The organism is Candidatus Egerieousia sp. (assembly GCF_056211015.1).
In genome coordinates this window covers 1-42,052 of record NZ_JBAELF010000005.1, presented here as the reverse complement: position 1 = coordinate 42,052, position 42,052 = coordinate 1, and the positions used below count along the sequence as shown (strand labels likewise).

Below are 42,052 nucleotides of genomic sequence, written 5' to 3'. Positions count from 1 at the left end.
GCCATCGTAGAGGGCATCCGCTTCGACTATCTCCTTGTCGACAGTTGGTTCCCTTGTGCTGAACTGCTTCAGTTCATCCATAGCCGTCACTTCAGGTGCAATCTCATCGGTATGATCAAGATGGGAAAGACCAAATACAATACTGCACTCGGCAATCTTTCCGCCCCGGACATCATCAATAAACTTGTGAAATCCAAGACTGTCAAGTATGCCCGTTCCATCGGATACCACTACGCATCCATCAAGGCCAGTTATGCCGGAATGGATGTTATGCTGTTCTTCTACAGGAAGGGCAACGGCTCCTGGAACGCCCTCATATCCACAGACACGGGCATCGATGCGAAGGGGGCTTTCAGGCTTTACTCCAGAAGGTGGGTTATAGAAGTGGCTCATAAGGAGATGAAGGGTTTGCTCAACCTCGGGAAATGCCAGTGCATCGACTTTGCCGGGCAGATTGCCGGACTGTCACTGTGTATGATACAATACAATATCCTTGGCTGTGTGAAGCGGTTCGAGGCATATGAGACCATCGGGGGCCTCTTTTCAGAAGTCACCGGTGAGACTGTTGAACTTTCGGTCGCCCAGAGAATCTGGGGACTGATCGTAGAAGTAATCAACGTCATTGCAGGGTTCATAGCCTGTGATCCGTTCGAACTTATTGAAAACGTAATAAACAACAACGATCAAATCAAAGCAGTGAAGCTAGCCTTCGACCGGCTCGATCTGGCCGGAGCAGCGGCCTGAATCACTTGCGAAACTTGAGCAGATAATTTATAGTACTCAAGTTTTGCAAGCCTCCCGCAAGTTCTTGAAAAGCAATAAGCTAAATGCTTGCGAAACTTGTGTTATAGTATAATCACCAGAGTATGGTAATAGTAAACATTGATGTGATGCTTGCCCGCAGGAAAATGTCCTGCGGAGAGCTTGCACAAAAGATAGGCATAACTCCCGCAAACCTTTCCATCTTGAAGACAGGAAAGGCCAAGGCCATACGCTTCTCCACAATGGATGCTATATGCAAGGCCCTGGACTGCCAGCCATCCGATATATTCGAGTGGCGGCCTGAGGAAACTTGATTGAAAAAATATAGTTCTATGTATTGCAAGGTAGTACAAATTATATATCTTTGTGCGTGAAAAACAGATTTATCAATTAACAACCAATAATTAATTTCAGACTTTTGATTATGAAAAAGTTATTTTGTGTTCTTGCTTTTGTGCTCGGCATGGTTGCCAGCGCATCTGCACAGTTCCTCAATCCACAGCAGCCGGTTCCAAACGACACCACTGTTGTAACAGGCAAACTGGACAACGGACTTACCTATTACATAAAACACAATGAGAAGCCGGCTCAGAGAGCTGATTTCTATATTGTGTCAAATGTGGGGTCAATCCAGCAGGACAGCACACAGGGCGGTCTTGCCCACTTCCTTGAGCACATGTGCTTCAACGGTCTCAAGGATTTCCCTGACAAGGAGCTGTTCACATACCTTGAGGGGATCGGCGCCAAGTTCGGTGCCAATATCAATGCAGGAACAGGCATTGAGACAACATCCTACATGCTCAACAACATTCCTGTGACAAGAACAGGCATAGTTGATTCCTGCCTGCTCATTCTTCAGAACTACGGCGCATACGTAACCTGTGATCCTAAGGCCATTGACGATGAGCGCGGAGTTATTATTGAGGAGAAGAGAACGAGGAATACCGCTGGCTGGAGATACTCAACATTCATGTATGACCATCTTTTCAAAGGAAGCAAATATGCAGTTGCTCTTCCTGAACTCATTGGAAGCGAGGAGCAGTTGAAGACCTTCAAGCCTGAGACACTCGTTGATTACTACCATACCTGGTACCGTCCTGACCTTCAGGCAATCATTGTGGTTGGTGATGTTGACGTGAACTATGTTGAGAACCAGATTAAGAAGACTTTCAACGTGCTTCCTAAGAGGGAGAATCCGAAACCTAAGGAGATGTACAGGATTCCTGACAACGAGCAGCCTATAGTTGGCGTGTTCACAGACAAGGAATTCCCTCAGACCTCCTTGACCATGTTCTTCAAGAAGGATCCTATCCCTGTAGAGTACAGGAACCTGGGAATGGTTGTTCTTGTTGATCTTTACAAGGATGTTGCCAGCACAATCCTCAACGAAAGGTACAATGACATAGCTTCAAGACCGGATGCTCCATTCCTCAATGCCAGCGCTGGCTTCGAGTCTGTTGTAATGACCCTGGATGCACTTGCACTCAGCGTTCAGACCAAGGAGGATGCAATGGTTTCAGGCTTCCAGGCCGCTTTGAACGAACTTGAAAGGGCAAAACGTTATGGATTCACAAACGCTGAGTTCGAGAGAGCAAAGAGCAATGTCCTCAAACGTTACGAGCGTGCTGCGGAGAATGAGGCAGGCCGCGAGAACGGTACAATAGTTTACGATTATATCAACGCCTTTACAAAAGGTTATGCATACCCATCTCCAAGCAAGGAGTATGAGATTGTGAAGGGCTATTTCGAACTTGGTGCAGTAACACTTCCTGCAATAAACCAGCTTATGGCTCAGGCAATCGACTACAAGGATGTGGTTATCCTTGCTGCAGCTCCTGAGAAAGAGGGCATCAAGCTTCCGGGCGAGGATGAACTCGTTGCTACTGTTGCCACAGCACAGGCCACAGAACTTACAGCACCTGTTGAGGAGAACGCAAACGAGCCTCTCGTTGATGCAGCTGCTCTCAAGGGCTCCAAGGTAAAGAAAGTGTCCGAGGACAAGTTCGGCACACAGAAGGTCGTACTTGCCAACGGTATTGAAATATACCTCAAGAAGACAGATTTCAAGAAGGACGAGGTGATGTTCAAGATTTATGTTGAGGGTGGAAAATCTGTTCTTTCAGATGAAATGCTTCCAGTTTGGTCCGATGACCTCGGCAATGGCAGCATCTTCATTTCATACGCCGGTCTTTCAAAATTCTCACAGCCGGCTCTTGAGAAGGCGCTTGCCGGAAAGGCCGCTCACGTATCACCATTCGTAAGCAATCTCTCAAATGGCGTTTCGGGTTCAGGTTCTCCAAAGGATTTCGAGACAATGATGCAGCTTGCATACCTGTATTTCGTTGATCCAAGATTCAATGCCGATGAAATCAACGTTGGCGTGAATATGGTCAAGCAGATGCTTCCTAACATTCTCAAGGACCCTAACACAATCTTTGGAATAGAATTCCAGAAGACATTGTTCGGCAACAGTCCAAGAAGACCTCAGCTGGACGAGAACTTCATGGACAAGGCAAGCGTTGAGAAATTTGAGCAGTCTTACAGACAGCTGTTCAGCAATGCAAAGGATGCAAAAATGTTCATTGTAGGTAATGTGGAGCTCTCAGAGATTCAGCCAATGCTTGAGAAATACATCGGCTCCCTCCCAATGGGCAAGAAGGCTGTCAAGAAGACAGACAATGTTGCAATGCCTGTGAAGGGCAAGGTTGAGAATGTGTTCAAAGCACAGATGACAGCTCCTAAGACAACAGTAGGCCTGGTTTACAATGGAAACATTGAGTGGACTCTCAAGAATGCAGTTGCAATATCAGCTTTGAAGAACATTCTTGACCTCACTTACACAAAGACCATACGTGAGGAAGAGGGCGGTACATACGGTGTAGGCGTAGGTTCACAGCTTTCAGTATATCCTGAGTCACGCGCTATTGTTATCATGCAGTTCGATACGGATCCTGCAAAGGCCGACAAGCTCTGCGCAAAGACAATCGAGGGCATTGAGGACATTGCTGCAAACGGTGTTTGCCAGGATTACATTGACAAGACACGTGAGACAATGCTCAAGAGCGTTCCTGAGCAGCAGATTACCAACGGCTACTGGCTCGGCGTGATAGACAGCTACGTTACCGAGGGTCACGATGTTGATACAGAGAAACTTGATACCATCAAGGAAGTTGTTACTTCAGACAATATCAAGGCTCTTGCAAACGCTATCCTTTCACAGGGTAACTTCGCAAAGATTATCATGAATCCTGAAGCAGCTCCTGAGGCTGCTCCTGCAGAGGCAAAATAATCTTCTACTGCGATAGTACATTCTTCCGCTTTGTTGCGGCAGATGTACCTTCTCCCGCTTGATTGCGGCAGTCGTACCTCTTTCCGCTTGCTTGCGGCAGTCACTTCATCTGAAAATAAGCGCCTTTCCGGGGCACTTATTTTCATATTCCAGTGACCTGCCGCTATTTTTGTTTATTCCCGCTCCTTGCCCTATACCGGATTTGTGCCTTTACGCAGTTTATTCGCTTTCGCACAAATCCGCGGGCACCGCTATACCACTGATGTGGTATCAGTTTATTCCCGCTTCCGGGCTATACCGAACTTGCTGCTTTTCGCAACTCTCCTCATTCTTTCCGCAAGTATTCGCTTTCCAGCAAGTTCGCGCCCTCCGCTAGGCCTCTGATGCGGCCTTTTCTCAGAGCCTGCTACTGAATTTGGTCATGTTTATTGTCCGCACCGTGCTCAATACCCAATAATGGCGGGTATTGAGCATGGTTGCCATTAAATGGCTATTGAAAATCAGTTAGTTATATTTGGTGGTATGCTCAATACCCTGTAGAGCGGTGGTATTGAGCATGGTCGTTGTTTTTGAATGCACTGAATGTTCCGTGACAGAGGGCTGGGAATGAAAAGAAGAACACTTATGAATCAGCGGGCAAGTATTCCCTTGATGCAGGTCTGGGCGCAAACGCAGCCGAACACCGCCGGAAGATACGATATTGTGCCCACCTGTGACTTCTTGTTGCGTTCCTCTGCCTGAATAATTGCGTTGCGGTCCGGCAGTTCTTCAGAGAACACCGCCTTGAAGCCCTTGGATACACCAACTTTGCGCAACTTCTTCCTGAGAATATATGCCAGAGGGCAATTGTACGATTTGGAGATGTCGGTCACACGCACCGCCGTTGCGTCCATCTTTGCTCCGCTGCCCATTGAACTCACCAGCGGAAGTGCGTTGTCCATACAGTATTTGATGAGAGCAATCTTTGGAGAAAGAGTGTCAATGGCATCAACCACGTAATCAAGGGAATCTTTATAAGGGTCCAGAATCTGTGCAACTGTTTTGCCTTCCTGAGCAGACTGATTTACATCTGAAGGTATTTCCCCTTTGATGTCTGGCTCAGGTATATGTTCAATGGCATAATCCCCCACCGTATTTTCAAGCTCGTGATGTAAAGATTGTTCACAATCCTGTGGACTTTCAGACACTGATGAATCACAGATCTCCCCCAGAATGTAATCATCAACAAGAATGAGTTCAACTGAAGGGTTGATATCACGTGCACGTGTGGCCATGACATCACATTTCCTCAAACCAACGGTTGAATCCAGCGCCAGCAGCTGCCTGTTCTTGTTAGAAACGCTCACCCTGTCCGAATCAAGCAGGAGCAGACGCCCCACACCAGCACGTACGAGCATTTCAGCAGCGTATGCGCCAACACCGCCAAGACCTATCACACCCACGAACGAACTGCGCAGTATATCCAGACCAGCCTGGCCAAGCAATATACCGCTACGTTCCTGCCAGCCGGCAAATCCGCCTTCTTCCTTCATGCTCATTTTCTAAAGTCAAGACTCGAGTTCACATCAGATTCGGTTTGTCCCACACCACTTCTTCTGATAATGAAACGCTCATACCGAATCAGATGCTGGAATATTATCTTATACACGAGCACTTCATTTGTGCAACAGCATCCCTGAGCTGATCAAGTGCCTGGGTAAGAACACTCCGAGGGCAAGCAATGTTAAGGCGCACAAAACCAGTGCCCTCAGGGCCGAACATTGTTCCATCGTTCATGAAAAGATGAGCTTTCTTCACAAGGAAGTTCACCAGTTTCTCCTGACAGAGTCCAAGGCCGCTGCAATCAAGCCAGATCAGGAACGATGCCTGCGGCAGCATTGCCTTCACGCACGGAATATTGCGTCTGAGATATTTGTCAACGTATGAAATGTTGGATTCAACGTATCTGAGCATCTGCCTTCTCCAGTCAGCACCATGCTTGTAAGCCGCCATGGTAACCACAGCAGAGAAAATAGAAGGATTATCCAGCTCGTTGGCCTCCATGAAGGTGAAGAAACGTTTTCTCAGCTCAGGATTTGGAACGATTGCGTATGAAGAAACAACACCTGCTATGTTGAAAGTCTTTGACGGCGACATGAATGTGATGCTGTTCTGTGCGGCTTCCTCGCTCACACTTGCAAAAGGAATGTGCTTGAAGCCCTTGTGAGCCATTTCTGCATGGATTTCATCGGAGATTACGAGCACGCCGTGCTTTGCGCTCAGTGATGCAACTCTCTCAAGAGTCTCCCTGCTCCAGCATATACCGGCAGGATTGTGAGGATTTGAAAGTATGAGCAGCTTGCCGCCGTTCACCATGCACTTCTCCAAAGACTCGAAGTCCATCTCGTAGCCAACCAGACGCTTCCCGCCACCTTTCTCACAACCGGATGCACACTCCTCCTCATATACAGGAATCAGAGGATTGTACATCATCTCCATTTCATTCTTCTGTGAAACCAGACGGAAAGGATGGTACACAGGCGGCTGAATGATAACCTTTGCGCCCCTAGGAATCAAGCTCCATTCAACCAGACCGATACCTTTCACGATACCCGGAACGAAGCACATCCACTCAGGCTTCACGTTCCATCCGTGCAGTTTCTTCACCCACTCGGCGATAGTCTTGAAATAATCCTTAGGCATCTGAGGATAGCCCAGCACAGGGCAGCTCAAGCGCTTTTGAATAGCTTCCATTACAAAATCCGGTGTAGCAAAGTCCATATCAGCAATCCACAAAGGAATCACATCCTTTGGAGTCCTGTCATACTTCAGGCAATCGGTCCCCCTGCGCTCGATAATCTGGTCAAAATTGTATTTCATCTCTATCTTTTATTTAATTTTTTACTGCGATGGTATTAATACAAAGTTACACATTCTCTCACAATTATTTACATAATTCCGTCCGTATTTGCAGCAAGCCTGTCAATAAACTCAGGTTTCGCAAACTTGAGTTAATGAATATTGCCAAGGAGCATTGAAACTTCATCTGATTTCAGTCTGAGTATTCTGGCAATCTGGTTCGAACTTGCGGCTGTTATTTTTCTAATGTGCGGTACAAGCCTGTATTTCTCTTCGCGGGTAAGCCACTGTATTGATTCTTTGTTCAATATTCTTTTTGACAATTCAAAGCATTCGGCCATGACTTCGGTATCTGAATACTTGTTTCTTTTTATGACATATTTTGCCTCTTCCACAGAAGAATTTGTCAAAGCGAGGGAACGATAGAATTCCGTCCTGTTTCTGAACAGACTTTCAACAAGTTTGTAATCAACAAGAGACCATGGTACGATTGTGCCGTCAGGATTTAACATGAGTCTGGAATCGGTCAGATTCGCGCGCGTGTTAAGCAAACGTCGACATTCATTGGTTCCAAGGTCTTTCACATTAATCATATTGTTCTGTTTCGTGTTTAAGCACACTCCTGATTCCGAGCATGTCTGATAGGCGCTGAGGTCTGAAAAATATGCCGGAAAGGAAGACCATTTGTAGAGTTCAGGGCTCTTGACAATACCTGCAGTTACTGGATTGAGCAGAATGTAGCAAATGCAGTTCCTCAGATAAATCATTGTTGTAATCTCTTTCGGAATGCAATCAATGTCCTTAAGAATTTTATGTTCTCCGTGTTCAAGATATGCATATCGGGCATAATTCCGTTTATACTCATCAGCGAACTTCTTTGCCTGTTCAAAACTTGGAGATGCAACCGCCCAGTGGGAATGAGTGGACATATGGCAGTAGCAGATGATGTCCACCTCTGTCTTGTGCGCGCATATGGCGCTTATCTTGATTGCCTGATTATAATCCTTGTCCGAAAAGTGGATGATTCCATTGTTCGTACCGTCTGTACATGTGTGGAAGAATCTGACTTCTGAAGCACTCTCCCCCTCAAAATATCCTTTCATAAACATTGTGCCGCAGATTAGTGGGCGGTCAACTGCAAATTTAATAATTATTCATGATTTGTCAAGTGTGCTCAATACCCTTGGTAATAGGGGTATTGAGCATACCTGCGAATATAACTCATTGATTTTCAGTAGTGGTAAAATGCCAACCATGCTCAATACCCATATCAATGAGGGTATTGAGCACACCTGCGAGCGCAACAGGAAGTTACAGGCGCCCGGACCTGCTAGCTTTGCCAAAGCTACCGGAGCAGCCATCAGTTTATTAGGATTTGTGCGAGGTAAGCCTTAATTTTGCGGAATAATTTGAAAATTATAACCATCGAGGTAAAGGAATATGGAAAAGAATTACAAAAGACATTTGATTACTGCTGCGCTGCCATACGCTAACGGTGGCGTTCATATAGGACATCTTGCAGGAGTTTACGTGCCTGCGGACATTTACGCGCGCTACCTCAGATTGAGGGGTGAGGAAGTGAAGTTCATCTGCGGAAGCGATGAGCACGGCGTTCCTATCACCATAAAGGCAAAGAAGCTGGGATGTACCCCGCAGGACGTTGTGGACAAGTATCACAAGATTATCAAGGAGTCTTTTGAGGGTCTGGGAATAAGTTTCGATATCTACTCAAGGACATCGAGCAACATTCATAGCAAGACCGCCAGTGATTTCTTCCGCAAGCTTTACGATGATGGCAAGTTCATTGAGAAAGAGTCCGAACAATTCTTTGACCTTGAGGCCAATACCTTCCTGGCAGACCGTTATATCACAGGTACCTGCCCAAAGTGCGGTGCTGAAGGCGCATACGGTGACCAGTGCGAGAAATGCGGATCGACTCTCAGCCCTGATGAACTTATCAATCCTAAATCCGCAATCAGCGGCAGCGAGCCAATCAAGAAGAAAACCAAACACTGGTATCTGCCGCTTGACAAGTACGAGCAGTGGTTGCGCGAGTGGATTCTCGATGGTCACAAGGAGTGGAAGACCAACGTTTACGGTCAGTGCAAGAGCTGGCTGGACGGCGGACTTCAGCCAAGAGCCGTAAGCCGTGACCTTGAATGGGGCGTTCCTGTTCCGGTTGATGGGGCTCAGGGCAAGGTTCTTTACGTATGGTTCGATGCCCCTATCGGCTACATTTCCAACACTATAGAACTTCTTGGCAATGACTGGGAGAAATGGTGGAAGAGCGAGGATACAAAGCTTGTTCATTTCATTGGCAAGGACAACATTGTGTTCCACTGCATAGTCTTCCCAAGCATGCTCAAGGCTCACGGCGGATACATCCTTCCTGAAAACGTTCCGGCAAACGAGTTCCTCAACCTTGAGGGCCGCAAGATTTCAACTTCAAGGAACTGGGCAATCTGGCTGGACGATTACCTAAAGGATTTCCCTGGCCAGCAGGACGTTCTGAGATATGTTCTCTGCGCCAACGCACCGGAGACCAAGGACAACGATTTCACCTGGAAGGATTTCCAGACCAGGAACAACAGCGAGCTCGTGGCCATATACGGAAACTTTGTTAACAGGGCCATTGTTCTCACCCACAAGTATTTCGGCGGCAAGGTTCCGGCAATCACAACCCTGCAGGATATTGACAGGGAAGTCCTGGCACAGCTTCCTCAGCTCAGGACAGAACTCGAAAGAAGCATCAGCTCATACAGATTCCGCGAGGCTCTCAAGACAGCAATGGACATTGCCCGCCTTGGCAACAAGTACCTCACTGATACAGAACCTTGGAAACTGGCCAAAACAGATATGGAGCGCGTAGCCACCATCCTGAACGTATCACTTCAGATATGTGCCAACCTGGCGATAGCATTCGAGCCTTTCCTTCCTTTCTCTTCAGCAAAACTCAGAGCCATGCTCAATATTGAGAAACTTGAATGGAACAGTTTCGGTTCATCTGAAATCCTTGTGCCAGGCTCGCAGCTCAACAAGGCGGAACTCATGTTCGCAAAGATTGAGGACGAGGTTATTGATGCGCAGCTGAAGAAACTGGCCGATACCGATGCAGCCAATCAGGCCGCTGCAGAGGCAGAGGCAGCCGCCGCTCCTGTGAAACCTGCCCCTCAGAAAGAGGAATGCACCTTTGATGAGTTCGGCAGGATGGATATCCGTACAGCAACCGTGCTTGAGGCTGTGCGTGTTCCAAAGACAGACAAGCTCCTCAAGCTTACAATAGACACAGGCATTGATACACGTACCATAGTATCAGGCATTGCTGAATACTACTCTCCTGAAGATATGCTCGGCAAGCAGATATGCATCCTGGCCAACCTCCAGCCACGCAAGATCCGCGGCATAGAGAGCAAGGGCATGATACTCATGGCCAAGAACGAAAAGGGTGAAATGAAATTCGTCACCCCGGAGAAACTCATTGAGAACGGTGCCTGTGTAGGATAATCGTTGATCAGATAGAATATCTTCCTGAGGCTTCAAGCAGCTGCTTCTTGACATTGTTGAATCTGGCAAGAGTCTTCATCAGTTTGAGAAGAAGCTTGGAGTCTCCGCTGTTCTGTACCTTCTCGATTTCTTTCTGAACTTCCTGGCATTTTTGTGAAACAAGTTTTGCCTTGTAAATGCAGATGCATTTTGGAATGACTTTGCCAAGCATCACGTTCTCAGGTACGATTGACTTGTTGAACTCCTTGATTGTGATTTCGTAAGGCTGAACGAGCAGATTCGCCGTGAACGCAGCAATTTCTGCCTGAGGGTGGTTCAGGAAATGGTTGATTATCCTGTTCTGGCTCTGGCCGTTCATTGAGAAATACTCCTCGTATACAGTCCTGAGCATAGGACACTGCATCTGAATGTTGTCACATTCAAGATAACTCTTTATATACTGTTCCACTATCTCTGCTTCCGGAACTTCCTGCCCATATACGGCTTCACCGGGGTAGAACTCGGCCTTGCCGAACTTGAGCAGATAGTATATGATTTCATTTTCGCTTTCCCTGCAGAATGCCCAAGCTTCCTTCACGAATCTGCCGGCCTGTGCAGCATTGCCATATCCCGATGCCTGGCCATCGGTGCCGGTATCTGATGGGAAATCATCATTGTTTTGACGTTCATCCATGGCAGCCAGCCTTTCACGGCGCAGGGCCTCGGAATGCTCGCGTGCATCCTCCTTTATCTTGTTCTCAACCACACGCTGGTGTGCCTTGCCTATCTCTGAAGAAAGAAGGCCTGCGTCAAGAGAAAGCTTCTTTGCTGTACTGTCGGTGTACAATGTCCTGAGAATAGGGTCAGGAATCAAAGCTATTGAGTTCACTATCTCGGCTATGACCCGTGAACGGCGTATAGGGTCCCGTTCAAGGTTTTCATCTGAAGCCAGAATTCTGTATTTGAAGTCTATGAAGTCTTCTGCGGCTGATTCAAGGAATTGTTCCAGTTCTGTCTGGCTGTGCTTCCTGGCGTATGAGTCAGGGTCCTCACCGTCCGGGAACAGGGCGGCCTTTACATTCATGCCTTCCTTGAGGAACATGTCTATTCCTCGGATGGAGGCTTTAATTCCGGCCCAGTCACCATCGTAAAGTACGGTAATGTTGTTTGTGAAACGCTTGATCAGTGCAATCTGGCCCGATGTAAGGGATGTGCCGCCGCTGGCAACAACATTCTCCACTCCGCTCTGGTGGAACTGGATTACATCGGTGTAACCTTCAACCAGATAGCAATTGTCCTTTTTTGCAATTGCAGCCTTGGCCTCGAAAATTCCGTACAGGGACTTGTTCTTGACAAAAATCTCACTCTCGGGAGAATTCACATATTTGGCCTTTGTCTTGTCGGAAGTCAGGATTCGTCCTCCGAAAGCTATCACCTTTCCGCTTATAGAGTGCCACGGGAACATGACACGCCCGCGGAAACGGTCGAACAGGTCACCGCGCTCCTCGCTCTGGCAAACCAGTCCTGTTTTAACAAGATGCTCTGTCTTGTATCCCTTGAGTTGCGCCTGGGTTGTGAATGCGCGTGGAGCGTCAGGCGAATATCCCAGGCCGAACTTGCGGATTGTCTGTTCTGTAAAACCGCGTTCCTGGAAATAGCTCATTCCAATGTACCCGTCCTTTGGGTCGTGCAGTTTAGAGGCAAAGAACTCCTTGGCAAAATTGTTGACAATAAGCAGCGATTCGGTAAGCAGTCTGCGCTGGACATCTTCCGGACTTTCATTGCTCTCGCGTATTTCAATGCCGTATTTGCGTCCCAGATATCTGAGGGCTTCAACGTAGCTGATATGTTCGTGCTCCATTATGAATGACACGGCGCTGCCAGCCTTGCCGCAACCGAAACATTTGAAGATGCCCTTTGTTGGTGACACACTGAAACTCGGGGTCTTCTCGTTATGGAAAGGGCAGCAGGCAATCAGGTTTGCGCCCCTTCTCTTGAGGCTCACAAAATCGCCTACAACCTCTTCAATCCGGGTTGCTTCCAGAATTCGCTCTATGGTTTGCTGGTCTATCATTCTTTTGCAAAGATAATCAATCTTTAATACTGAAATGATTTCCAGCACTTTTTTGGTTGCAAAATATGGCTTTGCTTCATAACTTTGCAAATTAGGGTATTATTGATAATTAAAATGCAGGAGAAGACACCATTGATAGGGATGAATCTGGACAGGCTCCAGGAAATTGTCCTTGAGGAAGGCTTGCCAAAATTCACAGCCAAGCAGATAGCTCAGTGGATTTATGTGAAGCACTGCTGCTCCATTGATGAAATGAGCAACCTTTCAAAGGCAGCCCGCGAGCGCCTGAGCCGGAAGTATGAAGTAGGGATTCCTGCTCCTCTCATGGTGCATACCAGTGCCGATGGTACAAAAAAATATCTTTTTGGGACTCACACGGATATGGCGGTTGAGGCGGTTATGATACCTGATGGTGACCGCGCCACTCTCTGCGTATCTTCGCAGGCAGGATGCAGGATGGGCTGCTGCTTCTGCATGACAGGAAGACAAGGCTTCCATGGAAATCTCAGCACTGCACAGATTATCGGGCAATTCCTTGGAATAGAGGAGCACGACCGGCTTACAAATACCGTGTTCATGGGAATGGGCGAGCCAATGGACAATCTTGAGGCTGTGCTGGGGGCTCTGGAAATACTTACCGCTCCCTGGGGCTTCGCCTGGTCTCCGAAAAGGATAACGGTGAGCAGCATAGGTGTTATTCCAAATCTGAAGGTTCTTCTGGACCGGACAAAGGTTCACATTGCAATATCACTCCACAATCCATTCCCATCGCAGCGTATGGAACTTATGCCAATGGAAAAGGCCTGGCCGGTTGAAGAAGTGCTTGCATTGCTCAGACAGTATGACTTCACAGGACAGCGCAGGGTAAGCTTCGAATACACCATCTTCAGTGGAGTGAATGACTCCAAGGCTCACGCCGATGCCCTGATAAGGTTGCTAAGAGGGCTGGAGTGCAGGGTGAATCTCATTCGATTCCACGCAATCCCTGATTCGCCTCTGAAAACGGCTCCGCTCAGTGTAATGGAAATGTTCCGTGACAGGGTGTCCGCGGGGGGGATAACGGCAACCATACGCGCTTCACGCGGAGAAGACATATTCGCCGCATGCGGCCTTTTGAGCGGAGAACATAGAAATGGCAGTAACGACATGTAAATAACAATCATATATGGTGAAATACAGATATATCAAGATATTCCTTGCCGTACTTGCTTCTTTAAGCGTATCGTACGGCAGCAGGGCTCAGGTTGTACTGGCACCCAATGCTTCAACCCAGGTTGCAGTTCAGGCAGGGTTGGAACCCAATACCCTGGCCGAACTGGCGGACGAGCAGGTGGAAGCCTACCAGATGAAACATAAGGGAGACTCCACATCAAACACCTGGGCCGACAGGGCGAAACTGAACATCAAAATGACCAAGGATACGGTCTTTGTAATGCCTGAGCACCTTCGTGCACAGAAAACCAGACCGAAAGTGGCTGTGGTGCTTTGCGGTGGAGGTGCAAAGGGCGCCGCTCACGTTGGCGTGCTCAAGATCATAGAGGAAATAGGCATTCCTGTTGATATGGTTGTTGGAACCAGTATAGGCGGACTTGTTGGAGGAATGTATGCAATAGGTTACAAAGCCAACGACATTCAGAAAATGTTCCAGACAATGGACTGGAAATTCCTGTTGAGCAATGTGGCGGTGAGAAGGGATGCATCTTTCAGAGCAAAGGAGGATGACCAGATATATGTATTGAAAGTGCCTTTCTATGGTTTCCTTCAGAAAAGGGAGTCAATGCTGAACAGTGGAATGGTCAACGGACAGAATGTGTTCAATGTGCTGAACGGATATGCAGGAGGATACAGGGACTCACTCATGTTCGATCAGCTGCCAAAGGAATTCGCCTGTGTGGCAACCGACCTTTCTACCGGAGCCAGGGTTGTGCTCAGGGAGGGTTCGCTTCCAAAGGCAATGCGCGCCACAATGGCTATCCCCGGATTCTTTGAGGCTGTGGAGCTTGACGGCAGGGTATTGGTTGACGGCGGAGTTGTGGACAATTACCCGGTTGACGTTGCCAAGAGTCTTGGAGCGGATATAGTGATTGGAGTGGATATCTCTGATGAACTGTACACCAATGATGAACTGAAATCCCTTACGAATGTAATCCAGCAATTGATAAGTCTGCTGGGTAACGATACTTATAAACAGAACATAGAACAGACCAACATATACATAAAACCGGATATGAACGGTTTCAGTACTTTCTCCTTCAACAGGCAGTCAATTGATTCGCTCATAGGAAGGGGGCAGGCTGCTGCTATGTACAAATACAAGGAACTTGCATCGCTGGCCAGGCAGTTGAAGGAATATGAGCAGGAGCCACCTATGAGAAACAATGTAAGGACATATAATGCAGTACCGGTTTCAAAGGATATGTTCTATATATCCGATATAGAAGTCAGGGGCGTTAAACCCGATCAGGTAAGCTGGGTTCTGAAAAGAGGCGGTTTGCTCAAGGGAGTGAGAAAAAACAATGCCGGCAGCATTCCATACAAGAGACTGATTACGGGAGAGGTTCTGGACAAGGCTATTTCAAGATTCTATGGTACTGGAGCTTTCAACTCGGTGACATACTCAATGAAGGGCAATGATCCGCAATATCCCGATACGCTTGTGCTCAATCTTACGCCGGGGCCTGCGAATGAAGTGGGGCTTGGAATTCGTTATGATACAGAAGAGGCGGCGGCGGTCCTGCTGTATATGGGAATTCATACCAAGGCTTTGTTCGGCCCGTCGCTGGGACTGACCTGCAGATTGAGTTACAACCCATATATAAAGCTCAATGCAGCATATAATTTCCAGCACTTTGCCAAAGTCAATCTGGAATATCTGTTCAAGTATGAGGACGTGAGCATCTATGACAGCGGAAAGATTGCTTCACATCTGCGTTTCAACTCGCAGCGCGTAATGTTTTATCTGTCCAACCTGTATCTCAGGGATTTCAACATAGCGGCAGGGCTGAAGTATCAGAATTATCATACCGATGATTTTCTTCAACCGGAATACGAATATGAAGGCAGCAATCTGAATTTTGTAAGCGCTTTCGGAAAATTCCAGTTCGATGACCGTGACTCCAAGTACTTCCCGACTTCCGGAGGATTTGTAGATGGAGGTTACGAGCTTGTGTTCGGTAATGTTGGCTCCAATGAGCATTGGTTCTCAGTATTCAGCATCAGAGGCAATACCAGCATAAGTTTAAGTGACAGATTATGCCTTATACCGGAAGTCTTCTACAGAATGGTAGGGAAGCGAGGCAGTGAATGGATTCCTTTCTGTAACTTTGTGGGTGGTACTGTACACGGGAGATACATTGATCACCAGATGGCCTTTGTAGGAATCAATAACATTGAAATGGTGGAAGATCATACCTTGACAGGCACTGCCACTCTCAGATGCAGATTATGGATGAAGCATTACGTTTCGGCAATTGCGGGCTGGATGCGTACTTCCGATATTTTTGAGTCAATGTTCAATCAGGACGGTAGAGGTTATGGCGGTTACGGACTCAGGTATCAGTACAACACACCACTGGGTCCGATAGGCCTTACTGCACAGTATTCCACATTCAACAGAAATACAAGCCTGTATCTTTCTCTGGGTTATTATTTCTAGCTGGATACTGATCTGTGGCAAAGTGTTGATTGGTGCATCTTGGAACGCCGTGTAGCTGCAGCATATTAACATTAACGAGGAAAATGTGCGAATCAATTGAAGATAACTGCAAGTACAACATGAGTCCGGATGACGGCGTTTTGGAAAAATCGCTGGTGAGGGCAATGAGAGTATGTTCGCAGAGAGAGAAATGCCGGTTTCAGATACGTCAGTATCTTCAGGGACTTACGTTTGCGTCCCGGAATGGCAGATGCAGGTATGAACACAATGAGAGTGAAGAATCTGCGCAGGCAACCGGTGCGTGCCGGGGGTCGGGTATAAGGCGCTTGGGTCTGGAGGAAATTGAACTGGTGCTGAAACGCCTTGAAGAAGAAGGCTTTGTGGATGACCGCCGTTTTGCTCTGGCGTATGCAAAGGACAAGATGCATCTTTCAAAATGGGGCGGCATCAAGGTGCGCAACTGTCTTGTACATTTTGGAATAGATGGCAGGTTGATTGATGAGGCTATATCCGCAGCCGATGAATCAGGCAGGAAGGACAATCTGCACCTGCTGATTGAAGGTAAATTGCGTTCATTGCTCAGGAATGCGGACGTATGTTCTCTGGAGTATGAACAGAAGCGGAAAATATACGCCAAGGTCTATCGTTATGCCATGGGCCGCGGTTACGGACACAGTGAAATAATGGCTGAACTTGGCACAATTTTTGTGTAGTGGGATGAAGTTTCGCAAGCCTCCCTCAAGTTCTCGAAAAGTAATAAATTAAATGCTTGCGAAACTTGAGTTATGAAATCATTATCGATACATTTGAAAACTGTTCTTCTTGGGCTGAGTGTCCTAGCACTGATGCTTTGCTCCTGCAGCAACAATGATAAATCTGAAAAAACAGGTCATAGAGCTTATGAAGACGGCAATAGCCCGGCACATCTGATGAATATGAAAACAGATTCCACAAACGTTATCAAGGAAACATATCTGTATTCCTGCATAAACTCCGGCGTGGGCAGCACCTTGGAGATTGACAGCCTGTTTCTTGACCGCTACCATATCCCTGCGGTAACTTCCGAAGACTCCTGCAGCGTGAGCCTGCGGCCTTGTATGATATTCGTATTCGGAGGTGGCTTCAGCCACGGAGCCCGTGACAGGGAGAAGTATCTGGCATATTTCAATTATCTGGCTTCGCAGGGATATGACGTTGTATCAATTGACTACCGGCTTGGTCTGCAGGCACCATTCGAGAAACAGTCCAACAAGATAGCTTTTGCAAAATATGCTGTGAACAGATTCGTTTCAAGCGTTGATATGGCGGTTGAGGACCTGTACAATGCCACCAGATACGTCTTGAACAAAAGTGCCGAGTGGGGGATAGACCCTTCACAGATATTCATCTCCGGTTCCAGCGCCGGAGCCATCACTGTGCTGCAGGCGGAATATGAACTTTGTGCAGGCCGCTGCAAGATCCTTCCGGAAGATTTTGACTATCGCGGTATAATAGCATTTTCGGGAGCGATACTGCTCAGGAAGGGCAAGCTCAGCTGGGGTAGGAGGCCTTGTCCTGTTTTCTTCTTCCACGGCGATGGTGATTCCAACGTGCCTTTCGGCAAGGTCTCAACTCCGTGGTGCTCTCTCAACGGCTCTTCAAGAATTGTGGCCAGCCTCGATGATTTCAATAAATCGGTTGACAAGCGTGCCCGCAAGGTCATGAAAAAACTCAATCTGAATTTATGCGAGAATTCAAAAGGTTCTTCTACTTCTGCTACTGCAAACCCCGGAACCGAATCAACAGTTACACACAATGCAGGCGGCGAAGCAATCGAGCATCTGATTGCTGAATATGAGAAGGCGGGACTGGAATACGCATCATATACATTCTACAGTTATGAGGGAGTGAATCATTCACTTGCCGAAAGACCAATGTGCGAGAACCTGCCGCAGATTATGCTGTTCCTCAACGAGTGCCGCTACGCACCGCTCAAGGCACTGCCTATATGCCAGACAATGAGGATGCAGGACCGCAGACGTCCTGCCCGTAAGTACAGAATAGGCGTATTCGACTACTTCAAGTCAAATTACGGCGACTGATAGCGATGGCCGGTTTCTATTATTTCCTCTGGAACCATTTGGCGAGTTTGTGTCTTCTGGCGTCCTCTGGTGATTTCTGGTGAGCTGGTGCCTGTCGGCGTCCTCTGTTGCCCTTTGGTGAGCGCAAACCCCTGATACTGGTAGGGTTTGCGCTCAGTTGGCATCTGAAATGACAAGCCCAAGGAGAGCGGTTATTTCTTCGTGTTTCATACTTAGGATGCGGGCCAGCTGCTTGGGGGAAGCAAAAGTTTTCTTCCGTAAAGCAGGCAGCAGACTGATTTTCTCATCTTTTGTGAGCAAAGTGATTGACTGCTTCCCAAACCGCTGATTTGCAATGGTGAAGCACTCTGCCATAACTTCCGCATCGGTATATTTATATTGTCTGTTCACATATCGGGCTTCTTCTTTTGCTGAGTTTGTCAAAGCCATGGATTTGTAGAATTGGGACCTGTTTCCATAAATCGCTTCAACCATTCTATAATCAACAAACGAGGAAGGCAGTATCAGACCTTCTTTGTTTATCAGGAAACGGGAAGCGTTCAGATTTATCCTGGTATGCAACAATCTTTTATAGGTGTTGAAACTCAAGTTATTAACCAAAATGCCCGTTTCAGAATTCACGGGTTTTTCAGAGTCATTATTGAAGGGGTCCCGAAAATACAAGTTGAAAGATGACCATTTGTACAGCTCAGGGCTTTTTACAATGCCGGCCACCACAGGATTCAGAAAGGTGTAACTTAAACAGTTCCGCAGATAAAACATGTCACCTATTTCTTTAGGCGTGTTTTCTATCCCTTTGAATATCTGCCGTTTATTATACCTCATCCAAATGTAGCGGGCATACTCGCGTTTGTAGCAGAAAGCAAAATCATCAGCTTGTTCCTTGTCTGCACAAGCCAGAACAAAATGCGAATGTGTGCTCATGTGGGCGTATCCCAAAATTGAGGCTGCACTTTTGTAGGCGCATATTGCGCTTATGTTAGTGGCTTGCTTGAAGTCTTCATCATTGAAATGAATGATGCCTGCATTTGTCCCGTCTGTGCAACTATGGAAGAACCTTAACTCCAAGGCATTTCCCCCTTCATAATAATCAATCATAACACCGTGCCGCAAATCAGTAGCGTTCAGTTCCAAATGTAGAAATTCTTTGGAACAAACTTTTGCCGAAACAACAATTTATTTAAATTTGTTGAGGAAATATATTTTAGAAATGAAACGGATTGCAGTTTTGATATTGTGTTTCCTGGCTTTTGCATTGCAGGGCGTTTCTCAAACACAGGATGCCCTTTGTGCAGTGAGCGCTTCCGAACTTCCTGTCTGCGTGAAGGCCAATGGCGGAAAGTTCCACGTTCAGGGACTGGCGTACGATGAGCAGGCTCAGTGCATGTATTTCTCCTTCACCAGCGCTTTCTTCAAGACAGATATGAAAGGTCAGGTGATTGCCTCAATAGCGGATATCAACGGCCATATAGGGGCTATGACCTTTGACAAGAAGAGTCGCAGGGTGCTTGCTTCTCTTGAAATGAAGGACGATGCAATAGGCAGGAACATTGCACGTAAACTGGGACAGGAGGCCTGGTCGCGCGAGCAGGCCGGTTTCTATCTGGCGGTCATAGACGTTGACAGACTCACCCTCATGAACATGAAGCAGGAGGAAGTGATGACACTTGTCCGCCTTGATGAGGTATGCAATGATTATCAGGCCAATGTGAATGATGGTGACAAGGTTCTTGAGCACAGGTTCGCCTGCTCCGGTATTGACGGCGTGACAATAGCACCGGCGTTCGGTGAGCAGAATCATGGCTCGGAGATAATAATGAAAGACAGGACCTGCAAGAGCGGCAGCAACAACTGCGTGCAGAATAGTTGTGCTGAAGAAATAATGAGTGGTAGAAACAGCAATTGCGGGAATATCAGCTGCACACGGAATAGTGGTGCTGAAGTTGCAACGAATGTCAGAACCTGCTCTTGCGCAAGCAACAGCTGTGCACAGAATTGTGGAGAACAGCAGCGGTATGTATATGTAGCGTATGGAGTTTACGGCGATACCACCCGCACGGACAATGATTACAATGTGCTTCTCGCATACAGACTTGAGGATGTTCTGGCGCAGGCGGGAATGAGCTCTTCACCAAGTGCGAACAACGGGACCTGTCCGATAAATACAGTTGAGAACACAAATGCCTCACTGACTTCTGATAGTTGTGCGCATAAATATGGGGTTCAGCAGCTTTGTCATGTGCACAAATACTTTGTGCATACAGGCAACACTGAGTGGGGCGTCCAGAATCTGGCTTACGACAGCTCAACAAATAAGATGTTCCTTGCAGTCTACAAGGGTAGCAATAGCCGGTGGCCGAACTATGATCTGTTTGCGCTTGATATGAACCAGCAGGCTTTTTCCGCTCCTTTGGAGGGCGTTCCTTATAGCGACTCTCCAGTAGAGCAGCTTGAAGTAAGCGGAGCCTGGTATTTCAGATGGGGCAGTACCGGCCTTTGCCCACTCGGCGATGGTTCATATTACATCAGCCACAACGGGGCCTTGGACGGCAACAATTACTGTGAGGCCTGCCTCTACCGTTGGCAAGGCTCCTCTTCACCTGATACTTCCCCGTTCGTGCCAGCAGCCGATGCACCATAAGGAGGGGAATAAGTTGTTTCCATTCCCGTTTCCGGCACAAACGTAAGTCGAAATGGCAAAGTAGGCACATTTTGAGGCAAAAGTGTGACCAAATGGGTGGTGAAAAGGCAAAACGAGCGCATTTCGGATGAAAATGCGTCTAAAACGGAGCTTGAAGCGTGAAATTGACACGTTTTTTGGGGGAATGCGCTCAAATGAGGACCGAAAAGGGATGATGGCCACAAAATTGGCAAAAATGTGGCCATGTGCTATGGAAAGGAAGACAAAGTGATCGCAAACCCTCATAATACAAGGGGTTTGCGTTCAGGTAGAAGAAAAACATATTTGATTATCAATTAGTTACAAAATACGGTGAACTCAACCCCCCATCATAAAAGTGGTTTGAGTTCAGTTGCGCCGAATGCTAAGGCAAACGGGCACATTTTGAGCGAAAACGTGACAGAGCAGAGCAAGGCCGCATCAGCGGCCTAGCGGAGGGCGCGAACTTGCTGGAATGCGAATACTTGCGGAAAGACTGCGGAGAGTTGCGAAGAGCAGCAAGTTCGGTATAGCCCGGGAGCGGAAATAAACTAATACGGCAGGTCACTGGAATATGAAAAATCTTTGCCCAGGAAAGGCAAAGTTTTTCAGATGAAGTGACTGGCGCAACCAAGCGAAGTTTCGTAGCAAATGAGCAGGGAATTTATGTTCGGGGCGAATTCGAGTGGAAATATTCGAGAATAGATATATATGAAAGAGAATTTGAGCAAGATTGAAAGGGCGTTGGCCAGGACAACGGATACGAAGGCGTGCATCATTGAGGCGGGTGCGGTCAAGCGTACGGCGGAACTTTTCATTAGGATTTTCGGGAACGAAGCCAATGCGGCCGAATGCAGCACTAATGCGAATGAGAATAACAACGGCCCGAAAATCAATGGATTCGGATGCAAGGCAATAATCATTGCAGACAACAATACCTGGCGGGTTGCCGGGGAGCAGGTGTACAATGTCTTGAAAGCAGCCGGCGTTGAGCAGTATGAGCCATTCATTTTCACAGACCCTGATTTATATGCCGAGTGGAGGTTCGTTGAACAGCTCAAGGCTCATCTATTGAGTTTGGGGAATGAATCACACAGTCAGTCCTGCCCAGAAAGTGCTGATGAAACAACCATGAATCATCGAGGCAGAATTGAACATTCTCTGAAACATACCCCCGTATGCATAGCGGTAGGTTCCGGCGTTATCAACGATCTTACAAAATATGTTTCACACATTCTGGGGAGGAAGTATATGTGCGTTGGTACTGCGGCCTCAATGGACGGCTTCACTTCTTACGGAGCATCCATTACAAAGGACGGCAACAAGCAGACCTTTGATTGCCCGGCGCCATACGCTTTCGTGATGGATCCGGAGATTGCTGCCGCCGCTCCAAAGGAACTGGCCGCCAGCGGATATGCGGACCTTATTGCAAAGATACCGGCAGGTGCGGATTGGATGCTTGCCGAATGCGTTGGAGCGGAAGATGTTGATTCATTCTCCTGGGGCCTGGTTCAGGACGGACTCAGGGAATCGTTGTCGGATCCGGAAGCGGTGTTCAATGGAGATGTTGAGAAAACAGAAGCACTTTGCGAAGGCCTCCTGATGAGCGGCTTTGCCATGCAGGCGCTTCAAAGCAGCCGTCCTGCAAGCGGAACCGAACACCAGTTCTCACACTGCTGGGACATGGAAGCACTGTCATATCCGAACGGAAAACACGTTTCGCACGGATTCAAGGTTGGAATAGGCACACTGGTGTCAACGGTATCGTGGGAATTCCTGCTGAACAAGGACCTGGAAAATATCAACCTTGATTCAATAGTGGAAAGATGGCCCGAATGGGACAAGCTGGAACGGCACATAAGCAAAGTCTGCGAAGGAAAACCGGGCCACAAGGCACGCTGCCTCAAGGAGACCAAGGCGAAATACGTAACCAAGGAGGAACTCCATCGCCAGTTAAAGAATGTTAAGGAAAACTGGGGGGAACTCAGGGAGCGCGTGAAGGCTCAGATAATTCCTTTCAAGCAGGTGCATGAGAGTTTGCGCAAGGTTGGGGCGCCATACGAGCCCGAGATGATCTGTGTGAGCCGCGAGCATCTGCGCCTGACATTCTCCTACATTCCGTTCATGCGCAGCCGCTTCACGAACATAGATATAATATACCGCCTTGGCCTGCTCCCTGAATTGGAGGAGCATCTGTTCGGCAAAGGCGGTATTTGGGAAATTGAATGAATAAAAACATCACCCCGTTCACAATGCCTCGTGAGCGGGGTGATGCTATGAGAAAAAGCTGATGGAGCTTATTCTGCGGAAGCCTTGATATCGGCAACCAGAGCGTCAATCTTCTCCTTGGTAACGTGCTGCATTACAACAATGTGAGCCAGGTCGCCACCGAACTGGTCATCGTGGCTGCAAGCAAGGTAGTACTTCTTGATAATCTCCTTTGCAGGAAGTTTCATGAATACGGTATTGCTGTATTCGTTAACCCAGCATGGCCAGCCTATCTTGTCGAGCTCGGCTTTAAGGTATGCTGTGTTCTCAATCATTGCTTCTGCCTGTACGTGCCATACGTCATATCCAACGGTCTTGGTCAGCCACCACAGCTTGAGCGGACTCAAGGCTGAACGTGAGCAGGATATCATGTTCATTTCCTGGTTGAGGTATGGAATGTCAAAATTGCTCTGATGATCGTAAACGTCCTTGGTGGTGAGTATCATTCCTGTAGGTTCATCCATTCCAAAGAACTTGTGACCGCTTATGGCAATTGAATTGTAGCGGAGTTCCTTTGCATCAACCATATATCTGTACTGGGTGAAAGGAAGGTATCCTCCGAACAGCGCAGCGTCAATGTGTCTGTAAACAGGCATCTGAGGATATTTGTCAAGAATCTCGTTCAAGGCTTTCTGATCGTCTATCGCACCCTTGAAAGTTGAGCCCATGGCATAGACCATAAGGCAAGGACGGGTAGGGTCCAGAGCCTTTTCCAATTCTGCAGGAATCATACGGCCCATTGAATCACTCTTGATGAGTCTCAGATCAAGGTTCTGCAGATGCGCAAGTCTCATATTTGAATAATGTGCCTCGTCTGAAACATACAGTATTGGCATCTTGCCTGTGCTGTTCCTCAAATAGTTCACGCCAAAATATATGCCGTGATTGTTTCCGTCGGTTCCGCCGCTGCTCATCATTCCCCAGAAATTGTCCTTGTCAAAACCGAAAAGCGGTCTGAAGAACTCAAGCGCCTCAACCTCGTATTTGTGTGTTGACATCAGTGGGGATTCTGCCCCGAAAGGATTGCCAACATTGTTCATTGCAACCATTTCCAGGTCATTTGCAACGAACCATTTATAGAATTCCTTCAAGGCATTGTCCTGATTTACCGGATAACCAATCTGGTTTGTTCTGTTTGCAACCATCTCCCTGGCCCACTGGTCAAGTTCAGGAAAAGGAGAATTCTTTGCATCCTGTGAGCAGTTGCTGCAAGCGGCGCAGAGAAACAACGCAGCAGATGCAACGAGAGTTAATATTGTTGATTTTTTAGTCATATTAATAATGTTGTTGAAATTCTTTACAAAATTAGTAAATTTTATATCAATTGTTTCGTTCTGATTTCTGTTTGCGAAAAAATCGCAGGTCAAGGGAGAACTCCCATAACAGTATGACCAGCCAGAAGAGCAATACTGTCAGTTCCCATTTTTCGGACACTTTCTGCGAATCATCACCCAGCGAAAGGTAGAGTATGGCAATGCTCATACCTACGTATGTAAGTATGATAAGATTCGCAGTTTCCTCCAGAAGACAAAAGATGCGGAATCTTGTAATTGAATTTCTGTTTTTTCTGTAAATCAGCCATCCGGCGGCCGTGAATACAGCAAGAAGAACGATGCGCTCGAGCTCATAAATCCAGAACATGGATTTGCTTTCAACACCAGCCGGTGCATAATCCCAACCGAAATCGGCTCCTATATACGATGGAATGTAATCGTAGTTGAAATATATCATTGAACTGTCGGCTGCCATTCCAAGACAGGCCAGCACTGAAGCAAGTATGATTCTGATTCTTATTCCCTTGAAGGTCCTTCCGGATAACGCATTGAAAAGTGAGGTTCCTAAGTTCCTAAGAACCATATAAATACTGGAGGGTGAAATCATAATAACCGTGTTTGACCGTTAGTTTGTTGTATTGTCTTTCAAAGTTAGAGTGCATTTGGCAGATATGCAAACTGTTCATTTCCGCAAGCTGTGATTGCATTTGTTAAATGTAAGGATTAACTTTGTGAGTTGGTGTAAAATTAATACCGTGATATGGTTCAACAGGAACAGATAAACGATTGTGCGCAGAGGATAGAGGCTCTGAGAAAGTCTTTGGATGTTGATGGCAAGGCAGTGGAAATAGCTGAGGCTGAGCAGAAAAGCGCAGCTGCAGGCTTTTGGGACAACCCAAAGGAGGCGGAGGCATTCCTGAAAAAGGTATCTGAGAAGAAGTATTGGGTGAACTCTGTGAACAAGCTGGCTTCATCGCTTGAAGACATAAAGTCACTTCGCGAAATGGCCCTGGAATCCATTCAGGCATCTTCTTCAAAACCTTCTTTCACCGGCGATGGTTCCACGAGTCCTGTTGAAACCCCCAGGACTGAGGAGGAGGAACTTCTTGACGATGAATACGCTTCGCTCGCTTCTCTTCTCGAGGCGGTAGAGGCCAAGAGCATGCTCGGCGAGGAAGGCGACAACATGAGCGCCCTGCTCAAGATAAACTCCGGTGCAGGCGGAACCGAGAGCAATGACTGGAGCAGCATGCTTTTCAGAATGTACCTGCGATGGGCGGAGCGAAACGGATACAAGACCACCGTTTACAGCGTGCTGGACGGCGATGAGGCGGGAATCAAGTCCGCTACCATAGCCATTGAGGGAGATTATGCATATGGTTATCTCAAGGCCGAGAACGGTGTTCACCGAATGGTGAGAATCAGTCCGTTCAATGCCCAGGGCAAGCGTCAGACCACATTCTCATCGGTGTTCGTGTATCCTTTGGTTGATGACACCATAGAGATTACCATAAATCCCGCAGACCTTGAGTGGGATACCTTCCGTTCAAGCGGAGCCGGTGGCCAGAACGTGAACAAGGTGGAGACAGGTGTGCGCGTAAGGCATATCCCAACCGGAATAGTGGTTGAGAATACGGAGACACGTTCGCAGCTGGACAACAGGCAGAACGCCTTGAGAATACTCAAATCACATCTTTACGAGCTGGAGCTTGAGAAGAGGCGCGAGAAACAGGCCGAGCTCGAGGGCCAGAAGAAGAGGATAGAGTGGGGGTCCCAGATACGCAGTTACGTGCTCCATCCTTACAAGATGGTCAAGGATCTTCGCACAGGATGTGAGACCTCCGACACCCAGGCCGTCCTTGACGGTGACCTCAACGAGTTCATGCGCCGCTATCTGCTGGAGTTCTGCAAGAAGTGATAAAGGATGAATATACTATCGCAGTAGAATATAAAAAGATATAAAACTAAGAATTATGGATTTCAAGTATCAGACAATGTTTCCTCTTGGAGCCGATACCACAAAGTATCATCTTATCTCCAAGGACTATGTAAAGGAGATTGATTTCAATGGAAAGAAGATGCTTCAGGTTGATCCTGAGGGTATCAGAATGCTCAGCCGTCAGGCTTTCCACGATGTTGCTTTCATGCTCAGACCGGAACACAATGAAATGGTTGCAAAGATTCTGAATGATCCTGAGGCAAGCGCAAACGACAAGGCTGTTGCACTCACATTCCTTCTGAATGCAAACGTGTCTGTAAACGGACAGCTCCCTCTGTGCCAGGATACAGGTACAGCAACCGTCATTGCAAAGAAAGGTCAGATGGTTTACACCGGCGGCGGTGACGAGGAAGCCATCTTCCACGGAGTTTATGACACATATACAACGGACAATCTCCGTTATTCCCAGACTCTTGCCATAGACATGTACAAGGAGAAGAATTCAGGCAACAACCTTCCTGCACAGGTTGACATCTATGCAGTTGACGGTGACGAGTACAAGTTCCTCTTTGTTGCAAAGGGTGGTGGAAGCGCAAACAAGACATACCTCTTCCAGGAGACAAAGGCACTGCTCAATCCTGAGAAACTCGAGAAATTCCTCGTTGAGAAGATGAAGACTCTTGGAACATCGGCCTGCCCTCCATATCATATTGCATTCGTCATTGGCGGTACTTCTGCAGAGTTGAACCTCAAGACAGTGAAGTTGGCGTCTGCAAAATACTACGATGCTCTTCCTACCGACGGCGGTGAGAACGGAAACGCATTCCGTGACCTTGAAATGGAGAGAAAGCTCCTGAAGGCTGCTCACAACATTGGTCTGGGCGCACAGTTCGGCGGCAAGTACATGGCTCATGACATAAGGGTCATACGTCTGCCAAGACACGGTGCTTCATGTCCTGTTGGAATGGGCGTAAGCTGCAGTGCAGATAGAAACATCAAGGGCAAGATTAACCGTGAAGGTCTCTGGCTTGAGACTCTTGATTCAAATCCTGCACGTCTGATTCCTGCACAGTATCTTGGCGCAAAGCACAAACACGGTGTGGAAATCAATCTTAACCGCCCTATGAACGAGGTCCTGGCTGATTTGAGCAAGTATCCGGTTTCAACACAGCTGCTGCTTAACGGAACAATCATTGTTGGCCGTGACATTGCTCACGCAAAGCTCAAGGAGAGAATCGAGAAGGGCGAAGGTCTTCCACAGTATATCAAGGATCATCCAATCTATTATGCAGGTCCTGCAAAGACTCCTGCAGGTATGCCTAGCGGTTCATTCGGACCTACAACAGCAGGCCGTATGGACTCCTATGTGGATCTTTTCCAGGAGAATGGCGGCAGCATGATAATGATTGCAAAGGGTAACCGCAGCCAGCAGGTTACAGACGCCTGCAAGAAGCACGGTGGCTTCTATCTTGGCAGCATAGGCGGTCCTGCAGCAATCCTTGCCAAGGAGAATATCAAGAGTGTGAAGTGTCTTGAGTATCCTGAACTTGGAATGGAGGCTATCTGGGAGATTGAGGTTGAGAATTTCCCTGCATTCATCCTGGTTGATGACAAGGGTAATGATTTCTTCACCCAGATAAAGCCGCTGAATTGCGCTGAGTAATTTTCGTTCACGATAGATGATTGGCCGCCGCACAACTGTGCGGCGGCCAATCTTGGTTCTAAAGCTGAGAACCGAATAACTTTATGCGCCTGGCTGCGGCGGGCAGTTCATCTAGCAACACTATTGTAAACCTAACGGAAGTTACAGGTTAATTGTACAAAATGGCGGAAAACTCATGAGTGATTGTTGCAAATAGTTTCCATCCAACAAAGATACAAATCAGAAGGACTTTTGCACTTTCTTGTCCGAAATCTGAATTTACGATGAAGCTCCTGACGATAAACCAAGTGGTTTCCCATCCCCAGATTTGCATGCTTCCAACCACGGGGGACGGAGCCGTCTCCATCAATGCCGAACTTGCAGTCACGAAGAGCAGGAATAATGTCGAATAGCCAGTCATGGTTAAAACCATCATCGAGATAGTTGGCGTAATGAACAGTACCGTCCGCGAGGACTATCTCCACACTTCCCGGATCGCCCATTGCACCGCTGAATGCGTATGAAAAGGCTACTATGTCCAGGTCTTTGAAGTCCTGGTGATTTGAAATTGTGATATGCATAATTTATTTTGTAAGTTCTACAAATCGCATCTTTATGGCTCTATCAGCGGAATAATGTCAGGGTCGGGCAAATGATCCAACACGAAATCTTGGTTCAGACATAGCCAGAGTAACATTCCTGCGAATGCCAAAACCCAAAGAATAAAGTAGAAAGCTGTTTTATATCTTGTTTTTCTCATAACACTAATATTACACATCCATCAGACTCTCGATATTATCTGGATTCTGAGCCCATTCACGTGTATATACCTCATCCGCATCTTCAGGTTTATCCACTACCTTCGCACCCTGGGCGGAAGCTTTCAATCTGAGAAGGTCCCCGATAGTAAACTTGTCCTTCAAATGATCGGCAAGAGCGATAACCGCTTCAGCATCACAAGTCTCTACGGTCTGGCCATTGAAAGGCATTTCCAGCCATATTATTTCTTTTGCATACACATCGAAAACTCCGCATACGAGCCCTTTGGCGGCAGTACTGCCAACATTGATGAGTTGCTGTACACAGGAAGGATCGTAAGCAACACCTGTCTCATCCGAAACTGACATATCTTCCGCGGAATCCATCCACCCGAAAACCATTTCCGGAGACAGAGAACCATTTGTATAGGAGTTGCAGGTGAAGATGACGTATTGTATTTCCTGCAATTCAAGGGGCAGAATATTAATTTCAATATATTCTGCGGCTCCTACAGTATTTGGAATCCATTGGACATCCCCGGAATGTGTAACACCGGGAGCATAAAGGTTGTAGTAGGCGCATTCTTCTCTTCTGCCATCCGCATACACCAAGATACAGCTCAGGTCCATATCCAGATGCTGAGCGGGAAGTCCCTGTCCCCAATGGATGAACAGCCTGATATCGTCTCCTTCCACAGGGAATACCGTTCCTTGAGGCACGGAAGACAACTCCTGAACAGAATCCGCCCGGTCTCCCACTTTTACCGGTATGGAATCCAAAGCAGCATCAATGAATACGGCTTTAAGACCTGAAGGCAATGCCGCATATCGCTTTGTCATTGCTTTGGTGAACATCTCCTTTATTGAATCGGTCAAGCGTGCCCTTTCTTCGCCAACCATACTTGTGATATACTGATTAGGAGGCAAAACGTGTCTTTTCCCCGTTACTGTCGGAACTATTCTCTTCTTCATCGGAAAGAAATAGTAAGGAGCGGAATTTCTCAGGGAAAAAAGAAGCCTTGCGGGCAGTTTGTCCGATATGCGCACGAACTCTTCCAGAACGGTATCCGGATTAAGGCGGAGCATAGTGGAATACAAACTTCTTGCGAACACTCCCGGGCGCTGTGCCAGTAGCGACAATGCCGTTCCGCTATCCTCTTCTGCCATTGCCTTGTCCAATCTGCCCTGCCAGACAGGATAGTCCTGTTTGTAGAAATGATCGAGAATTTCCGCCAGTTTCCCGAACCCTGCCTTGCGGGAATACTCTCCCAACCTTAATGAATGTATCATATGTACCCAGATTTCCCTCTTGGGATTCATATTCTCGCAGGCCTGCATTGGAGTCAGCGCCACATTGTTCAGCCAGGTGGCAACGGCTCTACAGGTGTCCCGGTTATATTTCAGTTTCAAGGAATTCTTTTTCTTCCTCATCGCCGAACGACTCTCATCACTCAAATACAACATATTCCTGTTCAGGAGTCCTTCCATACGAATAATCTCTTTCGGACTGATAATCCTGACAAAGCCGGTTTTCTCAAACCAGAGGAAACGAAGGATGTCGGCAGGTGTCTTGAAATATTTTGCCCCGAATGCGATTTTTCGTTCCCCTTCAAGATTACTGATTGCGTTCATCAGATTCTCCTTCACAGGTATTTCGAAATCTTCAGGCACGTCAAACACCTTCAAAAGTTGTGCACAGCTATACCTTTCTGTCCCTTCGAGAGGGACTGAGGATCCCAACAGCGACAGGAAGATTCCCTTCATATCTTCCTCAGTAAACAGTGAAAGTTCCTTGTTCTTTGTTGATTTTCCGTAATAAATGAAGCCTCCTGTTCTGAACATCTTGCCGCAGAAAGGGCATCCGTTGTATCTTTCCATAGGAAAGGTCCCCTTAGGAATCTTATGACCGCAAGGGAGGACGCAGTCATACTTGAGTTCGTATCCTCTCACATTGGCGATGCCTGTGATGATGTGGTCAATCCAGGTTGTTCCGGTTGGGGCGGTCCAACCTTTTATCATAGGCATCCAGTTGAGTTTAGTTCCCATCACTGCGTTGAAAGTGTCGGTGACGTTCTGCAAGGTCTCTTCACCAACCAGGCTCAAGGCCCTCAACGCCTCTTCGCTGAGGCAGAATCCACGGTCCTTGAGAAGTATCGCGAACGTGGCGGCAGCGGGGGTGGCCTCCATCGACATATCAAGATTCTTTCTATCAATGTTGAGGAATATTCCACCATAGCGGAGTGACTCGCGCAAAAGGATCTGTTCTTTTTCTGAATTTGTCATAATATATTGTTGCCAATCTCGTTTAAAAGAAGGCAATCGGGCGGCTGAACCGGAATATTTCTATAAGCGAAAAAGATGTCGAAGTAAGCCGCCCTTGGGCCTTTCTGAATGCAAAGGTATATACCATGTGCGCAATGTATCTGCGTTGTATTGGCTTACTGAAGAAATCTTTCAAAATCTTTTAATCCTTCCAAAAATTTAATTGCCTTAGCACATCCATTATCAGCAGCTTTGCACATCCAATTTACCACTTCATCTTCTCCTGATACCCCATTTCCTTTAAAATAACAAATACCCAAGTTATATTGTGCATCCGCATCATATTGCTTTGCTAATTCGTCTAACGCATCATCACGAGAAATAGACAAGGAGTTGATTGAAAATAAGGATTTAAATAACCGTAGTATTCGTTTCATTGCAATAGTTTTTAATTTTTCGATTTTCTCATGTCTTCCTCAACTGCTTTCAAGTTTACTACATATGTTTCTGACAGACCATCATGCCAATTGCCACTGAACCCACCATCCTTTTTCCAACATTCACTGCCAAGAAATGATAATGCTTCAAAAGGGATAAGCCTGCAAATGGTACGTAGTGCTATCCTTCCCTTAGTAGGTTTATTCCCATTGGCATCAACGACCTTCATACCAAGAATCATCTTGCCTATGGTCTTCCCGTACTTTGTCTCCAAAATGAAGTAATAAAGGAATATTACGATAAAGCTAAGGAGATATGATGAAAAATTTTCGGTTACATTAATGTCAAATGAAGCAAGTACATTTTGGGCAACGAAACATAAAATCAGTATCGAGAAATAATCGATCAGATATTCCAGAAAACGTTTATCATAGGCATAGTACTTCTCTGCGAAACAGCTGGGAGCAGACATCATCTTAGGTTGAGCTTCCTTATAGCTGATTCCTCGTTCAGTGAGTATATCCTTAGCCGCAGAAAGAGCTTCCGGTGTATAGTCTGAAGCATTCTTCTCTACAATCTCAAGTAATTCTCCGTCTGTCTTCTCATTCATTACTTGAATGAAATCTTCTTTACTTCTTTTCATATTGTGTTTGATTTTTTATACTTCGTTAAAATCCAAAAAATTTTCTTCGGGCAATAGTGATCCTATTCAACCAATCCGATCCTTTTGTCTCCAAGGCAGTTTGAAGATGTTCTTACAATAATCCTTGAAAGAAATCCGAGGCGACTTGCCTAATAAATTTACAATCGGGACAATAGTAAGGATAGCCACCCATCCGGTCCAGGTAAGCCTATATGCCCCATTAAGGAACGCGGTTAGTTTGGGCCCAAATATAACGACCACTAAACCGAAGACAATCAATGCGATGTCGGCCGGAACAACTTTCTTTTTGACTGTCGGCAAGCACAAAGGCAAAAGCAGGAAGCCGTAGAAAATCTTAAACAGATAACGGAGCTCCAGCCATAATACAGATGATGTGGTATCGAATCTTCCCAGAACTCTTCCTGATAGCAGCCAGAAATTGACTCTGAAAAAATCCACCGTCTGCCATACAAGAAACAATAACACCAGGGCAAAAACGCCATAGGATTTCAATGTGTTGTAATTCATATCTTCGTTAATTTATTAATATTGGACTTGTGTACTTCAAAAAAAATCCTCCCCGCTGTTCTTGCCCGTGGGAAGGACAAATCCTAACGGAACACAGGCCGGACGGGCTGCCCGAATGCGCGGTAGCTGGCGTATTGGCCATAGTCGTTTGAGGTGAAATAGAGATCAATCGCATAGTCGGAGTCGCCCGTCCAAATCGAATTGTACCAATAGTATCCACTCTTTCCCACATTGTCAAGACTCGTATTATGTCGATACCCTGCAGCGGGAAGAAATATGCTGTTGCCGTTAGATTTGCTCACCACCTTGTATCCATTCTTGCCGTTCATTGTGGTCCAGGTCCAGGTGCAGTTGTTCATCAGTTCATGAAACTCGTTTATGGTTGGTATGCGCCATCTGCCGCCCCAGTTCGAGCGGGCGGCATCGTCATTCAGTTCAAGGCAAGTTTTGTTGTCTCTGGTGCCGGTTGACTCCAGATTGTACTTGGAGAAACTGTCTCCCGTGCTGTCGTAGTATTTCAAGTTTGCCCACGTGTATTCGCTCTTGGGACTGGTCTCGCCCCAGGCGAAGTAACTGCCGTAGCCTTCGGGGCTGGTAGCGCCTACGTTGCAGGTAGCCCATTTGACGCTCAAACCGAGGTCAACCCACTCGTGTCCGGCGTGGGTGCCGGTACCGGAAGTTTTCACGGTTACAGCGCAAGTCTCTATCTTGCCTTGACAGGTGGCGATGATGGTGGCGCTGCCTGCCTTAACGGCAGTAACATTGCCGTCGGTGCTGACCTTCGCTACGCTTGTGTTTGACGATTTCCACGTCGTGGTCTTGTCTGTGGCATTGTTCGGGCTGTATTTGACGGTCAATGCGGAGCTGCTCCCCTCTTCCAGTTCAAGGGTGGTCTCACTCAATGCGATAGATTGTAACTCTATGACAGCTGGAACTTCCGGCTGGACTTCTTTAGCCTTCACGGTTACATTGCAGTATGCATCCTTGCCACTGCAGGTGGCGATGATGGTGGCGCTGCCTGCCTTAACGGCAGTAACATTGCCGTTGGTGCTGACTTTGGCAACATTTGAGTTTGATGATTTCCAGGTTGTGGTCTTGTCTGTGGTGTTGTTTGGGTTATATTTGACGGTCAATGTAGTGCTGCTCCCCTCCTCCAATTCAAGAGTGGTCTTGATCAAGCTTATCGACTTCAGTTCTATGATAGCGGGAGTTTCCGGTTTGATGGAAGACTCGGGGTTTTCCGGAACTGCTTCAGCCACCACGGCGGTGCTGTCCGTCTGTGGATTGTCTGTTGCGGAAGAACTGCCGGGACGGTTAATCAGAACTACAGCTAACACTGCCACGGTAATACCGACAAAGACTCCGTACAGCCATTTCGGAAAACCTTTCCACTTCTGCTCTTCAGATTTTTTAGGTTTGGCCGACTTCCGAGCCAAGGATTCAGCCTTTTCCGGTTTCGGTTCCTTTGCTACCGGTGCTGGTATGACGGTTTCTTCGGCATCGGCAATAGGGGCATCCAAAAGTTTGAGAAACTCCGCCACACTCTGGGGCCTGTCCTTTCTTCTGGGCTGCATCGACTTTTCGATGGTGCGCATAACAATCGGGTTTACTCCATCAATGATAGGAAGACCATCTTCGTAGATTATTGAAGCCTCCGGAGGGTTGCCGCCCGTCAAAAGCGCAAACAGCGTCGCTCCCAGAGAGTATATGTCCGTCGCAGGCGTGAACGATTTGATGTCCGAGCCCTGCTGATATTGCTCCAGCGGGGCATAGCCCTTGCTGATACCGACAGGCGTGCTGCTCGTCTGAACCCCGGCTTCGTCATAATGCTTCGAGATGCCGAAGTCGATGAGTTTGGCGCTGCCGTTCTTGCCAAGAAGAACGTTCGAGGGTTTTATGTCGAAATGAAGTATGTTCTGGGAATGAAGGTAATCCAATGCTGAAGCAATTTGGCGGATGAATCCAATAGCCTCCTTCTCCGGCATTGCGCCTTTGTCCTTTATCTTTCTGTCCAATGAACCACTGCCCAGAAACTCCATCACATAGTACGCCGTGCCGTTCTCCTCGAACACATCGAATATCTTTACGATGTGCTCATGGTCCAACCCGGCAATCATCCTCGCCTCGCGGATGAACTTGTCCTTGAACTTTGAGACCAGCTCCCGATTGCTGGCCGTAGGCACAGTCACGTGAGATGTGTTTTCATCCCGTTCGCAACTGTCCTTCATAAAAAATTCCTTAACGGCCACCCTGCGCCCAAGGCCCAACTGTTCCGCCTCGTACGTTATCCCGAATCCACCCTGACCGAGAGAGTGCTCGATGCGATACTCACCATTTTTGAGAAGGCTACCGCTCTGTAATTCTGAACCTGACATATACCTTTATTGAAAATTCTATGAGCAAATTTAATCAACGCACTGTTAAACAACAATATCCACATCGAAAAAAATGACGAAACCACTGAATTGTATGACGAAATCAAGAACCCGTTTTGATACGTATTCGTTCAAACAGATCTTCTGCTGTCAACTGGCTGTGCACGAATGATGAATGCGAGTTGCGCTTCACTCCGTCAGGGGTGATGAATGTATCAAGCAGTCCGTTAGTTATGCCGGTTACGGAAGAGAATGTCATACGTCTTGTACGCAGGCGTTCCTCGTAATCCTTGGTTATCTCGTATGGCGACTCTGAGAACTTCATCTCTACAAGATGAGTAAGCCTGTCGGCACGTTTGATGACCAAATCGACCTGTGCGCCCTTGCGTTCATCACCCTGCTGAGGGATGAATCTCCAGGCAGAGCACTCCGTCGCCATCCCGCTTATGCCGAGCCCCTGCTTTATGTGCGGCAGATGGATAAGACAGACCTGTTCAAAACTGTATCCCTGCCAAGAGACGACATCGCGGTCACGGTAATGATGAGACCAATAGCGCTCGTCGCGTGTATTATTGCCGGACACATATCGGAAATAAAAAAGCAGGAACATATCGGAAAGACGGTAAATCATACCCCTCTCCTTGTTTCCCAACTGCGCATATTTGCATATGAAGTCACAGTCAACCAGATTTTCCAGGATATCCGTCAGCCCTCCGCCACCACCGACCTTGTCTTCTATCTCCTGACGGGTAAAGCCCTCACGTCGTGTACTCAGCAATTTGACAATCCTTACGTACTTATCCGACTTATTGAACAGAGCGGGAAACAGTTCTTCAAACTCATCCTCAAGTTCTCCGTTTCGGCGGAACACCAGTTCATCGATGTTCTCTGGCAAACTAAGTTGTGGTTTGAGCAGGCTGAGGTAATACGGTATACCGCCCAGCAACATATAGCACTGGATTACCGTATAGTCATCCCAGTCGATACCACGGTATCTGAGATAATCGCGTACCTCGTTGAGATAGAAGGGGCGCAAATGCAACCTGTGTGTGATGCGGCGATGCAGCCCTCCGCGGTTTTTTTCAAATTTCCTGCGCATCCAGTTAGTTGCGCTGCCACACGCTATCAGGACGATGTCGTCTCGATTGGTCACCCAGGTGTTCCAGAAATCATCCAATTCGCTGATGAGTTCGTTGCCATAACGGTCCATCCAAGGTATTTCATCAAGAAATATGATTTTCCGTTCATCATTACTGTTCTCCAGATACTGCTCCAGTTCACGGAACGCATCCTTCCACGTTGTTATTTCTGGAATGGTCCGATTTCCGGAGCAACGCACCAGTTCCTCACGGAATGCTTCCAGCTGTTCCGCTTTCTTCTTTCGATATCTCCCGACGAAATGGAACGTATAAACATCCTGAAAATAGCTCCGCACAAGAAATGTCTTTCCCACACGTCTTCTGCCTTTCAGAAGTATCAGTTCCGAACTCTTGGAATGTACAGCCTCATCAAGTTCCTCCCATTCGCATTCTCTTGCAATTAATTTATCCATAACCTGAATAATTTACAACATTAACGATGTTTTACACATAATGTTTCATCCTTAAATACTATATAATCGAAACTTACGGATAAAACTTTAATACAAAGATATAAAATTTGTTTTTGTCCGGCAAAATTTGGGGAATTGATGGGTGGACAAATCCTAACGGAACACAGGCCGGACGGAAAGCCCGTAACTGCGGCGGTCGCCCGAGTTGAAAAGGCCTAAGGTGAAGTAGAGGCTATACGCGGCGTGGGAGCTACTCTCGATAAGCGAACTAGACCAGTAATCGCCACTACTCTCAGCTCTGTCGAGATCCGAATCGTAGCGCCACCCGGCGGCCGGGAGAAAAATGAAGTTACCATTCGACTTGCTCACTACCTTGTATCCGTTCTTGCCGTTCATTGTGGTCCAAGTCCAGGTGCAATTGTTTTTGAGTTCCTTAAATTCGGCATCTGTGGGCATTCTCCAGCTTCCGCCCCAATTGGCTCTTGCAGCGTCGTCGCTCAAGTCAAGTTTTGTCTTGTTGTCTTTGGTGCCGTTTTTGGTCTGGTTGTACTTGGAGAAGCTGTCGCCTGTACTGTCGTTGCAGTACTTCAGGTTTGCCCACGTGTATTCGCTCTTCGGGCTGGTCTCGCCCCATGCGAAGTAACTGCCGTAGCCTTCGGGGCTGCTGGCGCCTACATTACAGGTAGCCCATTTGACGCTAAGGCCGAGGTCAACCCACTGGTGACCGTTATGGGTGCCGGTAGTTGCAAGTGCGGATTGAGCAGTTTGGGTTACTATCTGCTCCGGCTTTGACGGCTGGACTTCCTTTGCCTTTACAGTGACGTTGCAATAGGCGTCCTTGTCTCCACATTTGGCAACGATGGCGGCTGAACCGGCCTTTAGCGCAGTTACCTTACCGTTTGTGCTGACTTTGACCACACTTGCGTCAGTAGATTTCCACGTCGTGGTTTTGTCAGTCGCATTGTTCGGATTGTATTTGGCAGTCAGGGTTGCGGTGCTCCCCTCCTCCAATTCGAGGGCTGTCTTGTTGAGACTTATTGATTTCAACTCTACGACAGCGGGAGTTTCCGGTTTGGCTTCAGACACTACGGCAGTGCTGTCGGCCAGCAGATTGTCTGTTGCAGAAGGGCTGTCCGGCCTGTTAATCAGTACTGCAGCCAGCACAGCCACGAGAACTCCAGCAATCAATCCGTACAGCCATTTCGGAAAACCTTTCGACTTTTTCTCTTCAGATTTTCGAGATTTGGCTGATTTCTGGACTAAGGCTTCTGCCTTTTCCGGGTTCGGTTCCTTGGCTGTTGAAGCAGGCACAACGGTCTGCTCGTCATCGTCTTCTTCTGCCGTACCATCCAGCAGGGCAAGAAACTCCGCTACGCTCTGGGGTCTGTCCTTTCTTCTGGGCTGCATCGACTTTTCGATGGTGCGCATAACAATCGGGTTTACTCCATCAATGATAGGAAGACCATCTTCGTAGATTATTGAAGCCTCCGGAGGATTACCGCCCGTCAAAAGAGCAAATAGCGTCGCTCCCAGAGAGTATATGTCCGTCGCGGGTGTGAAAGACTTGATGTCCGAGCCCTGCTGGTACTGCTCCAGTGGGGCGTAACCCTTGCTGATACCCACAGGCGTGCTGCTCGTCTGCACGCCTGCCTCATCATAATGTTTAGAGATGCCGAAGTCGATGAGCTTGGCGCTGCCGTTCTTGCCAAGAAGAACATTCGAGGGCTTTATGTCGAAATGAAGTATGTTCTGGGAATGAAGGTATTCCAATGCCGAAGCAATCTGACGGATGAAATCCAACGCCATAGACTCAGGCATTGCACCTTTGTCCTTTATCTGCCTATCCAAGGAGCCGCCGCCCAGATATTCCATCACATAGTATGCAGTACCGTTCTCCTCGAACACGTCGAATATCTTCACTATGTGCTCGTGGTCAAGACCAGCTATCATCCTCGCCTCGCGGATGAACTTGTCCTTGAACCTTAAAACAAGTTCCTTGCTGCCGACAGATGGAACGCTTACGTGAGAAGTGGTCTCGTCGCGATTGCAGTGTTCCTTCATGAAGAACTCCTTCACTGCCACACGGCGATTAAGGCTAGTCTGTTCTGCTTCGTAAGTGATCCCAAAGCCCCCTTGACCCAGGACACCGGTTATTTTGTATTTGCCTCCCTGAAGAAGGCTGCCGGAATTTAATACATTATCTATCATACATTTACACTAACTTAAAGGCTCAATTTCTTATGATTTAATGAAGCATTGCTATCTCCCTGAAAATATCCTTGATATGTTCTTTCCTGTCCTCATCCCCTGAGAACAAGGCACACTCTATTTTTTCATCAATGTTTTCCCGATTCAACAGATTTGAAAAAGAGATTGATAGATATTCACGCAGATCAGCATCTCTGCTTTGAGATACTGATTGATACAAATCCTTACAAGAATTCGAAACATACACAATATCCTCAAAATCACTTGCTCCCCTATAATCTTTTCCGCCACGGGAAAACAATGCCTCCAATTTAGTTGCAATGTAGTATCCGACAGGGAGCAGGTAGATTGTCCTGCCTGCAGCAATTTCATAAGCCTTCCTGAATGAAAACCCCGGCTTATACCAACGATTGCTCTCGCCTATTGCCGTGCTCTCGACAGGCATTATGTCAACAATATTGTTTTCCCCGAAAATAAATCTGCACAACGGAGCACCCTCCCGTGTATCATTATGAAATTTCAAAGATGACAATTCATCGCAGAAACTCATATATGATGAATATGTTGACAGATTCACTATGCAATCCACATCATCTGTAGGGCGCGGTTCTGCAGATGCAGTCTCATCGCAGTAAAACTCCGACACACTGCCTCCGACAAACACGACCTTGTCGCACAATCCTCTCAACGCATCGGCAATGAGAAGAACTCTTTCTTTATTTGTTCTGGACATAACTGGAAATGAATTTATCCAACTCCTTTATAGCTATATCTCTCTCCCGAGCGCGCCCTATCCTTAACGTATCTACAATGGACAAAAGCGAATACAATTCATTATCCAACTTTGCAGATTGCGATACCGTATGGAAAAGGGGCGTAATTGACTGTCCCCTCTGCGTCCCGTCCTTGTCCTTCCATACAAAGGATTCGCTACCAGTCACTATTGTTTCCGAAAATAACGGCGATGAAACCGCAGTCGGGACTCCACGCACAACAGGACCTGGATTCACCGGAAAGCAATATCTGACTCCATAAATCAAGAATTCTCTCAGCGACAATACATTAACTCTCGTTTTTGTATCATCCACCAGATGTGCGCTTCGATTTCGCTCCATCACTTCCGACACTTCCGACTGACTGATGCCCAATGACTCCGACAGTTCCCTGCCATTCATCATCCGCCCGGATGAAGTCATCTTCTTAAGCAGAACAACCACATCTTGAGGGCGCATAATTATTTGTTTTTCAATCATATTCAACTAAAATTTGCAATTCGCAAATTGCAAATATACACATTGGGGACAAAACTATCAACAATCCGTACACTTTTATCAACCTGCAAATGGGACAATTATTACGGGCAGACTGCAAAACCAAAACCTATCTTATATTCAACAGCAGCATCTAATATTTGTTCTGCAGTATATTTCCAAGAACCATCATCTTTTTTAGAAATAATTGCTTCTTTCCAATCAAAAGCAAAAAGTACACTTTGCACTAAACAAAGCATCATTACTACCAATAACAACTTTTTCATATTACACTCCTTTTTTTTATTTATAGATCTTCCTTGACTTTTTCGTTTGTTTCCTTTCTTTCAACGATTGAAATTCCGGTTTTCTCCCAAATCTAGTCATTAATTTCCAATGACTTAACGTTGATTCTTCATTTTTGCCAAATTTGTGGAGGAATCACATTTTCCCCATATCGGTCCTTTTGTCCTTTCGGTTCAACGGCAGTTTGAAGATGTTCTTGCAATAATCCTTGAAAGAAATCCGAGGCGACTTGCCTAATAGATTTACAATCGGGACTATAGTAAGAAGAGCCACCCATGCGGCACACGTAAGCCTGTGCGTCCCATTAAGGAACGCAGTCAGTTTGGGACCGAATATAACAACCGCCAAAGCGAAGACAATCAATGCTATGTCGACTGGAACAACTTTCCTTTTGACTGTCGGCAAGCACAAAGGCAAAAGCAGGAAACCGTAGAAAATCTTTAATAAATAACGGAGTTCCAGCCATAATACAGACGATATGGTATCGAATCTTCCCAGAGGTCGTCCTGATAGTAACCAGAAATTGACTCTGAAAAAATCCACCGTCTGCCATACGAGGAACAAGAGCACCAGGGCAAAAACGCCATAGGATTTCAATTTGTTGTAATTCATATCTTCTTTAATTTATTAATGTTGGAATTGTTAGGCTCCCTTTATGACCGCAATCGGTTCCAGCGGAGTCACGATTGAGGTGAGGTCTGATTGACTGGCCATAACCTCGTCGATGTCCTTGTATGCCGAAGCCGCTTCCTCCAAGTCTCTCCTGTTTTCCATAGAATGGATGATTCCCTTTGCATCCATTCGTGCCCGCTCAGCGTCGAGGTCGAGCGTACGTACGGCTTCCGACCTGGACATAGCCCTTCCGGCTCCGTGCGAGCAGGACATAAATGATTCGGGATTGCCAAGGCCCTTGGTAATATATGATTTCGTTCCTTGGGATCCCGGGATGATGCCTTGTTCACCCCGGCGGGCACGGGTGGCTCCCTTACGGTGAACAATCACATTCTTTCCGAAATGGTTTTCCCACGCCGCATAGTTGTGCGCGATGTTTATCATAGGTTCAAATTCTGCATCCGGCACAAAGTCCTTGATGACTTCGCAGATTCGGTTCATCATTAGCGAACGATTGGCGTAGGCGAACTGTATGCAATATTCCATCTCTGCCCAGTATTGCTTGAATTCATCTGTGCCGATAGGAAGGAAGGCAAGTTTTGCTTCCGGATCCACCTTCGAGAACCACGTTTTGTTCATCTTCTGAGCAACGGAGTTGTAGTATTCCCCGACCTGAAACCCGAGATTCCTGGAGCCCGAGTGAATCATAACCCACAGCCATCCCTCGTTATCCTTCTGCAGCTCGATGAAGTGATTGCCACCTCCAAGGGTTCCCAACTGAACAAGGGCGGAGTTGTACTGCTGCGACACCACTTTCAGGGAGTCAAGATCAAAGCCCTGAGGCATAAGTAATTTATCCTGCTCTGTGCTCTGATGGCACATCCCTACAGGGATGCGCTCCCGGATTGCAAGTACGCCTCCGATAGTCATTCCGGATCCCCCATGGACGTCTGGCATAAATGCCAGGTGATGGAAGACGAAAGGCAGCGAGGCGATGTTCATAATCTGCTCGAATGCCGTTGGTTCAACGCTCCTCGCCCAAATCTTTACAATAGTATCGTTAATCTTGAGTTCTTGCATAATAACTATCAAATAATCTCGCTCTATTTCACCCGGTGACTGATTTTTGAGGGCTATTTTGACTGATTTCAACTGA

At 47.1% G+C, this 42,052-nt stretch carries 30 protein-coding genes; 12 read left to right on the top strand and 18 right to left on the bottom strand.

What is annotated here, in order from left to right:
* From AC06L3_RS00360 to AC06L3_RS00350, 3 genes are all read left to right on the top strand, one after another.
* The coding region (locus AC06L3_RS00360; protein ID WP_475668641.1) for a transposase at positions 1 to 744 on the top strand (744 nt) is incomplete at its 5' end.
* A gap of 122 nt (positions 745 to 866) precedes the next feature.
* Positions 867 to 1,076 (top strand): helix-turn-helix domain-containing protein, encoded by a 210-nt coding sequence (locus tag AC06L3_RS00355; RefSeq protein WP_475668640.1) that lies wholly within the window; start codon positions 867 to 869, stop codon positions 1,074 to 1,076.
* A 110-nt stretch (positions 1,077 to 1,186) separates the two neighbouring features.
* Positions 1,187 to 4,051 carry a M16 family metallopeptidase gene (locus AC06L3_RS00350; RefSeq protein WP_475668639.1) on the top strand — a complete coding sequence of 955 codons (2,865 nt, stop codon included), beginning with the start codon at positions 1,187 to 1,189 and terminating at the stop codon, positions 4,049 to 4,051.
* Positions 4,052 to 4,680: 629 nt separating this feature from the next.
* On the opposite strand, the gene AC06L3_RS00345 is transcribed toward AC06L3_RS00350, so the two are convergent.
* The 3 genes from AC06L3_RS00345 to AC06L3_RS00335 form a co-directional block, all read right to left on the bottom strand.
* A complete protein-coding gene (locus AC06L3_RS00345; RefSeq protein ID WP_475668638.1) occupies positions 4,681 to 5,589 on the bottom strand; it encodes a tRNA threonylcarbamoyladenosine dehydratase in 909 nt (302 codons plus the stop codon).
* A gap of 97 nt (positions 5,590 to 5,686) precedes the next feature.
* Positions 5,687 to 6,910: a MalY/PatB family protein gene (locus AC06L3_RS00340; protein ID WP_475668637.1), complete on the bottom strand. Its 1,224-nt coding sequence runs from the start codon at positions 6,908 to 6,910 to the stop codon at positions 5,687 to 5,689.
* A gap of 131 nt (positions 6,911 to 7,041) precedes the next feature.
* A complete protein-coding gene (locus AC06L3_RS00335; protein WP_475668636.1) occupies positions 7,042 to 7,992 on the bottom strand; it encodes a transposase in 951 nt (316 codons plus the stop codon).
* A gap of 337 nt (positions 7,993 to 8,329) precedes the next feature.
* Here AC06L3_RS00335 and metG point away from each other — a divergent pair, with 337 nt between their 5' ends.
* Complete coding sequence (metG, locus tag AC06L3_RS00330) at positions 8,330 to 10,393, top strand: methionine--tRNA ligase (RefSeq protein ID WP_475668635.1); 2,064 nt, start codon at positions 8,330 to 8,332, stop codon at positions 10,391 to 10,393.
* Between the two features lie 7 nt (positions 10,394 to 10,400).
* Here the strand turns inward: metG and dnaG are convergent, their stop codons facing one another.
* Positions 10,401 to 12,446: a DNA primase gene (gene dnaG, locus AC06L3_RS00325; protein ID WP_475668634.1), complete on the bottom strand. Its 2,046-nt coding sequence runs from the start codon at positions 12,444 to 12,446 to the stop codon at positions 10,401 to 10,403.
* Positions 12,447 to 12,560: 114 nt separating this feature from the next.
* On the opposite strand from dnaG, the gene rlmN reads away from it, so the two are divergent.
* The 4 genes from rlmN to AC06L3_RS00305 all read left to right on the top strand — a co-directional run bounded on the left by rlmN (position 12,561) and on the right by AC06L3_RS00305 (position 18,182).
* Positions 12,561 to 13,598: a dual-specificity RNA methyltransferase RlmN gene (rlmN, locus tag AC06L3_RS00320; protein ID WP_475668633.1), complete on the top strand. Its 1,038-nt coding sequence runs from the start codon at positions 12,561 to 12,563 to the stop codon at positions 13,596 to 13,598.
* Positions 13,599 to 13,611: 13 nt separating this feature from the next.
* On the top strand, positions 13,612 to 16,101 hold the full coding sequence (locus tag AC06L3_RS00315; RefSeq protein WP_475668632.1) for a patatin-like phospholipase family protein: 2,490 nt from the start codon (positions 13,612 to 13,614) through the stop codon (positions 16,099 to 16,101).
* Between the two features lie 83 nt (positions 16,102 to 16,184).
* Positions 16,185 to 16,814 (top strand): regulatory protein RecX, encoded by a 630-nt coding sequence (locus AC06L3_RS00310; RefSeq protein WP_475668631.1) that lies wholly within the window; start codon positions 16,185 to 16,187, stop codon positions 16,812 to 16,814.
* A 222-nt stretch (positions 16,815 to 17,036) separates the two neighbouring features.
* A complete protein-coding gene (locus AC06L3_RS00305) occupies positions 17,037 to 18,182 on the top strand; it encodes an alpha/beta hydrolase (RefSeq protein ID WP_475668630.1) in 1,146 nt (381 codons plus the stop codon).
* A gap of 153 nt (positions 18,183 to 18,335) precedes the next feature.
* On the opposite strand, the gene AC06L3_RS00300 is transcribed toward AC06L3_RS00305, so the two are convergent.
* Positions 18,336 to 19,316 carry a hypothetical protein gene (locus tag AC06L3_RS00300; protein ID WP_475668629.1) on the bottom strand — a complete coding sequence of 327 codons (981 nt, stop codon included), beginning with the start codon at positions 19,314 to 19,316 and terminating at the stop codon, positions 18,336 to 18,338.
* A gap of 76 nt (positions 19,317 to 19,392) precedes the next feature.
* On the opposite strand from AC06L3_RS00300, the gene AC06L3_RS00295 reads away from it, so the two are divergent.
* Together AC06L3_RS00295 and AC06L3_RS00290 are read left to right on the top strand one after the other, a co-directional pair.
* Complete coding sequence (locus AC06L3_RS00295; RefSeq protein WP_475668628.1) at positions 19,393 to 20,823, top strand: hypothetical protein; 1,431 nt, start codon at positions 19,393 to 19,395, stop codon at positions 20,821 to 20,823.
* Between the two features lie 729 nt (positions 20,824 to 21,552).
* Complete coding sequence (locus AC06L3_RS00290) at positions 21,553 to 23,070, top strand: sn-glycerol-1-phosphate dehydrogenase (protein ID WP_475668627.1); 1,518 nt, start codon at positions 21,553 to 21,555, stop codon at positions 23,068 to 23,070.
* Positions 23,071 to 23,138: 68 nt separating this feature from the next.
* Here AC06L3_RS00290 and AC06L3_RS00285 read toward each other — a convergent pair whose 3' ends face one another.
* Positions 23,139 to 24,383, bottom strand: a complete 1,245-nt coding sequence (locus AC06L3_RS00285; RefSeq protein ID WP_475668626.1) for an aminotransferase class V-fold PLP-dependent enzyme — start codon at positions 24,381 to 24,383, stop codon at positions 23,139 to 23,141.
* Positions 24,384 to 24,429: 46 nt separating this feature from the next.
* The gene (locus AC06L3_RS00280; RefSeq protein ID WP_475668625.1) at positions 24,430 to 24,966 is read right to left on the bottom strand and encodes a hypothetical protein; all 537 of its coding nucleotides are present in this window, start codon (positions 24,964 to 24,966) and stop codon (positions 24,430 to 24,432) included.
* 177 nt (positions 24,967 to 25,143) lie between these two features.
* Here AC06L3_RS00280 and prfB point away from each other — a divergent pair, with 177 nt between their 5' ends.
* Positions 25,144 to 26,301, top strand: coding sequence for a peptide chain release factor 2 (prfB, locus tag AC06L3_RS00275; RefSeq protein WP_475668624.1), 1,158 nt, complete (start codon positions 25,144 to 25,146; stop codon positions 26,299 to 26,301).
* A gap of 55 nt (positions 26,302 to 26,356) precedes the next feature.
* The gene (locus AC06L3_RS00270; protein WP_475668623.1) at positions 26,357 to 27,985 is read left to right on the top strand and encodes a fumarate hydratase; all 1,629 of its coding nucleotides are present in this window, start codon (positions 26,357 to 26,359) and stop codon (positions 27,983 to 27,985) included.
* Positions 27,986 to 28,734: 749 nt separating this feature from the next.
* Here the strand turns inward: AC06L3_RS00270 and AC06L3_RS00265 are convergent.
* The 11 genes from AC06L3_RS00265 to AC06L3_RS00215 all read right to left on the bottom strand — a co-directional run bounded on the left by AC06L3_RS00265 (position 28,735) and on the right by AC06L3_RS00215 (position 41,976).
* Entirely contained in the window at positions 28,735 to 31,005 is a 2,271-nt protein-coding gene (locus tag AC06L3_RS00265) for a hypothetical protein (RefSeq protein ID WP_475668622.1), read from the bottom strand.
* A 155-nt stretch (positions 31,006 to 31,160) separates the two neighbouring features.
* Positions 31,161 to 31,421 carry a hypothetical protein gene (locus tag AC06L3_RS00260; RefSeq protein ID WP_475668621.1) on the bottom strand — a complete coding sequence of 87 codons (261 nt, stop codon included), beginning with the start codon at positions 31,419 to 31,421 and terminating at the stop codon, positions 31,161 to 31,163.
* A gap of 11 nt (positions 31,422 to 31,432) precedes the next feature.
* Positions 31,433 to 32,065: an RDD family protein gene (locus AC06L3_RS00255; protein WP_475668620.1), complete on the bottom strand. Its 633-nt coding sequence runs from the start codon at positions 32,063 to 32,065 to the stop codon at positions 31,433 to 31,435.
* A gap of 66 nt (positions 32,066 to 32,131) precedes the next feature.
* A complete protein-coding gene (locus tag AC06L3_RS00250) occupies positions 32,132 to 32,593 on the bottom strand; it encodes a hypothetical protein (protein ID WP_475668619.1) in 462 nt (153 codons plus the stop codon).
* An 83-nt stretch (positions 32,594 to 32,676) separates the two neighbouring features.
* Positions 32,677 to 34,968 carry a protein kinase domain-containing protein gene (locus tag AC06L3_RS00245; protein ID WP_475668618.1) on the bottom strand — a complete coding sequence of 764 codons (2,292 nt, stop codon included), beginning with the start codon at positions 34,966 to 34,968 and terminating at the stop codon, positions 32,677 to 32,679.
* 103 nt (positions 34,969 to 35,071) lie between these two features.
* Positions 35,072 to 36,520: an AAA family ATPase gene (locus AC06L3_RS00240; RefSeq protein ID WP_475668617.1), complete on the bottom strand. Its 1,449-nt coding sequence runs from the start codon at positions 36,518 to 36,520 to the stop codon at positions 35,072 to 35,074.
* 153 nt (positions 36,521 to 36,673) lie between these two features.
* Positions 36,674 to 38,728 carry a protein kinase domain-containing protein gene (locus tag AC06L3_RS00235; RefSeq protein WP_475668616.1) on the bottom strand — a complete coding sequence of 685 codons (2,055 nt, stop codon included), beginning with the start codon at positions 38,726 to 38,728 and terminating at the stop codon, positions 36,674 to 36,676.
* A 37-nt stretch (positions 38,729 to 38,765) separates the two neighbouring features.
* Positions 38,766 to 39,278 (bottom strand): hypothetical protein, encoded by a 513-nt coding sequence (locus tag AC06L3_RS00230; RefSeq protein WP_475668615.1) that lies wholly within the window; start codon positions 39,276 to 39,278, stop codon positions 38,766 to 38,768.
* A gap of 166 nt (positions 39,279 to 39,444) precedes the next feature.
* On the bottom strand, positions 39,445 to 39,960 hold the full coding sequence (locus AC06L3_RS00225; RefSeq protein ID WP_475668614.1) for a hypothetical protein: 516 nt from the start codon (positions 39,958 to 39,960) through the stop codon (positions 39,445 to 39,447).
* Between the two features lie 122 nt (positions 39,961 to 40,082).
* Positions 40,083 to 40,265, bottom strand: coding sequence for a hypothetical protein (locus AC06L3_RS00220; protein WP_475668613.1), 183 nt, complete (start codon positions 40,263 to 40,265; stop codon positions 40,083 to 40,085).
* Between the two features lie 661 nt (positions 40,266 to 40,926).
* Positions 40,927 to 41,976, bottom strand: a complete 1,050-nt coding sequence (locus tag AC06L3_RS00215; protein WP_475668642.1) for an RtcB family protein — start codon at positions 41,974 to 41,976, stop codon at positions 40,927 to 40,929.
* Positions 41,977 to 42,052 lie beyond the last annotated feature (76 nt).

Coding starts and splice junctions, on each gene's coding strand:
- AC06L3_RS00350 (WP_475668639.1), top strand. CDS start 1,187: ATGAAAAAGTTATTTTGTGTTCTTGCTTTTGTGCTCGGCATGGTTGCC.
- prfB (WP_475668624.1), top strand. CDS start 25,144: ATGGTTCAACAGGAACAGATAAACGATTGTGCGCAGAGGATAGAGGCT.
- AC06L3_RS00305 (WP_475668630.1), top strand. CDS start 17,037: ATGAAAACAGATTCCACAAACGTTATCAAGGAAACATATCTGTATTCC.
- AC06L3_RS00340 (WP_475668637.1), bottom strand. CDS start 6,910: ATGAAATACAATTTTGACCAGATTATCGAGCGCAGGGGGACCGATTGC.
- AC06L3_RS00280 (WP_475668625.1), bottom strand. CDS start 24,966: ATGGTTCTTAGGAACTTAGGAACCTCACTTTTCAATGCGTTATCCGGA.
- AC06L3_RS00355 (WP_475668640.1), top strand. CDS start 867: ATGGTAATAGTAAACATTGATGTGATGCTTGCCCGCAGGAAAATGTCC.
- metG (WP_475668635.1), top strand. CDS start 8,330: ATGGAAAAGAATTACAAAAGACATTTGATTACTGCTGCGCTGCCATAC.
- AC06L3_RS00250 (WP_475668619.1), bottom strand. CDS start 32,593: ATGAATTACAACACATTGAAATCCTATGGCGTTTTTGCCCTGGTGTTA.
- AC06L3_RS00235 (WP_475668616.1), bottom strand. CDS start 38,728: ATGATAGATAATGTATTAAATTCCGGCAGCCTTCTTCAGGGAGGCAAA.
- AC06L3_RS00255 (WP_475668620.1), bottom strand. CDS start 32,065: ATGAAAAGAAGTAAAGAAGATTTCATTCAAGTAATGAATGAGAAGACA.
- AC06L3_RS00270 (WP_475668623.1), top strand. CDS start 26,357: ATGGATTTCAAGTATCAGACAATGTTTCCTCTTGGAGCCGATACCACA.
- AC06L3_RS00345 (WP_475668638.1), bottom strand. CDS start 5,589: ATGAGCATGAAGGAAGAAGGCGGATTTGCCGGCTGGCAGGAACGTAGC.
- AC06L3_RS00295 (WP_475668628.1), top strand. CDS start 19,393: ATGAAACGGATTGCAGTTTTGATATTGTGTTTCCTGGCTTTTGCATTG.
- AC06L3_RS00240 (WP_475668617.1), bottom strand. CDS start 36,520: ATGGATAAATTAATTGCAAGAGAATGCGAATGGGAGGAACTTGATGAG.
- AC06L3_RS00230 (WP_475668615.1), bottom strand. CDS start 39,278: ATGAGTTTCTGCGATGAATTGTCATCTTTGAAATTTCATAATGATACA.
- AC06L3_RS00215 (WP_475668642.1), bottom strand. CDS start 41,976: ATGCAAGAACTCAAGATTAACGATACTATTGTAAAGATTTGGGCGAGG.
- AC06L3_RS00220 (WP_475668613.1), bottom strand. CDS start 40,265: ATGAAAAAGTTGTTATTGGTAGTAATGATGCTTTGTTTAGTGCAAAGT.
- AC06L3_RS00315 (WP_475668632.1), top strand. CDS start 13,612: ATGGTGAAATACAGATATATCAAGATATTCCTTGCCGTACTTGCTTCT.
- dnaG (WP_475668634.1), bottom strand. CDS start 12,446: ATGATAGACCAGCAAACCATAGAGCGAATTCTGGAAGCAACCCGGATT.
- rlmN (WP_475668633.1), top strand. CDS start 12,561: ATGCAGGAGAAGACACCATTGATAGGGATGAATCTGGACAGGCTCCAG.
- AC06L3_RS00290 (WP_475668627.1), top strand. CDS start 21,553: ATGAAAGAGAATTTGAGCAAGATTGAAAGGGCGTTGGCCAGGACAACG.
- AC06L3_RS00335 (WP_475668636.1), bottom strand. CDS start 7,992: ATGAAAGGATATTTTGAGGGGGAGAGTGCTTCAGAAGTCAGATTCTTC.
- AC06L3_RS00225 (WP_475668614.1), bottom strand. CDS start 39,960: ATGCGCCCTCAAGATGTGGTTGTTCTGCTTAAGAAGATGACTTCATCC.
- AC06L3_RS00310 (WP_475668631.1), top strand. CDS start 16,185: ATGTGCGAATCAATTGAAGATAACTGCAAGTACAACATGAGTCCGGAT.
- AC06L3_RS00260 (WP_475668621.1), bottom strand. CDS start 31,421: ATGAAACGAATACTACGGTTATTTAAATCCTTATTTTCAATCAACTCC.
- AC06L3_RS00285 (WP_475668626.1), bottom strand. CDS start 24,383: ATGACTAAAAAATCAACAATATTAACTCTCGTTGCATCTGCTGCGTTG.
- AC06L3_RS00245 (WP_475668618.1), bottom strand. CDS start 34,968: ATGTCAGGTTCAGAATTACAGAGCGGTAGCCTTCTCAAAAATGGTGAG.
- AC06L3_RS00265 (WP_475668622.1), bottom strand. CDS start 31,005: ATGACAAATTCAGAAAAAGAACAGATCCTTTTGCGCGAGTCACTCCGC.